55 protein-coding genes, 3 pseudogenes and 1 riboswitch (1 of these 59 running past the window's edge) are annotated in these 57,671 nt (G+C 46.4%); of the genes and pseudogenes, 49 read left to right on the top strand and 9 right to left on the bottom strand.

Translation table 11 applies throughout. The features are described from left to right. The 3 genes from cls to asnS form a co-directional block, all read left to right on the top strand. On the top strand, positions 1–922 hold the 3' portion of the coding sequence (cls, locus tag ACTRDR_RS01045; protein ID WP_440525827.1) for a cardiolipin synthase. Its footprint begins 551 nt before the window's first position; only the last 922 of its 1,473 coding nucleotides appear in the window; its start codon lies off the left edge, out of view; the stop codon is at positions 920–922. 83 nt (positions 923–1,005) lie between these two features. Then, entirely contained in the window at positions 1,006–2,109 is a 1,104-nt protein-coding gene (gene tig / locus ACTRDR_RS01040; RefSeq protein WP_440525826.1) for a trigger factor, read from the top strand. A gap of 88 nt (positions 2,110–2,197) precedes the next feature. Beyond that, positions 2,198–3,589, top strand: coding sequence for an asparagine--tRNA ligase (gene asnS, locus ACTRDR_RS01035; RefSeq protein ID WP_440525825.1), 1,392 nt, complete (start codon positions 2,198–2,200; stop codon positions 3,587–3,589). Positions 3,590–3,613: 24 nt separating this feature from the next. Here asnS and ACTRDR_RS01030 read toward each other — a convergent pair. Further along, a pseudogene (locus tag ACTRDR_RS01030) lies at positions 3,614–3,813 on the bottom strand (hypothetical protein). A 14-nt stretch (positions 3,814–3,827) separates the two neighbouring features. On the opposite strand from ACTRDR_RS01030, the gene ACTRDR_RS01025 reads away from it, so the two are divergent. The 3 genes from ACTRDR_RS01025 to ACTRDR_RS01015 all read left to right on the top strand — a co-directional run bounded on the left by ACTRDR_RS01025 (position 3,828) and on the right by ACTRDR_RS01015 (position 7,694). Continuing rightward, positions 3,828–5,081, top strand: coding sequence for a C40 family peptidase (locus ACTRDR_RS01025; protein ID WP_440525824.1), 1,254 nt, complete (start codon positions 3,828–3,830; stop codon positions 5,079–5,081). 301 nt (positions 5,082–5,382) lie between these two features. After that, entirely contained in the window at positions 5,383–6,375 is a 993-nt protein-coding gene (locus tag ACTRDR_RS01020) for a DUF5688 family protein (protein ID WP_440525823.1), read from the top strand. 281 nt (positions 6,376–6,656) lie between these two features. Beyond that, entirely contained in the window at positions 6,657–7,694 is a 1,038-nt protein-coding gene (locus ACTRDR_RS01015; protein WP_440525822.1) for an acyltransferase, read from the top strand. 125 nt (positions 7,695–7,819) lie between these two features. Here ACTRDR_RS01015 and ACTRDR_RS01010 read toward each other — a convergent pair whose 3' ends face one another. Beyond that, on the bottom strand, positions 7,820–8,077 hold the full coding sequence (locus ACTRDR_RS01010; protein WP_440525821.1) for a hypothetical protein: 258 nt from the start codon (positions 8,075–8,077) through the stop codon (positions 7,820–7,822). A gap of 171 nt (positions 8,078–8,248) precedes the next feature. Here ACTRDR_RS01010 and ACTRDR_RS01005 point away from each other — a divergent pair, with 171 nt between their 5' ends. The 6 genes from ACTRDR_RS01005 (at position 8,249) to ACTRDR_RS00980 (ending at position 13,148) form a co-directional block, all read left to right on the top strand. Further along, positions 8,249–8,557 carry a hypothetical protein gene (locus ACTRDR_RS01005; RefSeq protein WP_440525820.1) on the top strand — a complete coding sequence of 103 codons (309 nt, stop codon included), beginning with the start codon at positions 8,249–8,251 and terminating at the stop codon, positions 8,555–8,557. A gap of 114 nt (positions 8,558–8,671) precedes the next feature. Then, positions 8,672–9,130: a MerR family transcriptional regulator gene (locus tag ACTRDR_RS01000; protein WP_440525819.1), complete on the top strand. Its 459-nt coding sequence runs from the start codon at positions 8,672–8,674 to the stop codon at positions 9,128–9,130. A gap of 4 nt (positions 9,131–9,134) precedes the next feature. Beyond that, on the top strand, positions 9,135–9,860 hold the full coding sequence (locus tag ACTRDR_RS00995) for a hypothetical protein (protein WP_440525818.1): 726 nt from the start codon (positions 9,135–9,137) through the stop codon (positions 9,858–9,860). A 46-nt stretch (positions 9,861–9,906) separates the two neighbouring features. Next, positions 9,907–11,190: a DUF6591 domain-containing protein gene (locus ACTRDR_RS00990; RefSeq protein ID WP_440525817.1), complete on the top strand. Its 1,284-nt coding sequence runs from the start codon at positions 9,907–9,909 to the stop codon at positions 11,188–11,190. Between the two features lie 263 nt (positions 11,191–11,453). Then, positions 11,454–12,377, top strand: coding sequence for an EF-hand domain-containing protein (locus tag ACTRDR_RS00985; RefSeq protein WP_440525816.1), 924 nt, complete (start codon positions 11,454–11,456; stop codon positions 12,375–12,377). 30 nt (positions 12,378–12,407) lie between these two features. After that, positions 12,408–13,148 carry a DUF4230 domain-containing protein gene (locus ACTRDR_RS00980; protein WP_440525815.1) on the top strand — a complete coding sequence of 247 codons (741 nt, stop codon included), beginning with the start codon at positions 12,408–12,410 and terminating at the stop codon, positions 13,146–13,148. Between the two features lie 69 nt (positions 13,149–13,217). Here ACTRDR_RS00980 and ACTRDR_RS00975 read toward each other — a convergent pair whose 3' ends face one another. Next, positions 13,218–14,063: a 4Fe-4S binding protein gene (locus ACTRDR_RS00975; RefSeq protein WP_440525814.1), complete on the bottom strand. Its 846-nt coding sequence runs from the start codon at positions 14,061–14,063 to the stop codon at positions 13,218–13,220. A 242-nt stretch (positions 14,064–14,305) separates the two neighbouring features. On the opposite strand from ACTRDR_RS00975, the pseudogene ACTRDR_RS00970 reads away from it, so the two are divergent. The 10 genes and pseudogenes from ACTRDR_RS00970 to ACTRDR_RS00925 form a co-directional block, all read left to right on the top strand. Beyond that, positions 14,306–14,437 (top strand): annotated as a pseudogene (locus ACTRDR_RS00970) (sporulation transcriptional regulator SpoIIID); the annotation flags it as partial. 132 nt (positions 14,438–14,569) lie between these two features. After that, a complete protein-coding gene (locus ACTRDR_RS00965; RefSeq protein ID WP_440525813.1) occupies positions 14,570–15,349 on the top strand; it encodes a sugar phosphate isomerase/epimerase family protein in 780 nt (259 codons plus the stop codon). Positions 15,350–15,862: 513 nt separating this feature from the next. Further along, on the top strand, positions 15,863–16,063 hold the full coding sequence (locus ACTRDR_RS00960) for a hypothetical protein (protein ID WP_440525812.1): 201 nt from the start codon (positions 15,863–15,865) through the stop codon (positions 16,061–16,063). A 149-nt stretch (positions 16,064–16,212) separates the two neighbouring features. After that, complete coding sequence (locus ACTRDR_RS00955) at positions 16,213–17,526, top strand: AAA family ATPase (protein ID WP_440525896.1); 1,314 nt, start codon at positions 16,213–16,215, stop codon at positions 17,524–17,526. Between the two features lie 2 nt (positions 17,527–17,528). Next, on the top strand, positions 17,529–18,176 hold the full coding sequence (locus tag ACTRDR_RS00950) for an RloB family protein (protein ID WP_440525811.1): 648 nt from the start codon (positions 17,529–17,531) through the stop codon (positions 18,174–18,176). A gap of 20 nt (positions 18,177–18,196) precedes the next feature. After that, positions 18,197–19,969 (top strand): ATP-dependent nuclease, encoded by a 1,773-nt coding sequence (locus ACTRDR_RS00945; protein WP_440525810.1) that lies wholly within the window; start codon positions 18,197–18,199, stop codon positions 19,967–19,969. Between the two features lie 36 nt (positions 19,970–20,005). Beyond that, complete coding sequence (locus tag ACTRDR_RS00940; RefSeq protein WP_440525809.1) at positions 20,006–20,227, top strand: DUF4160 domain-containing protein; 222 nt, start codon at positions 20,006–20,008, stop codon at positions 20,225–20,227. A gap of 13 nt (positions 20,228–20,240) precedes the next feature. After that, on the top strand, positions 20,241–20,549 hold the full coding sequence (locus ACTRDR_RS00935) for a DUF2442 domain-containing protein (protein WP_440525808.1): 309 nt from the start codon (positions 20,241–20,243) through the stop codon (positions 20,547–20,549). 156 nt (positions 20,550–20,705) lie between these two features. Continuing rightward, positions 20,706–20,957: a sporulation transcriptional regulator SpoIIID gene (gene spoIIID, locus ACTRDR_RS00930; RefSeq protein WP_176864983.1), complete on the top strand. Its 252-nt coding sequence runs from the start codon at positions 20,706–20,708 to the stop codon at positions 20,955–20,957. 108 nt (positions 20,958–21,065) lie between these two features. Beyond that, on the top strand, positions 21,066–22,835 hold the full coding sequence (locus tag ACTRDR_RS00925) for a hypothetical protein (protein WP_440525807.1): 1,770 nt from the start codon (positions 21,066–21,068) through the stop codon (positions 22,833–22,835). Positions 22,836–22,914: 79 nt separating this feature from the next. On the opposite strand, the gene ACTRDR_RS00920 is transcribed toward ACTRDR_RS00925, so the two are convergent. After that, positions 22,915–23,058 (bottom strand): hypothetical protein, encoded by a 144-nt coding sequence (locus tag ACTRDR_RS00920; RefSeq protein WP_022153308.1) that lies wholly within the window; start codon positions 23,056–23,058, stop codon positions 22,915–22,917. A gap of 293 nt (positions 23,059–23,351) precedes the next feature. On the opposite strand from ACTRDR_RS00920, the gene ACTRDR_RS00915 reads away from it, so the two are divergent. Together ACTRDR_RS00915 and galE are read left to right on the top strand one after the other, a co-directional pair. Further along, positions 23,352–24,578, top strand: coding sequence for a UTP--glucose-1-phosphate uridylyltransferase (locus ACTRDR_RS00915; RefSeq protein WP_440525895.1), 1,227 nt, complete (start codon positions 23,352–23,354; stop codon positions 24,576–24,578). A 175-nt stretch (positions 24,579–24,753) separates the two neighbouring features. Next, positions 24,754–25,770, top strand: a complete 1,017-nt coding sequence (gene galE / locus ACTRDR_RS00910) for a UDP-glucose 4-epimerase GalE (protein WP_022153306.1) — start codon at positions 24,754–24,756, stop codon at positions 25,768–25,770. A 72-nt stretch (positions 25,771–25,842) separates the two neighbouring features. Here the strand turns inward: galE and trhA are convergent, their stop codons facing one another. Then, entirely contained in the window at positions 25,843–26,493 is a 651-nt protein-coding gene (gene trhA / locus ACTRDR_RS00905; protein WP_440525806.1) for a PAQR family membrane homeostasis protein TrhA, read from the bottom strand. Between the two features lie 213 nt (positions 26,494–26,706). Next, positions 26,707–26,973, bottom strand: a complete 267-nt coding sequence (locus tag ACTRDR_RS00900; protein ID WP_440525805.1) for a hypothetical protein — start codon at positions 26,971–26,973, stop codon at positions 26,707–26,709. Between the two features lie 196 nt (positions 26,974–27,169). Here ACTRDR_RS00900 and ACTRDR_RS00895 point away from each other — a divergent pair, with 196 nt between their 5' ends. From ACTRDR_RS00895 to ACTRDR_RS00880, 4 genes are all read left to right on the top strand, one after another. After that, positions 27,170–27,832: a GTP pyrophosphokinase family protein gene (locus ACTRDR_RS00895; protein ID WP_176864991.1), complete on the top strand. Its 663-nt coding sequence runs from the start codon at positions 27,170–27,172 to the stop codon at positions 27,830–27,832. Between the two features lie 394 nt (positions 27,833–28,226). Then, complete coding sequence (locus ACTRDR_RS00890; protein ID WP_440525804.1) at positions 28,227–28,829, top strand: hypothetical protein; 603 nt, start codon at positions 28,227–28,229, stop codon at positions 28,827–28,829. A 23-nt stretch (positions 28,830–28,852) separates the two neighbouring features. Next, positions 28,853–29,416, top strand: coding sequence for a flavin reductase family protein (locus ACTRDR_RS00885; protein WP_440525803.1), 564 nt, complete (start codon positions 28,853–28,855; stop codon positions 29,414–29,416). A 175-nt stretch (positions 29,417–29,591) separates the two neighbouring features. Then, the gene (locus ACTRDR_RS00880) at positions 29,592–30,146 is read left to right on the top strand and encodes a helix-turn-helix domain-containing protein (RefSeq protein WP_440525802.1); all 555 of its coding nucleotides are present in this window, start codon (positions 29,592–29,594) and stop codon (positions 30,144–30,146) included. 14 nt (positions 30,147–30,160) lie between these two features. On the opposite strand, the gene ACTRDR_RS00875 is transcribed toward ACTRDR_RS00880, so the two are convergent. After that, positions 30,161–31,351: a DNA polymerase Y family protein gene (locus ACTRDR_RS00875; RefSeq protein ID WP_440525801.1), complete on the bottom strand. Its 1,191-nt coding sequence runs from the start codon at positions 31,349–31,351 to the stop codon at positions 30,161–30,163. 220 nt (positions 31,352–31,571) lie between these two features. On the opposite strand from ACTRDR_RS00875, the gene ACTRDR_RS00870 reads away from it, so the two are divergent. The 3 genes from ACTRDR_RS00870 to metK all read left to right on the top strand — a co-directional run bounded on the left by ACTRDR_RS00870 (position 31,572) and on the right by metK (position 36,139). Further along, complete coding sequence (locus tag ACTRDR_RS00870) at positions 31,572–33,158, top strand: peptidoglycan DD-metalloendopeptidase family protein (protein WP_176865001.1); 1,587 nt, start codon at positions 31,572–31,574, stop codon at positions 33,156–33,158. Positions 33,159–33,243: 85 nt separating this feature from the next. Further along, on the top strand, positions 33,244–34,536 hold the full coding sequence (locus tag ACTRDR_RS00865; RefSeq protein ID WP_118546624.1) for a UDP-N-acetylglucosamine 1-carboxyvinyltransferase: 1,293 nt from the start codon (positions 33,244–33,246) through the stop codon (positions 34,534–34,536). A 119-nt stretch (positions 34,537–34,655) separates the two neighbouring features. Continuing rightward, a riboswitch (SAM riboswitch) is annotated at positions 34,656–34,759 on the top strand. A gap of 192 nt (positions 34,760–34,951) precedes the next feature. Further along, on the top strand, positions 34,952–36,139 hold the full coding sequence (gene metK, locus ACTRDR_RS00860) for a methionine adenosyltransferase (RefSeq protein WP_176865003.1): 1,188 nt from the start codon (positions 34,952–34,954) through the stop codon (positions 36,137–36,139). 173 nt (positions 36,140–36,312) lie between these two features. Here the strand turns inward: metK and ACTRDR_RS00855 are convergent, their stop codons facing one another. Continuing rightward, positions 36,313–36,894 carry a 50S ribosomal protein L25 gene (locus tag ACTRDR_RS00855; RefSeq protein WP_176865370.1) on the bottom strand — a complete coding sequence of 194 codons (582 nt, stop codon included), beginning with the start codon at positions 36,892–36,894 and terminating at the stop codon, positions 36,313–36,315. A gap of 268 nt (positions 36,895–37,162) precedes the next feature. Here ACTRDR_RS00855 and thrH point away from each other — a divergent pair, with 268 nt between their 5' ends. The 5 genes from thrH (at position 37,163) to pfkA (ending at position 44,160) form a co-directional block, all read left to right on the top strand. After that, complete coding sequence (gene thrH / locus ACTRDR_RS00850) at positions 37,163–37,762, top strand: bifunctional phosphoserine phosphatase/homoserine phosphotransferase ThrH (protein ID WP_176865372.1); 600 nt, start codon at positions 37,163–37,165, stop codon at positions 37,760–37,762. Positions 37,763–37,899: 137 nt separating this feature from the next. Next, on the top strand, positions 37,900–38,955 hold the full coding sequence (gene rsmH / locus ACTRDR_RS00845) for a 16S rRNA (cytosine(1402)-N(4))-methyltransferase RsmH (protein WP_440525894.1): 1,056 nt from the start codon (positions 37,900–37,902) through the stop codon (positions 38,953–38,955). A 33-nt stretch (positions 38,956–38,988) separates the two neighbouring features. Continuing rightward, positions 38,989–39,363, top strand: a complete 375-nt coding sequence (locus ACTRDR_RS00840) for a hypothetical protein (RefSeq protein WP_176865366.1) — start codon at positions 38,989–38,991, stop codon at positions 39,361–39,363. Positions 39,364–39,389: 26 nt separating this feature from the next. Next, positions 39,390–43,130 (top strand): DNA polymerase III subunit alpha, encoded by a 3,741-nt coding sequence (locus tag ACTRDR_RS00835; RefSeq protein ID WP_440525800.1) that lies wholly within the window; start codon positions 39,390–39,392, stop codon positions 43,128–43,130. A 55-nt stretch (positions 43,131–43,185) separates the two neighbouring features. Beyond that, a complete protein-coding gene (gene pfkA, locus ACTRDR_RS00830; RefSeq protein WP_176865362.1) occupies positions 43,186–44,160 on the top strand; it encodes a 6-phosphofructokinase in 975 nt (324 codons plus the stop codon). A gap of 25 nt (positions 44,161–44,185) precedes the next feature. On the opposite strand, the pseudogene ACTRDR_RS00825 reads toward pfkA, so the two are convergent. Beyond that, positions 44,186–44,411: pseudogene (locus ACTRDR_RS00825) on the bottom strand (hypothetical protein). A gap of 279 nt (positions 44,412–44,690) precedes the next feature. On the opposite strand from ACTRDR_RS00825, the gene ACTRDR_RS00820 reads away from it, so the two are divergent. The 13 genes from ACTRDR_RS00820 (at position 44,691) to lysS (ending at position 57,446) form a co-directional block, all read left to right on the top strand. Then, positions 44,691–45,494 carry an RNA methyltransferase gene (locus ACTRDR_RS00820; protein ID WP_176865359.1) on the top strand — a complete coding sequence of 268 codons (804 nt, stop codon included), beginning with the start codon at positions 44,691–44,693 and terminating at the stop codon, positions 45,492–45,494. Between the two features lie 65 nt (positions 45,495–45,559). Next, positions 45,560–46,357 (top strand): pyrroline-5-carboxylate reductase, encoded by a 798-nt coding sequence (gene proC, locus ACTRDR_RS00815; protein WP_440525799.1) that lies wholly within the window; start codon positions 45,560–45,562, stop codon positions 46,355–46,357. A 359-nt stretch (positions 46,358–46,716) separates the two neighbouring features. Next, entirely contained in the window at positions 46,717–47,796 is a 1,080-nt protein-coding gene (locus ACTRDR_RS00810) for a cell wall hydrolase (RefSeq protein ID WP_176865355.1), read from the top strand. Between the two features lie 170 nt (positions 47,797–47,966). Then, positions 47,967–48,446 carry an NfeD family protein gene (locus ACTRDR_RS00805; RefSeq protein WP_440525798.1) on the top strand — a complete coding sequence of 160 codons (480 nt, stop codon included), beginning with the start codon at positions 47,967–47,969 and terminating at the stop codon, positions 48,444–48,446. Between the two features lie 82 nt (positions 48,447–48,528). Next, positions 48,529–49,452: an SPFH domain-containing protein gene (locus ACTRDR_RS00800; RefSeq protein ID WP_176864819.1), complete on the top strand. Its 924-nt coding sequence runs from the start codon at positions 48,529–48,531 to the stop codon at positions 49,450–49,452. Positions 49,453–49,651: 199 nt separating this feature from the next. Further along, positions 49,652–50,635, top strand: a complete 984-nt coding sequence (gene argF / locus ACTRDR_RS00795; protein WP_440525797.1) for an ornithine carbamoyltransferase — start codon at positions 49,652–49,654, stop codon at positions 50,633–50,635. Positions 50,636–50,637: 2 nt separating this feature from the next. Next, the gene (locus ACTRDR_RS00790) at positions 50,638–51,675 is read left to right on the top strand and encodes a biotin--[acetyl-CoA-carboxylase] ligase (RefSeq protein ID WP_440525893.1); all 1,038 of its coding nucleotides are present in this window, start codon (positions 50,638–50,640) and stop codon (positions 51,673–51,675) included. 74 nt (positions 51,676–51,749) lie between these two features. After that, positions 51,750–52,112, top strand: coding sequence for a DUF6145 family protein (locus ACTRDR_RS00785; protein WP_176864813.1), 363 nt, complete (start codon positions 51,750–51,752; stop codon positions 52,110–52,112). Then, positions 52,109–52,879, top strand: coding sequence for a type III pantothenate kinase (locus ACTRDR_RS00780; protein WP_440525796.1), 771 nt, complete (start codon positions 52,109–52,111; stop codon positions 52,877–52,879). Before ACTRDR_RS00785 ends, ACTRDR_RS00780 begins: the two co-directional genes overlap by 4 nt. 80 nt (positions 52,880–52,959) lie before the next feature. Next, positions 52,960–53,934, top strand: a complete 975-nt coding sequence (dusB, locus tag ACTRDR_RS00775) for a tRNA dihydrouridine synthase DusB (protein ID WP_440525795.1) — start codon at positions 52,960–52,962, stop codon at positions 53,932–53,934. A gap of 145 nt (positions 53,935–54,079) precedes the next feature. After that, on the top strand, positions 54,080–54,934 hold the full coding sequence (locus ACTRDR_RS00770) for a hypothetical protein (protein WP_440525794.1): 855 nt from the start codon (positions 54,080–54,082) through the stop codon (positions 54,932–54,934). A gap of 61 nt (positions 54,935–54,995) precedes the next feature. After that, positions 54,996–55,484 (top strand): transcription elongation factor GreA, encoded by a 489-nt coding sequence (gene greA, locus ACTRDR_RS00765; RefSeq protein WP_022154500.1) that lies wholly within the window; start codon positions 54,996–54,998, stop codon positions 55,482–55,484. Between the two features lie 27 nt (positions 55,485–55,511). Further along, positions 55,512–57,446 carry a lysine--tRNA ligase gene (gene lysS, locus ACTRDR_RS00760; protein ID WP_440525793.1) on the top strand — a complete coding sequence of 645 codons (1,935 nt, stop codon included), beginning with the start codon at positions 55,512–55,514 and terminating at the stop codon, positions 57,444–57,446. The last annotated feature ends 225 nt before the right edge of the window (positions 57,447–57,671 follow it).

Below are 57,671 nucleotides of genomic sequence, written 5' to 3'. Positions count from 1 at the left end.
GCTGTTCGATGCCATGGGCTGTCGTTCCGTGCGGCACAGCTACTGGAAATGGCTGAATGAAAAGGGCGTGCAGACCGCGGAATTTTTCCCGGCGATCCTGCGGAGACTTCAGCTTCGTATCAACTACCGTAACCATAGGAAAATTGTGGTCATTGACAATAAAGTGGCTTACGTGGGAGGATTTAATGTAGGTAAGGAGTACATTGATCTGGATGAAAAGTTCGGACACTGGAGAGATACCCACCTGCGGATTTGCGGCAGTGCGGTACTGGGGCTCCAGGTGCGATTTATTTTAGACTGGAATTATGCGTCAGGAGAGAATCTGTTTTTGCGCCCGGAGCTGTTCCGGGGAATTGGAGCCGGTACGAGGGATTTCTGCGATATGCAGATCATCAGCAGCGGACCGGATAAGACGACCCAACAGATCCATGACAATTACCTGCGCCTGATCAATAAGGCACAAAAAAGCATCTATATCCAGACACCGTATTTTATCCCGGATGAGGCGATCCTGAATGCATTGATGATCGCCGTGAAGTCCGGAATCGAAGTGAATATCATGATCCCCTGTATGCCGGATCACCCGTTTGTCTACTGGGCGACCTATTCCTATATCGGCGATATGGTTATGGCAGGAGCGAACTGCTACACTTACAATAACGGCTTCCTTCACAGTAAGGGCATGATTGTGGATGATAGGGTGCTCTGCTACGGAACGGCGAACATGGATATCCGCAGTTTTGCGTTGAATTTTGAAGTAAATGCAGTGATCTACGATGCGAAAAAAGCACGGGAAATGGTGGATATCTTTCAAAAAGATCTGGAAGTCTGCCGCCAGATCACCCGGGATTATTATGTAGCCAGAAAGCTGAAAATCCGTATCAAAGAGCAGATATGCCGGTTATTGTCACCCTTGTTATAGCCCGGAGGATGTGCTATAATGGGCGGTGCTACAATGCATTTATGCAGAAGAAGCAGTAATAGAAAGGTATAGGAAGTAACACAATGAAGAAAAAAACATTAGGACTTCTGGCAGCAGTTTTAAGTGTATGCACGCTGGCAGGCTGCGGAGCAAAGGATACAGGCGATGGCACTGGTGCATCGACCGGCGCCGGAACGGAAAGTACCGCATTGAAGGATATGGATGTGGACAAGTATGTGACCCTGGGTGAGTACAAGGGACTGGCAGCATCCGTAGATACTGTGGAAGTAGATGAGGATGAGTGGGATACGCTGGTCAATAATGTATATTATGGAAACATTACCGCAGAGAACGGTGGGATCATGGATCGTGCCGTGGAGACCGGAGATACCGTAAACATCGACTACGAGGGCAAAAAGGACGGTGTGGCATTTGACGGTGGTACCGCACAGGGATACGATCTGACCATCGGTTCCGGACAGTTTATTGCCGGCTTCGAGGATGGCCTGATCGGCGTGATGCCGGGAGAAACGGTAGATCTGGATCTGACCTTCCCGGAGGGATATGGCAATGCGGATCTGGCAGGACAGGCTGTAGTATTTACCGTTACCGTGAATTACATCCAGCCCGCACAGGACGGAGAATTAAATGATGAGATCATCAGCAATTTCGGCATTGACGGCGTTACCAACGAAGAAGAACTCCGTCAGTACGCTTATGATTATCTGAAGGAGAATGCACAGCAGAATTATGAGACCAATGTGCAGCAGGCAGTGATGGATGCGTTTATGGCAAACAACACTTTTACCTCCGTACCGGAAGCACTGGTACAGAAATATTCCGATGCTGCAGAGAGCAGCATCACATCCATGGCATCTGCTTATGGCGTGGATGCAGACACATTTACCCAGTATTATTATGGGCAGGATCTGGCAACATTCCTGTCTACCTATGCTGAGCAGACCGCAAAGCAGGATATTGCCCTGCAGGCAGTGGCAAACAAAGAGAATCTGAACATCAGTGATGAAGAACTGGATCAGATGCTTCAGGACCGCGCAACAGCAGCCGGTTATGACACCACCTCGGAGTATATAGGAGAGACCTCCAAGGAAGATTACAGAGAGTACTTCCTCTACGATAAGGTGTTGGATTATCTGGTAGAAAATGCACAGATCACCAACAACTAATTTTATTGATACGAACAGTATGCGACCGGCGAATAGGATGCGGGCCGGTTCAGATAGAGCACGTCGCAGCGTGCGGATAGGAAAGATTATGGAATTAACAGACATCAGAGAACTTCATCGGGAAAAAGACGCCTATATCGGCAAGGAGATCACCGTAGGCGGCTGGGTAAGGAACAATCGTGACTCCAAGAACTTCGGTTTCCTGGTGATCAACGACGGAACCTTTTTTGAGCCGTTACAGGTAGTATATGGCGACGGACTGGAAAATTTCCAGGAGATCTGCAAGATCAATGTCGGTGCGGCTGTTGTGATCCGCGGTACCATCGTGGCTACCCCCGAGGCAAAGCAGGCATTTGAGATGCAGGCAGCAGAAGTGATCGTGGAAGGACCTTCTACTGCAGATTATCCTTTACAGAAAAAGAGACACTCCTTCGAGTATCTGCGTACCATTTCTCACTTAAGAGCACGTACCAATACTTTCCAGGCAGTGTTCCGTGTCAGATCCCTGATCGCATATGCGATCCATACCTTCTTCATGGAGAGAGGATTTGTCTATGTGCACACCCCTCTGATCACCAGCAGTGACTGTGAGGGTGCCGGAGAGATGTTCCAGGTAACGACTCTGGACATGAACAATGTGCCTAAGACCGAGGACGGAAAAGTAGATTTCACACAGGATTTCTTCGGCAAACCGGTAAACCTTACTGTAAGCGGACAGTTGGATGTAGAGACTTATGCTTTTGCATTTAAGAACGTATATACTTTCGGTCCCACCTTCCGTGCGGAGAATTCCAACACCACCCGTCATGCGGCTGAGTTCTGGATGATCGAGCCGGAGATCTGTTTTGCGGATCTGAAGGATGATATGATCCTGGCAGAGAGCATGCTGAAGTATGTCATTCGTTATGTATTGGAAAATGCACCGGAGGAGATGGCTTTCTTTAACCAGTTCGTGGATAAGGGACTGATCGAGAGATTACAGCATGTGGTAAACTCCGATTTCGGTCATGTGACTTATACCGAGGCTATCAAGATCCTGGAGAAGCACAACGATGAATTCGATTACAAGGTATTCTGGGGATGCGATCTGCAGACCGAGCATGAGAGATACCTGACGGAGAAAGAATTCAAGAGACCGGTATTCGTAACCGATTATCCGAAGGAGATCAAGGCGTTCTACATGAAGCTGAACGAAGACGGCAAGACCGTAGCCGCTATGGACTGTCTCGTACCCGGTATCGGCGAGATCATCGGCGGCAGCCAGCGTGAGGACAATCTGGAGATCCTGGAGAAGCGTATGGAAGAGTTGGGACTGAACAAGGAAGATTATCAGTTCTATCTGGATCTGCGCCGTTACGGCTCTGCACGCCATGCAGGCTTCGGACTGGGCTTCGAGCGCTGCGTAATGTATATCACCGGAATGGGCAACATCAGAGACGTTATCCCGTTCCCTCGTACTGTAAATAACTGCGACTTATAATATATGATGCCAGGGGCAAAAGGTCTAAGTCCGCATGAGCTTGCTCATAAGTGGGTGAAAGACCTTAGGACCCGCCCACGATATGAGCATAAAAGTGGGATGCTAATCCTATGATATGCGAATATTTGGCAGGGTGCTATGTGCCGGTGGCACATGTTTAGCACGGACCGAAGCGGAGCGGAGAAATGGGAGTGCGTAGCACGGAACAATCCGTAGGCATCAATAGATGGAGTGACCTATGAAAAAAACAACCACTGGCAGAAAAGTGAATAACGTGAAGAGAAGCTTAGTGAGTGCTCTTCTTCTGGCAGCGGTAACGCTGACTGCCACCGGCTCCGTCTGGAAATCCCCTGTGGAGACGGTGCAGGCGGCACCTTCCATGAGTGAACTGCAGAACAGCATCAACAGCCATCAGAACCAGCTGAATAATATCAACAGCCAGATCAACTCCTTACAGGATGAGCAGGATCTGGTCCAGGAGAAGATCGATGACCTGAATGCAGAGATCATCAACACTATGACCAGTATCGGCATGAAGGAAGATGAGATTGCTGAAAAGGAGACGGAGCTTGCTGACAAGCAGGTACAGATCGATCAGACTCAGGAAGAATACAATATTGCCAAAGAAAAGGAAGAAAAGCAGCACAATGATATGATCACCCGGATGCGGATGATGTATGAGAACGATTCCTCAGAGAATTACGTGAATCTTCTGTTGCAGGGCGGCGGCTTAAGCGGCATGCTGAACCGCATGGATTTCGTGGAGAGTGTCTACGAATACGATCGCCAGAAACTGCAGGAATATGAAGAGACCAAGGAACAGGTGCTGGCACTGTGGAATCAGCTCGAGGAAGAGAAGACGCAGCTCCAGACGGATAAAGACCAGCTGGAGGCAGATAAGGCAGATCTGGAAAGCCAGAAGTCTGAGCTCGATGTCATGCTGGCGAAGAAGAAGAAGGAATCTGCTAACTTCGATGCGGAGATTAAAAAGGCAAAGCAGGAGGCTTCCGTGGCAAAGGCACTGCTGCAGCAGGAACAGAAACAGTTAAAACAGCTGCAGGCACAGGCACAGCGAGGCAACACCGCAGCGGCTACCGGAAGCTACACGACCACGAATTATACTTCTGTGATCGACAATGCATCCGGCAGCGATATGGGTAAGCGGCTGGCAAAATATGCCTGCCAGTACATAGGCAATCCTTACGTGGCGGGAGGCACCAGCCTGACCAATGGTGCAGATTGTTCCGGATTTACCTTCCGGATATACAGTGATTTCGGTTACAGCATTCCCCGTACTTCCTATGAACAACGAAGCTGCGGTACCGGTGTGGATTACAGCAGTGCGCAGCCGGGAGACCTGATCTGTTATGACGGACATGTGGCAATGTATATCGGCGGAGGGCTGATCGTACATGCCAGCACCCAGCGTACCGGCATCAAAGTCAGCAACGCGAATTATCGTCCCATCCTGGCAGTACGACGGGTCGTTTAGATCGGATCAACGTTCCTATTTGACATAAAAAAATCCCTTGTTTTCGCGGAAAACGAGGGATTTTTTTATGCCGCAACCTCTCTTTTTCGTCAAAATATCCAAAAAATATCCTTGGTGAAATCGCATATAGACAAAGCAAAAAAACTATGATAGGGTGGAATTGTTCCAATCCCGGAGGGGTTGGAACTGTTACAAATTTCTGAAACAAGAATTTCTGATAGACCATTCGGTCGAGATTTCCAATTTTTGAACAGGTACCTTTTATTTTTGTGCGCAAAATTATGAAAAACATGGGGGACCAATGACATACGAAGAATTTAAAAAGGAATTATGCCGGAACGTACAGAATATGGAAACGGCGCAGGACAAGACCATATGTCTGCTGGAACAGCATATGGTATGCTCCGACCCCGCAACGGTTCATGCCATGAACATTATGAACCGCTGTATGTACGGCAGAGACAATATGCTGATTAAGGATGATATGCTTTGTGCATTATGGATCCGGCAGGAAAAAGAATATGTGCAGTACTGGCTGGTGCGGCCGCTGTATGAACGATACGGACAGGAAGGATGGCAGAGTATTCTGCCGGAGATCTCGATAGGTCTTACGGATCGTGGAGAAGAGGCTCCCTTTGTGGGAGGCACATTAAGTTATGCGGCGTGCAGAAGTCATATGATCATACGTCCAATGAATTTTGCGAGATATCAGCAGGATCTCGGAAATGCCGTTTATCGCAAGATTGGAGATCTGGCGCTGGTACTTCATCTGCTGGCCTGTGAGAAGTGTGGGAGCAGTCTGCTCATCCGGCCCTCCGGCGATACGGTACTGCCCTGGAGGCTTACGAAGCAGCAACTGCTTACGGAAGCCATGATGAACAGCTGTCGTAAGATGCCGCCCAGACTGTTTTTGAGCGAGGATTGCCGCAGGGTTTTTCCTTATCAGGAGGGGATTTTACTGCCGGATGAGGACGGACAGCAGACACAGATCCATCCGGGGAACCGCAGGGAGGGACATCGTGGGTATCTGGTGACTACCACGGGGAGAGTGAACGGTGCGGTGGCTTTTTTCTATCCGGGAGTGAGGGATATCCTGGCAGAGAAAATGGGTGGGGATTACTATGTCGCATTCCCCAGTGTTCATGAGGCCATCATTCATCCGGTGCATTGCATCAATGTCCGGGAGATCCGCACCTCCGTCCAACGCATCAATGCCGTCTACGGAGACGGAGAGATGCTGTCGGACCGGATCTTCTGCTATCATAAGAACCGAAGACTGCTGCAACTATTGTAAAATGGCTTGTAAGGTAAGAATATAATCGCTATACTATTATTTATATGAAGTCGGAGTCAAAAGCCCCCGACTTTGATGCCTACGGATTGCTCCGCGCTACGCACTCCCACAATCCTACCCAATATTCGCATATCGTGGGATTATCATCCCACTTTTATGCTCATATCGGGGCGGGTCCTAAGGTCTTTCACCCACCTATGAGCAAGCTCATGTGGGCTTAGACCTTTTGACCCTGGCATCATTTATATATCATTGGAAAGGCAGTGGAGAAGATGAAGCCAATGACAGAGAGAAAAGAGAAAATTTATATAGAGATCGTACGTCTGGTGGCAATCCTGCTGGTATTGTACTGCCATACTTCTGTGAACGGACTGCTGTATTTTCAACAGGGGAAAGGAAATCGCAGCAGCCAGTTGGCGATTTTTATATATCCTGTGGCAGCGGGTTGCGTTCAATTGTTTTTTATGATCTCCGGCGCGTTGTTGTTACGAAAAACGGAGAGTATCGGAACAGTCCTTCGGAAAAGATTTTTCAGATTTCTTTCGGTGACATTGGTGGTTGTGCTGGTATATTATCTGTTGGATGGGGAGAATCTGTCTGTAAAGGGATATTTTAATGCGCTGTATAGCGGGGGAAGTCTTACACAGCACTGGTTTCTCTATGCCTATTTATCATTTTTGCTGATTCTGCCTTTTTTGCAACGCCTGGTGGCAGCAATTTCCGAAGATAGATTTTATTGGTATCTGTGGGGAATGGGGGTATTGTTTGGACTGGGACTCCCTGCGTTTCAGCAGATAAGTGGATTCGATTCGATCGGAATTAACATTCCTTTTTTAGATCAAATTCTATTTTATCCATTGATAGGATACTTTCTAGACAGCAGAGTGATTCCTGGGATTGTGGAATCCCGTAACAGAAAGTGGATCAGCTTTAGTCTGATGGCAGGGCTTCTGCTTATTCTTTCCGTGGCGTATTCTCTGAACCGACAGTCTCTGGCAACGGCAGGAACACTTGCATACGCTTCCTGGTTCCATGTACTTATGGTTCCAGGAATATATCTTTTGGCAGGGGTATTTTTTGCCGGGATCCGGCAGGATAGTCTGCCTGGTAAGATACTCACTTTCCTGGGGAGCGGTGTATTCGGTACCTATCTGATGGAACAGATGATTCGTGACAGACTTTTCTTTTTACTGGAAAAGTGGGTCTATCTCATTCCGGAGTACTTTGCCTGCTGGCTGTGGATACTGGTGTGTGTCTTATGTGGTATCCTGATTACAAACCTTTTGAAGATTATCCCATTATTGAAAAAATTCTTGTAACTATTTTAGAGCGTAATTATGTAAGGGTAAGCGGATAGCTTCGGAAAAATATGAATAAGAAAACTGAGGGCATTCTGCAAAATGCATAAATACCCTCAGTTTTTTGATCTTTTCTGGTGCAAAGATTAGTAGTAAGCAGCACCGACTGCTGCAGCACCGCCGATGATAGCAACGATGATTGCGAAAATCACAATTACGATCAAGAAGCAGAAATAAGATCTTGCGAAGTTGCGCAGATTCACGTTTTTCGTGCCACCGAAAGAAAATACCAACAACACAATAAATCCGACAATGGGAATAGAGAATAAAATCTCATACCCAAAGTATCCCCACATGCTGATGGGACGGTATTCGTCCGGAAGATTGTTGTAATCATTTGCCATAAATAGTACCACCTTTCCTCATAAGTGTGCGACAGACATGACCTGTCTGGTTGATTTTACATAAGTATTATACCATATGCGTCGCCCGATTACATCAACTTCACAGTCATGGCAAGACTTGTTTTATTCCTTGCAATCTTGGCCAGCTCCTGATTGTCGAGGAGATAGCGCATGCACAGAGATTCCGCAACAAAAAGCTCAGCGACCTTAACCGGAATACTACCGCCATCCAAGGGAGTCTCTAATGCACCGCATACAAGGACCACCAAACTGCTTACAGAAGCGATAAATAGTAGCTTCAGCCATATTGCAGAGGGATATCGGGAAGTAGCAAAGCGTCTTGGCTGCCATTTCCTGGATGCAGGATCCATTCCAGGGATTGAGATGTATCCCTATGACTGGATGCATTTAAGCCTGGAGAGCCATCGCATTTTCACAGAATATCTGGCGGAATATCTGCCATCTGAAATATTCCGGTAAGGAACGATCACACCTGTCCGGAAGAAGAATAGAGGAGGACATCCTGAAAGTGTGGGATGTCCTCTTTTTCTATGCCTTCATTACTTCCGATTCGCGAAAAAAACATGCCCTTTCGTGGAAGACGGAAGAAAACCGGTACTTCCAAATAAAGTCTTTGACTGCACATTGCGTGCAGTTATAGGCTGGAAAGGGAAGGTAAAAAATGGCATGACATTACGGGAAATCTGCGAAACACTCGGTGTATCCAGAAGAGCACTTCAAGGTTATGAAAAAGCGGGATTGGTGACGGCATCAGGCCGGAATAAGTATGGACATTTACTGTATGACAAAGATGCTGAAATGAGAATTGCGCAAATCAAGTTTTATCAGCAACTGGGTTTTACAATTAAGGAAATTACAAGGATCATTGATGCCCCGGAAGCTGAATTAAGATCAGCGCTGGAACAACGAGTGCAGAAGCTAAGAGAAGAAAAGACAGAAATGGACGAGCTGATTGAAAGAGCAAATCAGATAATTGCCAGACTGTCGGAGAAAACTGTTAGTAAAAAAAGCTATTTTGAAAGCGGAGGATAAGGAGATGGCTTTTTGTACCAACTGTGGAAAAGAACTGAGTTCTTTTACCGTGGTATGTCCGGCATGTGGGTGTGAAGTACAGGGCAGACAGGCTGCGGATTCGGTGAGAAAATTTTATGTGGATATTACCCATGCACAGACAACGAAGGAAAAAGCATATCTGATCAAAAATTATCCCATACCAAACACCAAAGAGGATATTTTTGAATTCATGATGGCTGCTTCCTCAAATGTTCTAAGGGAAGAAGAAAAAGAGATATATGAGGCATGGCTTATAAAACTCGAGCAGACTTATCAGAAGGCGGAAATATTGTTTTCCGGAGACAGAGATTTCAAAAAGATACAACAGATTTACAACAACTGTATTGAAAATATTGAAGCAGAAAATCAAAGAAAAATGAATACATTTGTATTTGAGACTGCACTACGGAACGGTATTTTTGGCGTTGGTATTGTTATTCTGGTTGCAGCTGTGATCGTAGACCGGACGGGAGGAAACGCTTCCCTTATGGAACTGGCAGGTGGGATCGTGCTGATTGCATCCGCAGCAGGACTTGTCAGAAGACAGGCGGCATCCATCGACTACCTGGTAAGTGCAGTGATCGGTCTGCTGATGCTCTGGCTGGCTTCCATGTTCTATAACGGGTCGTTGGTACAGCTTTGTGCAGGTATTGAATTGATTGTTACCGCAGTTAATTATTTTAAAAGCAGAAAACATTCTACGAAATGAAAAAATAAGGCGGAGTGGAAAACTTCGAATGACAGGAGGAAAAGGTATGAAGTGTAAAAATTGTGGTTCGGAATTTGAGGGAAAATTTTGCCCGGAATGCGGTACCAAAGCAGATGCTGAGACAACAACGATATCACAGTCTGTACAGCAACAGTCGGATGTGTCACAGCAGGTACCGCCGGTATTAAATGTAAAACCTGCAGGAAGCAGAGAAAAAAAGCCAAAGAAACCAATCTATAAAAGAGCGTGGTTTCTTTGCATCTTTATCATTTTGGCATTGGGGGTAGTGGCTTCGGTAACTGCCAATAAAAAAGAAAAAACAGATTGGTCTGCAGTTATATTGAAAGAAGCAATACCGCAATTTCCTTCAAATCATGGAAACATTCTCATAAACTCGGAGGAAGAATTGTGTGTAAGTCTGGAAAAGGTTACGGATGAGCAGTATAACAAATATTTGAATCAGTGTATGGAACGGGGATTTATTGTGGATACAAAAAAGTCCACATACTCCTATGATGCGTTTGATTCGGAAGGTTATTCTTTGAATCTGACCCATATTGATGACAATCTGACAATTACGGTTAAAGCACCTATGAAATTAGGAACCATCACCTGGCCCATCGGAACAGCGGGTGATCTTCTTCCAGAGCCATCTTCCACGACGGGGAAATTCAATTATGAGCATGATACGAACTTTTCTGTGTATGTAGGAGATACCAGCAAGGAAGAGTATGATGAATATGTAGCGGATTGCTCGGATTATGGCTTTGATGTTGATTATGATAAGGGGGAAAATTATTATAGGGCTTATAATGAAGAAGATTACTATTTATCCCTGAGTTATGAAGGCAATAACATTATGCTGGTCCGGATAGATGAACCGGAGAAAGGTACTGGAGCGGTAGCTGACACTGAGAATACAGAACAAGAGACTGAGAAACCGGAGATGGGAAAGCCGGAAGAAAAAGAACCTGTTACAGAGTCTAAGCCGGAAGAAGCCGCTGCAGAATCAAAAGCCGAAGAACAGAAGCCGGTCGTTGATTCTGGTAATGCTACTGCCGGTGAGGATGGACTTCGTCAAGACTTTAAAGAAGCGATGGACAGCTATGAGGCATTTATGAACGAATATTGTGATTTCATGGAGAAATACAGTAAAAATCCTACAGATGCGGGACTTATGGCTGACTATATGAGTTACATGCAAAAGTATGATGATTTCACTAAGAAATTTGACCAGTGGGGAGGTGAGGACCTGAACGATGCAGAACTTGCCTATTACATGGAGGTGCAGACAAGAGTATACGACAGACTTGCGGAAGCAGCATATTGATGGGTGATAATGGCGTGTATTATGATTAAGGCATCCGGATAGTATAAAAAAGGTTTGAAATTAGTTTAAAAAAGTAAACAAAAGCGGGCTGCAATAGCCTGCTTTTGTTCGCCTTGAGATTATAAGTATTTAAAAGTATTATACGAAATATAGAATATACAGAAATTATTTGTTGATATTTTAGAAAACAAATAATACAATAAATGTGATGCATAAATATTATATATTATTAATGATGCATTATATATTAAGAGGTGAAAAGCATGGATAAAACGTTTAAAGTTGGTTTACCTGTGAAAAAAATTGCTGAGAACGTTGGAGAAAAGGCAGGAGTGGCTGTACAAAAATCCACAGAAGTGATAGATAAAACAAAAGAGGCAGTTTTTCAGGCAGTGGACGTAAATGGTGATGGACAGATTGATATTGAGGATGTAATATTACTGGCATTTAAAGTACCTGGAGTTAGTGTAAATAGGGAAAGCTTTTTGAGAAAAGAACTATTTACAAAATATTCTCAGGAAACAATAGACCAAGTGGTTTTAACAACACCTATGAAAGCAGAAATCAAGCAGGAAGATATTGAAATGATAGCTGCTTCAATTATTCAGAATGAGAGATTAAAGGTATCAGGAATTTCTGCTGCCTTGGGTACTCCGGGAGGTGCAGCTATGGTGGCAACAATACCTGTAGACATTGCCCAATATTATGGCTGCATGCTTAGAGTAGCTCAGAAATTATTATATTTATATGGTTTTCCACAAATCGAATATAAGGAGAATGAACAGGCATTTGACACAGAGACGATGAATCAGATTATTTTGTGTATGGGCGTTATGTTTGGAGTTGCAAATGCAAAAAATGGACTGTTAGCAGTTGCGAAAGCATTAGGAACAGGCCTTGAAAAACAATTAGTAAAAAAAGCTCTGACGAAAGGAACTATTTACCCTATTGTTAAGAGCGTTAGCAAATGGTTTGGTGTAAAAATGACCAAAGAAGTGTTTGCCGGATTTTTTAAGAAAGCAATTCCACTTGTAGGTGGAGCAGTAGGTGGCGGATTATCCTATGCAACTTTTAAACCATGTTGTGTGAAACTAAAAAACGTATTGGAAAACACTTATTTGAGTAATCCAAACTATAAAGAAAGTGAAGAGAACATTATAGATATTGAAAGCGAAAGTATTTCATAAATATCCAATAAGAGAAAGGAAGGCAATATTATGGATAATGAACAAAAGAATGATTTAAGGATACTTGGTGGGACTAAAGCCAAAATGATAAAATGGGGAATCGGTGCAATAGTCGTAATAATTGCGTTAGTTATAATCTTTATTACCGGATATTCAAATGCTACCAAGAAATATGAAGATATTATTGCAGATTTAAGTCAGGAAGTGGATGGTTTAAATAAACAATTGGCGGAAAAGGCGGTTGAATGGGAGACAACACCAACTACAGAGATTACTACAAGCCTGATTAAATCAGAAATCATGGATATTGGAGAACTTGCAACGGTTGAGTATTTCTATACTGATGCCGGTAAATTTGAAGATCCTAAGCAGGCATTTGGAATAAATATTCCGTTCACAACAAAATCATTTATTGCTAAATGGGATGGAATTATTAAGGCTGGTGTAAAGATAGATGAAATTGTTGTAGAAGTTAATAATGAAAACAAAGAAATTATAATACATATGCCAAATGCAGAAATTCTTTCACACGAAATCGATAATAATAGTATTGAAACTTTGGATGAAAAAGATGGTTTATTTAATCCGGTCAAAGTTGAGGATGTTAGACAGTTTGATACAGTAAGCAAAGATGCTATGGAAGATAGGGCAATTGAAAATGGAATCTTAGATAAAGCACTTAAAAATGCAGAGGATATTATAGAAAAGCTGGTTAATAATGATGTAGTACAAGAGCAAGAGTACACAATAAAATTTGAAGTAATGGAATGAGCAATTAAAAAAGTACATTCATCTGTCTTGATTTGAACAGATGAAGAGGCACTCATCCCGAGGAGCACCTTAATGCAGCGCTTTGGTGGGGCAGGCTTTTGTGCATTCGTAACAGAGAATGCACTCAGTTGCGTTTTTTCGCTTGCGAGATTCTTTGTTGACTTCAACATTCATAGGACAAACCTGCAGGCACTTGCCACAATGGACGCATTTATTTTCATCACAATGGACGCGGAGAAGCGAAAAGTAGCTCATCGGCTTAAGAAATACCGTAACCGGACATAGATACTTGCAGAATGCGCGGTTATCTTTAAATACAAAAGCCAGTACAATACCGGCAATATAGTAAACTGCGTTCCCTGCAAGAAACATCCGGAACATGATCTCCTCCAGATGAGCGATTTTCATCAAAAAAAGGCAGGAAACAACTGCCAGGGATAGCGCAAACATCACATAACGCAAAATGCCTAACTTTTCTTTTCGGGCCTTTTTCGGCTGCTTGTAAGGCAGAAAATCCAGCACCATAGCTGTCCAGCAGGCATAGCCGCACCATCCCCGCCCGAAGACCAACGGTCCAAAAATCTTTGCCACCGCATAATGAATCGTTGCCGCCTCAAAAACACCTAGAAACAAATAGTACCAAAAGCCCTCAATCTGCATATTTTCGCGGGAGATTATGCCGAGGTACAGCAACATATAGCTCCCTACTGCCAGTTGTACAAAATGTCGGGCATAGCGTTTTCCGGCAGTAAAAAGAACTGTCCCTAATGCAAGACAGCCTCCGATGTAGCTGAAATTCAACAGATAAAACAAGTTATCCTTTGCAATCCATAGTGCGACTGCCACGGCCTCAAATAACAAAAACAGCAGAACTGACGGTACATATTTGCGAAGCATTTTATTTTTTCTCATCATTATCCCATGCTCCTCCGGTTCCTTATTTTTAAATAATATTACCTTGATTCATAAAATCCTACAATATATCATAAACGAATATCGTAAAATATACGACTGCATTTTGTAAGATCATTGTAAAAATTTACTGCAAGATACAATAATTGAAGATTTGTTAGGAATTTTTGGAGTAGTGCCAATCCCTATCATAACCCCTCAGATACTTTCATACACTGTAAAAAAGTATCCTGAGGGGTTTTCCTTTGAAAGACTATATTGAAGAACGAGCTATTGGGATAGCGGGCTATATCATCGACCATAATGCCACAGTGCGGCAGACAGCGAAGGCGTTCGGCATCTCGAAAAGCACAGTACATGCGGTAGTAACAATACGGAACGACACGAAAGCAAAATCATATGGAAAATTGAATAGAACTGAAACAAGGGCACTCTCGGGTAGATATCAAGGAGTGCTTTTGCTATAATGAAATCAGATAACCTTGAGTATTGGTGAGGGGAGATAGAAAATGACAGGAATATATGATTGCTTTGGTTATGGTCCAGGATATGATGTCTCTTTTGAAGAAAGGTACAAATTGATTAGAAAAGCAGGATTTGATTGTGTAATGTTGTGGTGGAGCAATCAGTTTGGCAGAGGAGACGGTTATCAAGAGGATGTAAGACTAGCCAGAAGTGCAGGGTTATTTGTAGAAAATATCCATGCGCCTGTGCATGAACAGAATAATCTATCACTGGATAATTTGAGTGGAGAAAGCGTATTTCAAAGTTATCTACAATGTGTAGCGGATTGTTGTGAATATGATATACCAACCATGGTGATACATTTGCCAAATGATTATAATCCTTTAAATCAAACAGGAATCAGACGGTTGGCAGAACTTATAAACAAGGCAGAACAAAAGAATATTCAGATTGCTTTTGAGAATTTAAGTAACATTAAAAATTTGAAAATAGTTTTAAATAAATTTACTTCAAATAATGTAGGCTATTGTTATGATAGTTGTCATCATATAAATTATGCATCGGATGAAGATTTGTTGGGAATGTATGGAAACCGGCTGATGGCTATTCATTTACAGGATAACGGCGGTAGCCATAATCAACATCAATTACCATTCGACGGCAATATTAATTGGGATACAGTTATGGAGAAAATTGCCTGTACAGGATACCGGGGAGCTACAACTTTAGAACCAATGAATTGGGATTATTCTCATTTAAATATTTGTCAGTTTTTGGAATTGGCTTATGAAAGGGCAAAAAGGCTTGATTACTTGCGAAAATAATGTAGGTGATGAAAGGATGAAAACAGACGGGGAGTTCAATCAGATTTCTGATTGATTCTGAGGGTTTGGGAGATGCTCCCAACAAGCCAAAATGCATTTTGTGTGTACAAATGCACTGCTTGCCAAGTTTGTACCGAATTCGATATAACCAAGTTGTGAATATAGAAATGAACTTAAATTTGAATTTGGAAAGAATAAGGCAAAGAAGAGGATGTCAATCATAAAATGGTATATTGGAATGGCATTGAGACGCTTGAAGAAGATTAGTAACATAAAATCTTTTTCAAGCGTTTTCTTTTACTTTTACGGCTTTGAATGGAATATGGTGCAGCTGGGAACAGCGTGATTTTTGGAAAAGTACAGTGGGAATAGACAAAAGTCCAGTATTTTGGAAACGTAATTTAATTTCAAATGGGTTATGCTTAGATTAAATAAAAGGTCTGGTCTAATCTAAGAATCCTTCTCATAGTATGGGAGAGAAGGACACGCGAGGTAAGGGGGGGTGGCTTTCGCTTGAAACGGACGAAATTAAATTATCGTTTTCATAATCCAAATTCAGCGGAAGATACCGCAGATTTCCTGTGCAAATTCTTAGTAGAAGTAAATGCAAGGAAAGTAGAGAGGGTGATAGAGGATGCTGCATTATATCCAGAGAGCAAAGATTACATATTAGAGAACTTATCGGAAAATAAGGAAAAATTATGTGTGGGGTAAGAAGAGCAAGGTGAGAGCCTTGCTTTTTGCTTTGATATCTAAAAGAAATGAATAATCAACGCTTAAATGAGAAAAAATCACGTTTAAGTGTTGATTATTTTGAAAAAATGCATATAATAAAAAATAGAAAAGAAGATGAGGTAGCAATTATGTTGATACAATTTAATTTTAAAAATTTTAGATCTTTTAGAGAAGAAGTAACTTTGGATTTGTCTGCCACTAAGATGACAGAATTTTCTAAAAGAGTTGTGACCATAGGAAGTGAAAAGATACTGCCGGTTGCTGCCATTTATGGAGCAAACGCAAGTGGCAAGTCAAATATATACAGTGCATTTGAGTATATGGCCGAGTATGTAGTGGATTCTTTCAAGTACGGAGATGAGGAAGAGAAGTTTGAGGAGTATAGACCTACTCCGTTTTTGTTTGATTCCACGTCAGCAGATGCAGAGTCCAGTTTTGAGGTCTATTTCACTATTCCTGGAGATAAGAACGAGAAGACATATAATTATGGATTCTGCGTTGATCAGGAAGGTGTAACAGAAGAATGGCTGAATTCTAAGGCTAAGACAGCCAGAAAGTACAGTACAGTATTTTATCGTGGGAATTCTGACAGTGAATTAGATTTATCAGGCTTGCCGAAGAACAGCAGGGATAATATAAAGATTGCGCTGGAAAAGCAGGTGTTGATTGCTTCTTTAGGGGCTAAGTTAAAAATTAGCAAATGTAAGGCAATCAGAGACTGGTTTTTGACAAATGAATTTGCAGATTTTGGTGATCCGGTTACTAATTTTTTCTTATCACGCAGATTGCCAAGAGGCTTTGTGGATGATAAGAACGTTCAGCAGAAGGTTGTGGAATACTTTGCATCTTTTGATGAACATATTAAGGATTTTCGGGTAGAAAAGGTTCCGAGTGATGGTGAATCAAAGGAAGAAAAATATAAGATTAATGCGCTTCATAAGAAGATTGATTCTGATGAAATGGCAGAGATACCATTAGGTGCAGAGTCAGCGGGAACCTTGAAGATGTTTGCTCTTTACCCGGAATTGCAGGAAGTATTGGAAAAGGGAAGCGTATTTTTCATTGATGAATTAAATGCTCGCCTGCATCCGCTTTTGGTAAGAAACTTTTTACTTACGTTCTTGAACCCGAATATTAATGTTAACCATGCGCAACTTGTATTCACAACGCATGATACATGGCAACTTTCAAATCAGTTGCTGCGTCGTGATGAAATCTGGTTTGTTGAGAAGGATGATCGAGGTGTTTCAACATTATACTCCCTTGCAGATTTTGTGGATGAGGATGGAGTGCGTATTCGCAAGGACGAAAGCTATGAGAAGAATTATCTGATTGGTAAGTATGGTGCCATTCCGACTTTAAAGAGTATTGATATGTTTAAGGGTGCGGGGTGTCCGGGGGACATTGGTTCAGCACCGACCGAAGTGGAACGGAGAGATTGAGAATGGCAAAAGGGGATAGAACAGGGAACAGAAAAACAAGAGAGCAAAGAAGAACAATCAAAGTACCGGAATTGGGATATTACTTGATCGTTACAGACACTGAAGGAACTGAACGTTGCTTTTTTACAGGATTGCATCAATCTTTGCCGGAAGAAGTTAGAAACAAACTTGTCATTAAAGTCGTAGAAACAAAGACAAGAAGCATGATTGATAAATGCTTGGAGCTAACAGCTTATGAGGCACAATATCGTATTCCTTGGATTGTGTTTGACAGAGATCAAGTGATAGGATTTGATGAAATTATTTCCGAGGCAGAGAAAAAAGGTATACAAGTAGGATGGTCAAATCCGTGTTTTGAAATATGGATGTATGCTTATTTTGGTGCAATGCCGGCAATTCAAGATTCATGGACATGCTGCTCTGAGTTCGGACGAGTATATGAGAGCAAGACGGGACAGAAGTATTCCAAGGCAGATGAAAAGATGTATGGAAAAATCAGCAATGCCGGTAATGAGGAAAAAGCAATACGGATAGCACAGCAGAAATGGGAACAGTGTGAACGTGAAGGTAAAAAGAAACCATCAGAGAAGTGTCCGGGGACGACGGCGCATAGGTTGGTGGGAGAGATACGTCATATAATAAGTAACTGATAAATTCTGGGGAGAAGCAAATGCTTAGGATAAAACAGATTAGGATAAAGAATTTTAGATCTATAGTTGATTTAGATATAAATGTTGATAAAATGAACATTTTTGTGGGACTAAATGATGCGGGAAAATCGAATATCTTGAAAGCGTTAAATTTGTTTTTTAATAATGAGACAGAACCTGGTTGTGCATTTGATTTTGAAACTGATTATTCGAAGTATGCGCCTGTGAGGAAAAAGAAAGCGAAGGAGATTGAGATTTCCATTGTTTTTGCAATACCTGTACGTTATAGCTATCATGAGGATGTTGAATGGATTAAGACATGGCGTGATGGAGGAATACATGGAGATAACAGCAGTGAATGGAATTTTACGCCATATTCTAAAGTACCAACGTTATTAAAGCGTATTAGATATAAATATGTTCCAGCTGTAAAAAGTGATAACTATTTTAAATTATTATTAGCAGATTTGTATATGTCAATTGCAAAAGAAGCCAATAGTGAGTTGATTCAGAAGGCAGAAGAGTACTCTCTTGCATTGGATGGATTTACACAAAAAATTGGTTTAAGAGTTCAGAAAATAGTGGGCATAAAAAGCAACCTTATAATGCCAACAAATCAAGTAGATATATTTAAGGAACTCGTTTTTGCAACAAATGATAAGAGTGGCAAGAGTGTTGAACTATCATACAGGGGAGATGGAATAAAAGCGGTACATATTCCGGCTATTTTGAAATATATTTCAGAGCAAGACAATCGATTAATGACTAATACATCTGTACCTATTACTACCATATGGGGATATGAAGAACCTGAAAATGGTATTGAAATGAAAAAATGTTTTGATCTTGCAAAGGAACTTTTGGGATTTTCATTTGAGGTTCAAGAATTTATTACAACACATTCGCCAGCTTTTTACCAACTTGGGAATGAGAATGGGGTAAAAGTATATTATGTGTATAAAGATGAAGTTGACTTTTCTAGTAAAATATGCGAAGAGATAGATTACATTGAATTACATGATAAGGTTGGGATAATGCCTATAATCGCCCCCATTGTTGAAGAGAAACAGAAAGAACTGTTATCAATGAAGATGCTACTTACAAATGCTAAGTTTGTAGATATAGAAACAATTTTTGTTGAAGGAGTAACAGATAAGGCATACTTGGAGATGGCAATCCATGCATATTCTCAATTACTTAGTAGGAAAATAAAAGATGGAGAATTACAAATTGTAACAAGAGAGGAAAACGGATGTGGTACGGGGTTATTAGTTGATTGGGCGATTGCGTGGATGCATTTAAACTATAATAGTAAAGCTGTAGTACTTTTTGACGCGGATAAAGAAGGGATAAAGGCTAAAAAAACAATTAATGGGGAAAAAAAGAACATAAAAAGAAATTATAAATTAGGGGTTGTTTTATTACAAGCAACAGAAGATATTAAGCGTGTCAATAACAAAATTAATAATGCAATTTCCTTTACTGTAGAACATCTGCTTTCTTATGAATGCTGGAAAAGTATTAAAGAAAATAACTGGGCAGAAGAGAGAAAACAAAATGAATTGTTTGATACTTTCAGCAATGTTATGGACATGACGAAGGCGTTGACTTGTATAATAGATGAGTTGGTTGATGATAGAGATTTAAAGGAAACAATTATTTCGTATGTTCCGAAGGATGAAAAAAAGGGTCAAATACTCAGTTTTGTTAAGTGTGAGGTGAATCGTGGGAATATTTCGGTATTGGAGGGTTTTAGAAATACTATCAAAATGTTGGAGAAAGAGTTTAGATAAAATGGATATGAGAAATTAAGGCTGGATATTTTTATTATGCATATGGATACAAAACAGCATAATAAGCCTCATGTACATGTGTATTATGGAGATTATGAGGCTGCTGTTGGAATTGACGGGGAATTATTGGCAGGAGCTCTTCCCAAAAAACAATTAAAAATGGTGGTCGGGTGGCTGGCATTCCATGAGGAGGAAGCATATAAAGCATGGAATCTGGCAGTACGTGGAGAACATTTTGATAAGATTGCTCCCATGTAAGGAGGTGCTTTGAATGTATATTATTGATGATGTATGTTACGCAGGAGAGAAAACACAGAATATCAAAGTAAAAGAAGCGAAGGTTTTACGTGGGGGTATGTTATTACTCACGTTTTCTACAGGAGAGCAACGGCTTTTTGATACAACGCTGTTGAAGGGATCAGCGTTTGAACCATTGAAGGATGAAAAGGTATTAGAAGATTTTAATATTTTTCATGGTGTTATGACATGGATGAACGGTGACATTGATATTGCTCCAGAGACGATGTATGCTGACAGCTATCCGTATACAGCCCAAAGTGTAAGTGTTGCAGTTGGATAAGTAATATTTTATTGTAAGACAGGCTCATAGTAGGGAATAAAGGAAAAACACATATGGCAGGAAATTGACCAACTGTAATGAAATCACCCCCAATCTCTATCATAACCCCTCAGATACTTTCATACACTGTAAAAAAGTATCCTGAGGGGTTTTCCTTTGAAAGACTATATTGAAGAACGAGCTATTGGGATAGCGGGCTATATCATCGACCATAATGCCACAGTGCGGCAGACAGCGAAGGCGTTCGGCATCTCGAAAAGCACAGTACATAAGGACGTGACGGAGCGACTGATGCAGGTGAATCCGTCGTTGGCGAAGCAGGCAAGAAAGGTTCTGGATATCAACAAGTCTGAACGACATATCCGGGGCGGACTGGCTACCAGAGAAAAATATCTCCATCAGCACTAGACATTCGGACAGCCAATCATTCCTATACGGAAAGGCATCTTGAAATGCCGGAAAAGACCTTATATAATGAATACATATCGTGTATTGCATTTGTGAGGGGAGAATACGATGGCAACAGATTTTTTGAATGAGGCACGGAGAGAGATCGAAGGACGGACAGAAGATTTTTACGGAGAGTTGAAAGCCTTCTATCAAGGGAATGCAAAAGCAGAGCAGCACCTGATGGAGCAGACGACACAGCCCTTCTGGCAGAGCCTTTGCTTAAGTGGGAAAAGATTACAACAGCGGGACCTGACGGTGGATATGGAGATGCAGGAACCGGTGCGGCCGGCGGATTACGACGGCCCGAAAAAGGACGGCTATGATTACACCTGCCACCGGACCAAAGCCGTGAAGATGAGACGTACCTATTACCGCAAAGGGAAAAAAATAGCGACCCTGAAGACACCGGAGATCATGGAAGCCCACTTTTTGAAAGCAGATGTGCAGGGGGATATGGCAATCTGCCCCAACTGTGGTCATGAAGGAAAATTATCCAGCTATATCGACGGCTGTGATGCCTGCGGAGCAAAGTTTCTGGTCAGTGATTTCGAGACGAAGGTATCCGGCTTCTCACTGGAAGAGGACGCAAGGCAGAAAAGTATTTCCAACTTTATCAAAGCCGGAGCGACAGTAGGAATCGTAGCGGTTGCCCTTGCACTGCTGGCAATCTGTGCGGGCGGCATTATGTTTTTACTGCTGGCTTTGGGGAGAAATGGTTATAACGCGGTCAAAGCGGCAGCGGCAATGATGCTTGGTATCGGATTTGCCCCGGTGTTTTTCCGTTCTTTGTTTTTCATGGCGATCATATTCATAGTAATGATTGTTGTAATGGAGAATGATAGAAAGCCGAAGATTCAGGACGAGTTAAAAGTAAAGGCTCTGATCCCTCAATTTTCCACAGGTAATTTCCTACAGAATCTGGAGTACCAGCTACGAATGATCCACATGGCAGATACCGCAGAACAGGTGCGCTTTTTCGCCGCCTGTGATCTGAAAGGTACTGTGGAGCGGTATCAGAATGTGGTGGATTGCTGCATCTGCGGCGTACGTTTTCTGGAAGCGGAAGCAGTGGAGGACCGGTACAGGCTGAGCGTGGAAGTGAAAATGCGCCTGACTCAGGATACGGGTAGTAAAATCCGCAACCGCTATGAGAAGCTGCGGTTGAAAATGGAAGGCAGACAGGAGATCGTGACACAGCATGGCAAGGCACTTCGGGAATATAAATGCCCGAACTGCGGTGGCAGTGTGGATATCTTAGGCGGCGGAGTATGTGACTACTGTAATGCAGCAGTGGATTACCGGAATTTCGGCTGGATCATCACATCCTATACGAATCTGGGACAGCCGGAGAACCCCTATGCTAAAATACTGGCAGCAGCCCTGGGCATCTACGGAATTATCCTGGCTTTCAGCCTGGTGCTTATGATCTGTTCCGAGGACGGAAAAGAAACCCTGGAGATCTGGCAGAGCATCGGCAGGTCATCGGAATACCTGGAAGCTGTGAAGCAGGATATTGTATATCCGGATGACGTGCTGGAAGGCCTTGCGGAGACGGACAGTGAGGAAGGCAGATTTGCTTCCGCGAAGACCTATGCCTGCGGAGACAGCGAGGCAGTAAAAGAAGCTTATCACGAAGCTCTTTTAGAGAGCGGATTTATCGAGCTGCAGCAGTATCCGGAAGGATTTGCTGTATATAAGATCGAGGATCCTTCAGAATATACCGTGGATGAAGAAGAGGAGATGTTCTATCTGGTGATCTGTGCAGAAAATGCACCGGAGGGAATTACAGTAACTGCGACCTTGGTGGATGAAAATTGGGACCCGGTGCAGGAGTAAAACAGAATACGTGAATACGACAAGGGACCCGGGCGAAAGCTTCCGGGTCCTTTTTAGAGGGAAAGTGTTTGTAGTTGGCTTATTGGGTGAGAGGAATTCTGTGGACCACCCTGCGATAGAGCTTCCACAGGAGCACAGCAGGGAAACTGATTGCCAGATATGCTGTGGATAAAAGTCCGGTAGCACCGCCTACGATTGCAATAATTAAAATTCCGATGTTCATGATGGATTCCTCGCTTTTTTGTCAGTCTGTAAAGTGCTTGCTGATTCCTTCAAAAACTTTACATACCGTATTATAGTAAACGGATCTCCCCTGGTGAATAGTTTTGAACGACCCTTAACACTATTTTGTCGGGTTATTTACAGAATCTTTGCAACATCTTTGCAGAATCTTAACAAGCGGAAACGATCCCGGGAGTTAGGTTTGCAATAGTAGAGAATATCAAGTATAATAGAGAAAAATTGACTGTTGCTGACAAATGACAGTTTAAGAAAAATGGGAGGTAGAATATGAGTATGACACTGGAACAGGCTAAGGAGAAGCTTGCAAAGTATGGTCAGGAACATGTTCTGAAGTATTACGGGGAACTTACCGAAGAGGAGAAGCAGGGGATTCTGGAGCAGATCGAGGCTACGGATATGAGCATTTTGGAAGCTTGTAAGCACAAGGAAGATCTGGCAAAAAAGGGAGTGATCACTCCCCTTGCTGCAATGCAGTTAGATGAGATTGAAGCAAACAGAGAGAGTTTCACGGCGACCGGTATTGAGGCGATCCGTGAGGGCAAGGTAGCAGCGGTTCTTTTAGCAGGCGGCATGGGTACCAGACTGGGCTCTGACAATCCCAAGGGAATGTACAATGTGGGACTGACCCATGAGCTGTATATTTTTGAGTGTCTGGTCAATAATCTGCTGGAAGTCGTACATCAGGCAGATGCATGGATCCATCTGTTCGTGATGACCAGTGATAAGAATAACGATGCCACCATCGCATTTTTGCAGGAGCATGATTACTTCGGATACAAGGCGGAGTACGTGCACTTTTTCAAGCAGGAGATGGCGGCTGCCACCGATTACGATGGCAAGATTTATCTGGAGGAGAAGGGCAAAATGTCCACCTCTCCCAATGGTAACGGCGGCTGGTTCATTTCCATGAAAAATAATGGCATGCTGGATATCGTACATAACGAGGGAATTGAATGGCTGAATGTATTTGCTGTGGACAACGTCCTGCAGCGTATCGCGGATCCCTGCTTTATCGGTGCTACGATCCAGAGAGGCTGTGTCGTAGGCTCCAAGGTGGTCCGCAAGAATGCACCGGATGAAAAAGTAGGAGTTATGTGCTTGGAGGACGGCAGACCCTCCATCGTGGAGTATTATGAGCTGACCGATGAACTGATGAATGCGAAGGATGAAAAGGGTGATCCTGCATATAATTACGGAGTTATCCTGAATTACCTCTTCAAAGTGCAGGATCTGGAGAAGATCATGGAAGAGAAAATGCCCCTGCACATCGTAGAGAAGAAGATCCCGTATCTGGATGAGAACGGAGAACCGGTGAAACCGGAGGCTCCCAACGGCTACAAATTCGAGAGTCTGGTCCTGGATATGATCCACCAGATGGACAGCTGTCTGCCCTTCGAGGTAGTCAGAAGAAAAGAATTCGCCCCCATCAAGAATAAGACCGGTGTGGATTCGGTAGAGAGTGCAAGAGAACTGCTCGTTGAGAATGGTGTCGTGCTGTAAACATTTCGACAGCTTTTCACAACATAAGGTTATTGAGGAAATAACAGAATTACAGTAAGCTGATACTGTAAGAAACGAAGAAAGAAACTCATCCGGATCTGGCAGATGAGAGATTGTGCGGTCGCAGCAGTGAACAAATGGTATTGTCCGGTATGCGGCGGATAGGAGAGAGAGTATGAGAATTTTGGTAACAGGTGGTGCCGGATTCATCGGCAGTCATACCGTAGTAGAATTACAGCAGGCAGGCTATGATGTTGTTGTATTGGATAATCTCTGCAATGCAAGTGAGAAGGTGATCCCCAGAGTAGAAGCCATCACCGGCAAAAAGGTTCCTTTTTATAAGGCAGACATTCTGGATCGTGAAGCGCTGGAGGAGATCTTTAGCAAGGAGCAGATCGATGCAGTCATCCATTTTGCAGGACTGAAGGCAGTCGGCGAGTCCGTACAGAAGCCTTGGGAATATTACGAGAACAATATTGCAGGTACATTGACTCTGGTAGATGTTATGAGAAAACACGGCGTGAAGAGCATCATCTTCTCTTCCAGCGCTACCGTATATGGTAATCCTGCATTTGTTCCCATCACAGAGGAATGCCCCAAGGGACAGTGCACCAACCCTTACGGCTGGACCAAATCCATGCTGGAGCAGATCCTGACCGACATCCAGAAGGCAGATCCCGAATGGAATGTGATCCTGCTTCGTTACTTCAATCCGATCGGAGCACACAAGAGCGGTACCATCGGTGAGAACCCCAACGGTATTCCCAACAACCTGATGCCTTACATCACACAGGTGGCAGTTGGCAAGCTGAAAGAGCTGGGTGTTTTCGGTGATGATTATGATACCCCCGACGGAACCGGCGTGCGTGATTACATCCATGTAGTAGACCTGGCAAAGGGTCATGTAAAGGCTCTGAAGAAGATCGAGGAGAATGCGGGACTGAAGATCTACAACCTGGGAACCGGCGTAGGATACAGCGTTCTGGATATTGTGAAGAACTTTGAAGCAGCTACCGGTGTGAAGATTCCCTATGTGATCAAGCCCCGTCGTGCAGGCGATATCGCTACCTGCTATTCCGATGCTTCTCTGGCAGAGAAGGAGCTTGGCTGGAAAGCTGAGAATGGCATCAAGGAAATGTGTGAAGATTCCTGGAGATGGCAGAAGAACAATCCCAACGGATACGAAGAATAAATAAAACTTAGAAGACCGTATGGTGAAACACCATACGGCCTTCTTTTTTGTATAGAGGTCACATTACTGAGATCATGCGACATACAGATACATGAAGATAAAATGGCAGATGCTTCCGCCCATGACAAACAAATGGAACACTTCGTGGGAGCCGAAGGATTTATGCTTCGAGTTGAAGATCGGAAGCTTCAATGCATAGATCACTCCGCCGACGGTATAAATGATACCTCCTGCCAGCAACCACAGAAATGCGGGTGTAGACAGCGTGTTTAACAGAGGACCGAAGACCAGCACGCATACCCAGCCCATGGAGATGTAAATAATGGAAGAAAACCATTTGGGACAGGTGATCCAGAAGGCTTTTATCAGCATACCGACAGCGGCGATTCCCCACACGAGGGCAAGCAGGGTATAACCCAGTTTTCCACCCAGTACGATCAGGCATACCGGAGTATAGGATCCGGCGATCAGTACGAAGATCATCATATGGTCTAATTTGCGGAAGATGCGGAGGCTTCTTCCGGTGAGGTCTACGGAATGATAAGTGGCACTGGCGCCGTACAACAGGATCATACTTCCCATGAAGATCGCCATCGCCAGAAGATTCTCCTGACCGGACTGAATCCCCGCTTTTATCAACAGAGGTACAGCTGCGAAGACTGCCATCATCATGGCGATGAAATGTGTAATGGCACTGCCGGGTTCTCTTATTGTGATCTGCATAATAACTCCTCCTTTTCCTGCGGTGTGGGCCGCCTGCGAATCTGATATATTCAGGACTATTTTATCCTGTAATCTCAACTACTATTACAAAAATAACAAGATGTATTATTAAAAACAATTATATGTAGTTTTCAAAACTACATCTTGCAAAGCAAATGGTAGCGCAGAAAATGAGAAAAGTCAATATGGATCCTGTATTTTGGGAAAAAAGTATCAATCTTCCTCGATGATCTGAATTTCCAGATAATCAAAATCGATGGCTTCGATGAAACTGTCCCGGGTAAAGCGGGTCTTATTATAACGCTTGAAATCCGAAATATTTATATCCAGCCAGATGGGGGTGGCGAGGTCGAACTTATGACAGACCTCGTTCAGAGTATGGAAGACCTTATGCGTACGGGTGTCAGCACTGCCATCTTCCGGGCAGATATCCTTCAGAATATGATTGCTTTTAATGATTTTTGCCCACATACGAAACATAAGAGATCTCCTTGCATATTATTTTAGTACGGATTATTCCTCATTATAATACAATAAAAGTGCCTAATCAATCTTAAAAAATAATAAAGGTTTTGTTAAAATTATACATTTTTGACAGAAGATATGGTATAATTATGTTAATTAAGTAGTGGGGAATCATGTTTTTATGCAATGACAGAGAAGATTGAGAGGTAATATGGAGTTTAAAGTAGAGAACGGGGACGGAATCGACAGCTGGAAGGAGGTTACGCTGGTATACAGTGCGGCACTGCGTCAGATGGAGACGAAGATGCAGATCCTGAATGATGAATTTCAGCATGTACACCAGTATAATCCTATTGAACATATCAAGGCGCGGATCAAGACTCCGGAGAGTATTGTCAAAAAGCTGAAGCGTTACGGACAGGAATCCACCATAGACAATATGGTAAAATACATAAACGATATCGCGGGCATCCGTATCATCTGTTCCTTCACTTCCGATATCTATCGTATCGCGGATATGATCCGGGATCAGAAGGATATCCGGGTGATCGCAGTGAAGGATTACATCACCTATCCCAAGGCAAGCGGTTACAAAAGCTACCACATGATCGTCAGCATTCCGGTGTACCTGTCGGATCGCACGGTGGATACGAAAGTAGAGATTCAGATCCGTACGGTAGCCATGGATTTCTGGGCGAGCCTGGAGCACAAGATCCATTATAAGTTCGAAGGCGATGCACCGGAGAATATTAAGAATGAGCTGGTAGAATGTGCGCGGATGGTATCCGATCTGGATGCACGGATGCTGTCTCTGAATGAAGAGATTTTAGCAATCAGCAAAAAGCAGGAAGAAGAAAAAAGACAGAACGCATGAACATCTAAAAGAGCTTTCCTATTGGGAAGGCTTTTTTTAGTAAACTCCCATAAAATGAGGAGTGCCCAGACACCTTTCGGCGCCTGGGCTATTATGAAAAAATTTATCTTATATGCTTTGTTATCCGGAAGTCTTATCTCTTCCTTGACTGTATCTAAAGTATACCAACCAATTATGAACAAAATATGAACACAATGTGAAAGCTTGGTGAATTTTACGAAAAAGCACAGAAACAAAAAAAGAAACTGTACAAATTGCATAAAAATGTGCAGGTGTAAGAAATGCAGTATTCATGGGGTTTTGGTTGTAACCGGAGAATAAACATGATAAAATAGGAGCAGTCGAAAAGGTAAACAGTTCACATGAGGGACAAAATATGTTTGGAGGAAGATGGATGGATACTTTTATGGATAAACTTGCACAAAAGTTGAATGCGCAGGAAATGATCAGAGCCAATTCCGCAGCGGATGCCGAAGAGATGGATCAGCTGAAGAGTCAGCTGCGCGAATACGATGAATGTCTGGCACAGATGCAGCAGGTCAATAAAGAATTAAAGGCAATCAACCACGAGATGGAGAAGCTGATGTCCGAGACCATCGCTCCGGAAGTGAAGAAGTTATCCGAAGAGAGCGTAGCTGCTATTGAGAAGCTTCAGCAGGAGAATGCGGACAAGCTGGAAGAACTGGGACAGCGCTACATTGCCAAGCTGGAGGAACTTAAGCAGAGCACCGAGGTACTGGATGAGCTGCAGAAGCATTTGGATGAGAAGTTAAATGCTACCGAGGAAAATGTGCACAAGGAATGCGTAAAGGTATACCGCAATGTACAGGCTGCCGTAGTGGAAGAGAACGAGAAACAGACCGAGGCGATCGCTAAGAAGGTTAAGTCCTGCCTTGGGGGCAGACTGAACGGTGTGCTGGGAGTATCGATCGCTGCACTGTTGGTGGCTGCGGCAGATATTGTCCTGCATGTATTGAGTATTCTTCATATCTTCTAGGAAATACGGAAACGAGGTTAGCTATGAGCAAGGAACTTTGGAAGCCGGGGAATATGTTATATCCGCTCCCGGTGGTCATGGTGAGTCTGGCAGACGCAGAGGGGCATCCCAACATTATTACATTAGCATGGGTCGGAACGGTGTGCACCAATCCACCGATGGTATCCATCTCCGTGCGACCGGAGAGATATTCCTATCCGATCTTAAAAGAAACGGGGGAATTTGTCATTAATCTGACTACGAAGGAACTGACCTTTGCCACGGATTACTGCGGTGTCAAGAGCGGCCGTGATGTGGACAAATTCAAAGAGATGGGACTTACGGCAATTCCTGCGTCAGTAGTGAAGGCACCGATGATCGGGGAGAGCCCGGTAAATATCGAGTGTAAGGTCCGCGAGGTTAAGCCACTTGGATCCCATGATATGTTTTTGGCGGATGTTGTGGCAGTCCATGCCGATGAAAAATATATGGACGAGAAGCATAAGTTCCACCTGGAGCAGGCAGAGCCCATCATTTATTCCCACGGCACCTATTTCGCCTGCGGGGAACAGCTGGGAACTTTCGGTTACAGCGTGAAAAAACAATAAGTAAACAATAAGGAACAATAAAGAAGCGGGAAAAAAGCGCTTGACGTTTTTCTCATGGTTCGGTATCATAATAAAAAACACAATACTGACATTACTATATACTACAAAGAAGTAGCATCAGACGGGAGTCTGATGCTTTTTTTGTTCTTTTATCAGGAAAGTCCGGGTGAAGCATATGACACAGTTAGACAAAAATATCGCATTTAATTTAAAGAGGATCCGCAAATCCAAAAATATGAGTCTGGATATGCTGGCGGAGCGCACCGGGGTAAGCAAGAGTATGCTGGGGCAGATTGAAAGAGGAGTGTCGAATCCTACGGTATCCACCATCGGCAAGATCGTAGATGGATTAAAGGTACCCTTCGAGCAGCTGATCTACGACAGACAGGAATTCATGGTAATGCCTTCTTTAGAGGAGGCACCGGTTTTCCGGGCAAAGGAAGGCGAGTACCGGATCTATGTGATGCTGCCCTACGATGCGGGCAGGAACTTTGAAATCTATCAGGGAGAAGTGGCGCCGGGTGCGCAGATGGAGAGCGAATCCCACGGGGAAAATACCTGGGAATACCTGACTGTGGTATCCGGGGAAGTGGAACTGTATCTGGAAGATAAGAGCTTCCGCGTGAAGACAGGAAGCTCTCTCTATTTTGCCAGTGACAGAAGACATGTCTATCGTAATATCGGTGGTGGAAAAGCGGTAGTTACGATGCTCGTTACCACACAGCGTTAGATTATAGAATGAGATTATAAAAAACGCCCTCTTTTGATGGCATCTTTGCCGTATTTTGTACGGATATCGTCCAGAGCGGCGTCCAGCTTTTGCTGCTTCTCGGAGCGGGGTGCGGCAAAGTCAAAGAGACTCAACTGGATCGGTTCGTCCTCCGGTACCAGCTTCGAAGTCCGGACGCCTAAGAGCCGTATGGGAGAGGAATCCCACAGTTCGTCAAAAAGTGCACAGGCATCCTCGTACAGGAGATTCACTGAAGCCGTGGGAGTATCCAGAGGCATCTGGTGGGATACATTCCGGAAATCGCTGTAGCGGATCTCTGTACAGATTTGTCCCGCCAGCTGGTGGGAAGCACGTAAGCGCCTGCCTACGGATTCGCACAGGGACAGCAGTACCTTGCAGGCATCCTCCCGCGTCAGGGCATCACAGCTTAATGTAGTGGAGTTGCCGATACCTTTTGCTCGGGAAGGCTCTGTGACTACCGTGGATTCATCGATGCCGTTGGCATATTGCCACAGACTGCGGCCGTGGCTTTTTAAATGTGCTTCTAAGATGGCAGGATCGGTATGCGCCAGATCCCCGATGGTGAGAATGCCCAGCTTACGAAGGGTCTCCGCACTGGAACGCCCACAGGTGAACAGGGTAGAGACGGGCAGAGGCCACATTTTCTGCGCAATTTCACTATGATACAGCGTGTGTGTTTTATCGGGCTTCTGAAAATCAGACGCCATTTTCGCAAGGACTTTTCGGTCCGAGATTCCCACATTTACTGTGAATTTGAATTTTTCGAAGACAGAATGCCGGATGTAGGCAGCGGCCTCATAAGGAGAGGCGTAGTTTGCCGCAATGGGAGTATAGTCCATATAGCATTCATCTATGCTGACCTGCTCGATGTCTGGGCAGATATTCGACAGGTGTTCCATGAGCAGCTGGCTTTTTGTACGGTACATATTGTGGTCAGGAGATGCCATTACGAGATGGGGACACTTGCGCAGGGCATTCACGACCGGTTCGCCGGTAGTGATACCGTAGGCCTTGGCGGGGATGGATTTTGCCAGTACCACACCATGCCTGGTAGCAGTGTCGCCGCCAACGATGGCCGGAATCGTGCGCAGATCCACCGGATCTCCATGCTCAAGCCTGTGCAGGGCGGTCCAGCTTAAAAAGGCGGAATTCACATCAATATGAAAAATGATCGCATCCTGCATGGGAGACTCCTTTCCAAAATATCAGTAAACATCTTAAGTATAGCATACATCAGTCGGAAAGGAAATAGAAAAACCGAACATACATTCTTTCTTTACAAGGTATAGAAATGCTGATAGAATCAATATGTTACAAAGTTATTACAGTAAGAAAGGTATATAGGAAGTCCGGTTGGGACATACTGTATACTGTTGATAGATACCATAGATCGAGAAGGAATTCATGAAGAAACTGACATCTTACTCTAAAAGAGTAAAATATACATATGTGAAAACGACGCTTGCCACACTTTTTGTGAGCCTGTTTTTCCTGAAAGGGTACGCAGCGTTTGAAAAGACCGGAGAGAATTATTTCCATGTATTCTTGAACGGCAACGAGATCGGAACGGTCGGAGAGGCCGACAGAGCAGAACAGCTTTTACAGGAAGCCAGGAGAAATATAGCATCCGGAAGCGATGACATTCTGTTTATGGATGCAGATCTGACAATGGTCGGCGAGGAAGTGCTGTGGGGAACGTTGGACAATGAGGACAGCATGCTGGCAGCCATGGAACGGGAGCTGGAGAACAGCATCCGTGAGACTTCCCACAGATCCTACACCATGAAAGTAAATGAATATATGGTCAACCTTGCCAGCGTGGAAGAGGTTACTTCCCTGCTGCAGGCAGCGGTGGACAAATACGACACCGAAGATAAATTCAGTGTGGAACTGACCCACGACGCGCAGAAAGAATTCAATGTGCTGACCACCGAGGTGGTAAATAAGCAGGAACTGACAGCGCAGGAAGAGCAGAAGGCAGAAGCTATCTATGCGGGAGGCGTACAGATCGCACTGAATCAGGCAGGTGCCCAGGCAGAGGAACAGGGCGAAAAAGATTTCGGAGATTATGATCTGGGTCTGATGACCATGGATTTTGCGGAAAAGGTAGAGATTGTAGAGACCTATCTGCCGGAAAGCATGCTGACACCGTTAGACCAGGCCATCGAAGATGTGATCAAGGATCAGGAGACTCCCGGAGAATACGAAGTTGTCAGCGGAGATACCCTGTCTGAGATCTCTATCAAAGTCAATATTCCCATTGACCAGATCATTGCCATGAACAGTGAGACGCTGACGGATGAGAATTCCACGATCCGTGTGGGAGACAAGCTGATCATTACCGTGCCGGAGCCCGAGCTGTCCGTGGAGCGCATGGAACAGAATTACTACGAAGAAATTTACGATGCAGATGTAATCTATGTGGATAACGATTCCTGGTATACGACACAGACCAAGATCTTACAGCAGCCTTCCGCGGGCTTCCGCCGCGTGGTGGCAGACGTATCCTATCTGAATGACAGAGAGGTGACCAGGGATATTCTGAAGGAAGAGGTTGTTATGGAGGCGGTTCCGAAGATTGTAGAACGGGGAACCAAGATTCCGCCCACCTATATCAAGCCGATCTCCGGCGGACGTCAGTCGTCCGGATTCGGACGCAGAAAGTCACCGACCAAGGGTGCCAGCAGCTATCATAAGGGAGTAGACTGGTCGGTTCCTACCGGAACTGCGGTATTTGCATCCTGCGGCGGAACCGTTGCGAAAGCCGGATGGGGAAGCGGATACGGTTATTGTGTCTACATTAACCATGAGGACGGCAGACAGACCAGATACGGTCATTTAAGCAAGGTACTGGTAAAGGCAGGGCAGACGGTAAAACAGGGAGAACGCATCGCACTCAGCGGAAATACCGGTATCAGTACGGGACCTCATCTTCATTTTGAGATTCTGATTAACGGCAGCCAGGTGAACCCGCTCAAGTACCTGAATTAGGGTGTTGTATTTACAAATTCCCCAAAATGTGGTATAAGTGCTTAAGAAGGTTTTTTCTGATCTGAGAATAACAGAGGTAAGAACAATGGAACAATACGCAATCAAAGGCGGTAATCCATTAGTCGGAGAAGTGGAAATAGGAGGTGCTAAAAATGCGGCACTTCCTATTCTTGCTGCTTCCGTAATGACGGATGAGACTGTTTATATAGAAAATATGCCGGATGTAAGAGACACGAACGTACTTTTGTGCGCTATGGAGAACATTGGGGTGATCGTAAAGCGTACCGATCGTCATAAGGTGACTCTCAACGCATCCAATATCAGTGAACTTGTAGTAGAAGATGAAAATATCAAGAAGATCAGAGCGTCCTATTATCTGATCGGTGCTCTGCTTGGCAAATACAAGCATGCGGAAGTGGCACTTCCCGGCGGATGTGATATCGGCTGTCGTGCCATCGACCAGCACATCAAGGGATTCCGTGCCCTGGGTGCGGAGGTGAAGATTGAGCATGGACTGATCAAGACCCATGCGGAGCATCTTCGCGGCAGCCATATCTATATGGATGTGGTCAGCGTTGGTGCTACCATCAATATCATGATGGCCGCTGTAATGGCAGAAGGCACCACCATTATCGAGAATTCAGCGAAGGAACCCCATGTGGTAGACCTGGCGAACTTTTTGAACAGTATGGGAGCCAACATCAAGGGCGCCGGTACGGATGTGATCCGTATCAAGGGTGTATCCCATCTGCACGGTACCGAGTATGCCGTGATCCCTGACCAGATCGAGGCGGGCACATTTATGTTCGCGGCAGCGGTGACCAAGGGCGATGTAACGGTGAAAAATGTGATTCCCAAGCATCTGGAGTCCATTACGGCGAAGCTGCTGGAGATCGGCTGTGAAGTAGAGGAGGCGGATGACTGTATCCGCGTGGTGGCATCCAAGCCTCTGCAGCATACCCAGGTGAAGACTCTGCCCTATCCGGGATTCCCCACAGATATGCAGCCGCAGATCACCGTGGCACTGGGGCTGTCCAAGGGGACCAGCATCGTGACCGAGAGTATTTTCGAGAACCGGTTCAAATATGTAGATGAACTGACCCGTATGGGAGCCAATATCAAAGTAGAGGGCAATACTGCCATCATTGACGGTGTATCCAGATATACCGGAGCGAATATTTCCGCACCGGATTTGCGGGCAGGTGCTGCACTGGTACTGGCAGCAATGTCTGCGGAAGGCTTTTCCACCGTGGATGATATCCGTTATATCGAGAGAGGCTACGAAGACTTCCATCTGAAATTACAGGGACTGGGAGCGCAGATCGAGTTGGTCGAAACCGAGAGAGATTTACAGAAGTTCAAATTAAAGATCGGTTGATCCTGTCGGGATCGCTGATGCTACAACTGAACGAGTGCTACAACTGAGAAAAAATGTCTGTTGACAAATAGGGCATCTCATAGTAAGCTAGCCTACGTAGAAAAGTTCATATAGACTTTCCCTTATTCAGAGTGGTGGAGATACATAGGATCGATGAAGCCACGGCAACCCCGCAGAATGCGGAAGGTGCCCACCTGAGCGAGCAATTGTCGAACAATAAGAGGATTTGATCAATCGTTAAATCAGTCCGCTTAGTAAAGCGGACTTTTTTGTATCATTCAGAACCATGAAATAGTCTCAATGAGCAAAAGGAAAGCATCGAAGATGCGATTTTGCAAATGAAGATATGAATGATAGGACTTTAGTAACTTATACACTAGACCCTCTTCCCATAGGGAAGCAGAATGGAGGACAAATGGAAAAACGTTTATTTACATCGGAGTCTGTAACCGAAGGACATCCCGATAAAATCTGTGATGCTGTATCCGATGCGGTGCTGGATGCACTGATGGAGCAGGATCCGTTCAGCCGTGTAGCATGTGAGACCTGTACCAACACCGGTTTCGTACTGGTAATGGGTGAGATCACCACCAAGGCTAACATTGATATTCCCGCTATCGTTCGTAAGACTGTGACCGAAATCGGTTACGACTCTTCCGAGAAGGGATTCGATGGCAATACCTGTGCCGTTATGGTGTCTCTGGACAAGCAATCCGCCGATATTGCTATGGGCGTAGACAAGGCACTGGAAGCAAGAGAGAGCCATATGACTGACGAGCAGCTGGATGCGATCGGTGCAGGAGACCAGGGCATGATGTTCGGTTTCGCTACCGATGAGACTCCGGAATATATGCCGTATCCCATCTCCCTGGCACACAAGCTGACCAGACAGCTGACCAAGGTGCGTAAGGACGGAACATTATCTTATTTAAGACCCGACGGCAAGAGCCAGGTATCCGTAGAATATGATGAGAATGGCAAGCCTGTCCGTCTGGAAGCTGTCGTTCTGTCTACCCAGCATGACGAGCATGTATCACAGGAACAGATTCATGAGGATATCAAGAAATATGTATTTGATCCCGTTCTGCCCGCAGACATGATCGATGCAGACACCAAGTTCTTCATCAATCCTACCGGACGTTTCGTGATCGGCGGACCTAACGGCGACAGCGGACTGACCGGTCGTAAGATCATCGTAGACACCTACGGCGGATATGCACGTCACGGCGGCGGAGCTTTCTCCGGCAAGGACTGCACCAAGGTGGACAGAAGTGCCGCTTACGCCGCTCGTTACGTTGCGAAGAACATCGTAGCGGCAGGCCTGGCTGAGAAGTGTGAAATTCAGCTGTCTTACGCTATCGGTGTAGCACAGCCTACCTCCATCATGGTAGATACCTTCGGCACCGGCAAACTGCACGATGACAAGCTGGTAGAGATCATCCGTGAGAATTTTGACTTAAGACCCGCAGGCATCATCAAGATGCTGGATCTGCGCAGACCTATCTACAAGCAGACCGCTTCCTACGGTCACTTCGGACGTACCGATGTGGATCTGCCCTGGGAGAAACTGGACAAGGTGGATCTGTTAAAGAAGTACTTGTAAGTGGAGCGACAGTTAAGAAGTATATTACTGCCTGAGCAGTAATATACTTCTCTTACTAAATTGCTCGCGTAACTTTCAAGTTAGTAAGAAATGCATAATACCACCCGGAAGGGAGTATATCACCAAACTCCCCGGGTGGTATTCAAGGAACAATCAATGATCGCTGCAGTGGGTTATTTCGTCTCGTCAGCAGCTTCGTCCTCGTCAGTCTCTTCCTGACCGTATGCACCGATATGGAACAGCTGTTGTTCACCGGAGGTTGTGACATGGACGCCCTTCTCCTCCAGCTTCAGGTCTTTCACATACATGGTCTTGGTCGTCTGAGGCAGTGCAGCAAGATCAATCTCAATGGGCTCCAACAGATGTGCGGGATCAGCCTTGTAATGCACTTCGGACAACTCTGCTTCAAAGATACCCTGTACCTTGTCCTCATTCAGATATACAATAGGAACCGTCGCAGATACGACTTCTCCGGCTACCAGAGCCTGGAAGTCCAGAGCCATATATTTCTTTGTCAGAGGATCAAAATCAATATTTTTCACCAGAACATCTACATTTTTGCCGTCCAGTTCCAGATAAGCCTGCGTACCTTCTTTTGCGTTTTTAATGAAAGCAGCTGCATCCTTCTCTGTGAATTTCAAGGATACGTTTTCCTTCATTTCTTTGCCGTACAGGACACCGGTGATAAAACCGTCTCTTCTTAATTTCTTTGCCTTTTCATCAGGATTTCTTTTCTCAGCTTTTAATGTCAACATAACAATTGCCTCCTCTATCTCTACGTTGGTTTGGTGTAGATGAGAGCTTGTCGGAAGTTCTTTTTGCACTATGGTTATTATAGCACATATAGAACAAAGTAAACAGTAAAAATGTCACAAAAATAAGGAAGAAAAAGTAAAAATTACAAGCAAATTTCAAAAAATGCCAAGGAAAGTGCCAAGAAAGTAAATGGTTGCACGAAGCAGTAAAATAGGGTATACTTTTCGCAAATACATTTGCATTTACTGGGAGGACACAAGGATGGATATGAATATTGTATGCCTGGATCTGGAAGGAGTACTGGTACCGGAGATCTGGATCGCATTTGCGGAGGCCAGCGGGATCCCGGAGCTTAAGAGAACCACCAGAGACGAGCCGGATTACGATAAATTAATGAAATGGAGAATTGGAATACTGAAGGAGCACGGTCTGGGTTTAAAGGAAATTCAGGATACGATCGCGAAGATCGACCCGATCCCGGGCGCGAAGGAATTCTTAGACGAGCTGCGCTCTATTACCCAGGTCATCATCATCAGCGATACCTTTTCACAGTTTGCCGGTCCTCTGATGAAAAAGTTAGGTTATCCGACCATTTTCTGTAATTCACTGGAAGTAGCCGAGAACGGAGAGATCACTGGATTTAAGATGCGTGTGGAGAATTCCAAATATACTACGGTCAAGGCGCTGCAGTCCATCGGCTTCCAGACCATCGCCAGCGGTGACAGCCATAACGATCTGGGAATGATCCAGGCCAGCAAGGCAGGCTTTTTGTTCAAGAGTACTGAGCAGATCAAAAAGGATCATCCCGAGTTGCCGGCATATGAGACCTATGATGAATTGATGGCAGCGATCAAGAGAGCATTATAATAAAAGACATCATCCAAAAGGATAAAAGGAAACGGAAAAAGGAAGAGAAAAGAGAAAGAGGAAGCGCAGGTATCGGCGAGGGTGCCTGCGCTTTTAACTCCGACACTATACTAATTTGGAATGAGGTAATCATGGGAATGGCTCAGGAACAGACACCCCATAAGCGCAGAGTGCGGTATAAGGGAAAATATCCTAAAAAATACGAGGAAAAATATAAAGAATTACAGCCGGAAAAATACGGGGATACCATAGCCCATGTCATCAGCAAGGGCAATACTCCCGCAGGCATGCATAGATCCATTATGGTACAGGAGATCCTGGATTTTCTGAAGATCCAGCCGGGAGAGACCGGATTTGACGCGACACTGGGGTACGGCGGACATACGAAGGCTATGCTGGAACAGTTACAGGGCCGTGGGCATATCTATGCCACAGATGTGGATCCGGAAGAGTCTGCCAAGACGAGAAAACGTCTGGCAGAGGCCGGATATGGAGAGGATATCCTGACGATTAAATTGCAGAATTTCTGTACCATAGATGAAATTGCAAAAGAGGCCGGCGGATTTGATTTTATCCTGGCGGATCTGGGAGTATCCTCCATGCAGATCGATAATCCGGAGAGAGGCTTTTCCTTTAAGGTGGACGGACCCCTGGACTTGCGACTGAATCAGACACAGGGCATCAGTGCGGCCGAGCGCTTAGATACGATCAGCAGGGAAGAACTGGCGGGAATGCTCTATGAGAATTCCGACGAGCCCTACTGTGAGGAACTGGCGAAGGCGATCACCGATGAGATCCGTAAGGGACACCGGATCGACACCACGACGAAGCTGAGAGATGTGATCGAGAAGACACTGGATTTCCTCCCGGAAAAGGAGAAAAAAGATACGATCAAGAAGACCTGTCAGAGAACGTTCCAGGCTCTGCGTATTGATGTGAACCGTGAATTTGAAGTATTGTATGAATTCATGGAAAAGCTGCCGGGAGCCTTAAAACCCGGTGGAAGAGTCGCCATCCTGACGTTCCATTCCGGTGAGGACAAGCTGGTGAAGCAGGCATTGCGGGAAGGCTGCCGCAACGGTATCTACGAAGACTATGCCAGGGATGTGATCCGCCCTTCCGCGGAGGAATGCGCGCAGAACGGAAGAGCCCGTTCCACGAAAATGCGCTGGGCGATCCGGGCGGAAGAATAACAGACTGACAGATAGAACAAAGGAGGTGTGAGAATGACTGTCATGGAATATATCAATACACACAGGGAAGATATGGAGCCTTGCGAGTGCGTGATCCTGCCGGACGGCAGTGTAGAGGAACCGCAGCCTTCTCATATCAAAAAGCTGGAAGAGATCTCCGGTGAAGATAAACTGACATTGAACAGCCGCATGGAGAAAAATATGGAGCCCATATTTTTCATGGTGGAGTATACCGGCTGTATGTTAGTATGGAGCACCCGTGTTGTGGTGCCTTCCCATCCCACAGCGGCACAGGAAGAGACACTGGAGAACCTGTATTTTGCGGCGATGCTTGCTCCGGGTTATCACAGGGAACAGGCAGGACCGGCCTACGAGGAATGTGTGAAAAAAGCAAAAGAACTGCACTAGACAGGCACTAGAAAGGGAACAGCAACATGGCGTTTACCCATCTTCATGTCCATACAGAATATTCTCTGTTGGACGGATCCAATAAGATTAAAGAATATGTAGCCAGAGTCAAGGAACTGGGCATGAACAGCGCGGCGATCACCGACCATGGTGTTATGTACGGTGTGATCGATTTTTACCGTGCAGCCAGAGAAGCGGGGATCAAGCCGATCCTGGGCTGTGAGGTGTACGTGGCGCCCAATTCCCGTTTTGACAAGGAATTGACCGGCGGTGAGGACCGTTACCATCATCTGGTGCTGTTGGCGGAGAACAATACCGGCTATGCGAACCTGATGAAGATCGTCAGCCGCGGTTTTACCGAAGGCTATTATTATAAACCCCGTGTGGATATGGAAGTACTGCAGGAGTTCCATGAGGGTATCATTGCGCTGTCTGCCTGTCTTGCGGGAGAAGTGCCCCGGTTTATTTTAAAGGGCATGAAAGAAGAAGCGAGAATGGCAGCCCGTAAGTATGAGGCATGCTTTGGCAAGGGCAACTATTTTCTGGAATTACAGGATCACGGCATCCCGGAACAGCGCACGGTAAATATGGAACTGCTCCAGATGAGCAGAGAGCTGGACATTCCCTTGGTGACCACCAACGATGTGCACTATACCTATGCCGAGGATGCGATCCCTCATGACATCCTGCTGTGCCTGCAGACGGGCAAAAAGCTGGCGGACGAGGATCGTATGCGCTACGAGGGTGGACAGTATTATGTCAAGAGCGAAGAAGAAATGAAGGGACTGTTCCCCTATGCCTGGGAGGCGGTGGAGAATACCCAGAGGATCGCGGACCGCTGTAACGTGGAGATCGAATTCGGCGTGACGAAGCTGCCGAAATACGATGTGCCGGAAGGGTACGATTCCTGGAGCTACTTGAATAAGCTTTGCGATGACGGACTGGCGGAACGTTACGGTGATGGCAATCAGCCCGCCGGAGAGACCGGACAGACTCTCAGGGAGCGCCTGGACTATGAGCTTGGCGTTATTCAGAGAATGGGATATGTGGACTACTTCCTGATCGTATGGGATTTCATCAATTATGCCAAGGAGCACGGGATCCCCGTGGGACCGGGACGAGGCTCTGCGGCGGGAAGCATCGTGGCATATTGCCTGAAGATCACCAACATTGATCCGATCCATTATAATCTGCTGTTTGAACGATTCCTGAACCCGGAACGTGTCTCCATGCCCGATATTGACGTGGATTTCTGCTTTGAACGAAGACAGGAGGTCATCGATTATGTAGGCAGAAAATACGGTAACGACAAGGTGGTGCAGATCGTCACCTTCGGTACCCTGGCGGCGAAAGGTGTCATCCGCGATGTGGGACGAGTCATGGATCTGCCCTATGCTTTTGTGGATTCCATTGCCAAAATGGTGCCCAATGAACTGAACATTACATTAAATAAAGCACTGGAGATGAACCCGGAATTCCGTAAGCTCTATCAGGAGGACGAACAGGTACATCACCTGATCGATATGTGTAAACGATTGGAGGGATTACCCAGACATACCTCCATGCACGCGGCGGGCGTAGTCATCTGTCAGAAGTCGGCGGATGAATTTGTGCCCCTGTCACGAGGCTCCGATGGTTCCATCGTCACTCAGTTTACCATGACGACACTGGAAGAGCTGGGACTTCTGAAAATGGATTTCCTGGGGTTACGTACCCTGACCGTGATCCATGATGCGGTTCAGTTTATTGAAAATACCACCGGCAGACACATTGATGTGGATGCCATCGACTATAATGATCCGAAAGTACTGGCTTCCATCGGCACCGGCAGAACGGAAGGCGTGTTTCAGCTGGAAAGTGGGGGGATGAAGAGCTTCATGAAGGAACTGCGTCCCCAGAATCTGGAGGATGTGGTGGCAGGTATCTCCCTGTACCGTCCCGGCCCTATGGACTTTATCCCGAAGTATATTCAGGGTAAGAACCATCCGGATGCCGTCACCTATGCCTGCCCGCAGCTGGAGCCGATCTTAAAGCCCACCTACGGCTGCATCGTATACCAGGAGCAGGTAATGCAGATCGTTCGCGATCTTGCGGGATATACTTTGGGCCGAAGCGATCTGGTGCGCCGTGCCATGAGTAAAAAGAAGCAGGCCGTCATGGAAAAAGAGCGGGCAAACTTCATCTACGGTAATCCGGAGGAGAATGTCCCCGGCTGTATTGCCAACGGCATTGATGAGCAGACCGCAGGACAGATCTACGACATGATGATGGACTTCGCCAAGTATGCGTTTAACAAGTCCCATGCGGCATGTTATGCGGTGGTGGCTTACCAGACGGCGTATTTAAAATACTATTATCCCGTGGAATTCATGGCGGCGCTGATGACCTCCGTCATCGATAACCCGAAAAAAGTATCGGAGTATATTTTGAACTGCCGGAACATGAATATCGCCATTCTTCCGCCGGATGTGAATGCGGGAGAAGCCGGATTCTCCGTGACAGATGGCAAGATCCGCTATGCCCTGACGGCCATCAAAGGCGTGGGACGTCCGGTCATCGACAGTCTGGTGCAGGAGCGTAAGGAGAGAGGCCCCTTCACAAACCTGAAGGACTTCATCACCCGTATGTCCGACAAAAAAGAGATGAACAAGCGGGCAATTGAGAACCTGATCAAAGCAGGAGCCATGGACGGACTGGGTGGCACGAGAAAACAGTTCATGAGCGTCTATGTGCAGATCGCGGATCATATTGCGCACGATAAGAAAAACAACCTGGCAGGGCAGATTTCCCTGTTTGATATCGCCGGCGAAGAAGATAAGGAAGAATTCGATATCCGGATGCCGAATGTAGGTGAATACAGCAAGGAAATGCTGCTTGGCTTTGAAAAAGAGGTTCTGGGTGTCTATGTCAGCGGTCATCCTTTAGAGGAATACCAGGAGCTGTGGCAGAGCTGCATCAGCAATACCGCCGGAGACTTTGCACTGGATGAAGAGTCCGGAGAGGTGGAACTGGTTAAGGATCAGGCAAATGCGGTCATCGGCGGACTGATCGCGGATAAAAACGTAAAATACACCAAGAACGACAAGATCATGGCATTTTTAAATGTGGAGGATCTGATCGGCAATGTGGAAGTCGTGGTATTTCCGCAGGTGTATGAGCGTTACAGCACGCTGCTTGTGGAAGATGCGAAAGTGTTTATCCGGGGCAGAGTGTCGTTGGAGGAAGACAAGGACGGCAAGCTGATCTGTGACCAGATCAGCAGCTTCGAGGATGCACAGGCAGCCAGAGCGGCGAACCAGCCGTTGTTTCCCAGAAATTACGGAGGCCGGGGAGGCAACATACGTAACGGAAGCTATGGTAACAATAACGGATACCGTAATCCCGGGAACAGCAGCGGACAGTATCCGGTCGGCGCCATGCCAGGCGGACAGACAGGCAGAACGGTGGAACAGACGCAACCCGGCAAACGGCCGCAGGACGCCCAAACCGGGCAGAAAAAAGGGATGCCGGCGGGAGCCTGGATCCAGTTTGCAAACAGAGAAGCCTATAAGGAGCGCGAGCAGGAACTTCTGCAGGCCATAGCGGATTTCGAGGGCGATGATGATGTGGTGATCTTCCTGCGGGATACGAAAAACTACAAGATCCTGCCGTCAAATTTCCGTGTAAAAGCGGATGAAAAACTGCTGGAAAAATTGTATACACTGTTTGGAAAAGAAAATGTTAAATTTATAACGAAACCTATTGAAAACCGTACCAAAATAGATTAAAATAGGAAGTCGAGAAGAGAAAATTATTCGTTCGTTTACTTAGGAGGTAACAGTCATGGCAAAAGAGATTAAGACGATCGGCGTACTGACCAGCGGCGGTGATGCACCGGGAATGAACGCTGCTATCCGTGCAGTTGTTCGTACAGCCATTGCAAGAGGACTGAAGGTTAAGGGTATTAAAAAAGGTTATCAGGGTCTTTTGAATGAAGAGATCGTAGATATGGAAGCCAAGGATGTGTCTGATATCATCCAGCGCGGTGGTACCATTCTTGGAACCGCACGTTGCCTGGAGTTCAAGGAGGCGGAAGGACAGAAGAAGGGTGCTGAGATCTGCAGAAAGCATGGTATCGACGGTATCGTTGTCATCGGCGGTGACGGTTCCTACCGTGGTGCGCAGGCTCTGTCCAGACTTGGCATTAATACCATCGGTCTTCCCGGAACCATCGACCTGGATATCGCCTGTACCGAGTACACCATCGGCTTCGATACCGCGGTGAACACTGCAATGCAGGCAATCGACAAGGTTAAGGATACCTCTTCCTCTCACGAGAGATGCAGTATCATCGAGGTAATGGGCAGAAATGCCGGGTATATCGCTCTGTGGTGCGGTATTGCCAACGGTGCCGAGGATATCCTGCTTCCCGAAAAGTACGATTACAACGAACAGAATATTATCAATAATATCATTACCAACCGTAAGCATGGCAAGACCCATCACATCATCATCAATGCCGAGGGAATCGGACATTCCACTTCCATGGCACGCCGTATCGAGGCAGCTACCGGTATTGAGACCCGTGCTACGATCTTAGGTTACATGCAGCGTGGAGGAAGCCCTACTGCGAAGGATCGTTACTATGCATCTATCATGGGTGCTTACGCAGTAGACATCATGCTGGAAGGCAAGACCAATCGTGTCGTTGGTTATCAGCACGGCGAATTCATCGATTTCGATATCGAGGATGCACTGCAGATGGAGAAGGGTATCAACGATTATCAGTTTGAGGTATCTCATTTACTTTCCATCTAAATTAATGATGCCAGGGTCAAAAGGTCTAAGCCCACATGAGCTTGCTCATAAGTGGGTGAAAGACCTTAGGACCCGCCCCGATATGAGCATAAAAGTGGGATGATAATCCCACGATATGCGAATATTGGGTAGGGTGCTATGTGCCAGTGGCACATGTTTAGCACGGACCGAAGCGGAGCGGAGACGTGGGAGTGCGTAGCACGGAACAATCCGTAGGCATCAAAGTCGGGGGCTTTTGACCCCGACATCATTTAATTTAACAGTTCAGACATCATGAATAAGAGTGTCTGAACGGATACGAAGACAAAGGCGTTTCCCATTGCGTGGAAGCGCCTTTTTGACTATAATAAATTCATCCATAGAATGCATCCCGACTGCTTGCAGACAGGGGATGCACTCTATGAGATGAGTAAACAAACATATGTAAGTAGGACGATTAGCCCGGATTACGCATGCTTGTTATGGATTCAGGAGTTCGCAGAACGGAGAACCATATTATTATGATCTTTAGGAGCAGGGAGCATACAGATATGATCACGAGCAGCAACAATGCAAAAGTAAAACAGGTCGTGCAGTGGCAGACGAAGGCGAAGGAACGGCGTAAGGATCACGTATTTTTGGCGGAAGGCGTCAGAATGTGTGAGGAAGCCCCGGTAAAAAGTGTAAGAGAGGTCTATCTCACAGAAGAATTGGAGCAGAAGCTTCGGCAGAATGCCCAAAACGGCGATACTGCATTCTGGGATAAGCTTCAGCAGACCGGCTATGAGACCGTATCCCCGGAAGTATTTGCAAAAATGGCAGATACCCAGACTCCCCAGGGTATCCTCACCGTGTTGGAGCAGCCTTCCTATGACCTGACACAGCTTCTGGAACAGCCGGAGCCTTTATTTTTGATTTTGGAGAATTTACAGGATCCCGGGAACCTGGGAACCATGATCCGTACTGGGGAAGGAGCTGGAATAACGGGTGTTATCATGAATAGTCAGACCGTGGATATCTTCAATCCCAAGACCATCCGTGCCACCATGGGCTCCATATTCCGGGTACCGTTTGTCTATGTGCCGGAGTTATCCCCGGTGCTTACGCAGATGCATGAAAAAGGGATCCATACTTATGCGGCCCACCTGAAGGGTAAGGAATATTACGATAGCTTTTCCTTCCGGGAGCCCACCGCATTCCTCATTGGCAATGAAGGAAACGGGCTGACAAAAGAGATCTCAGACCAGTCCGGGCAGTACCTCAAAATCCCCATGGAGGGTAAGGTGGAATCCCTTAATGCCTCGATCGCTGCGGCACTTCTGATGTATGAGGCGCACAGACAGCGAAAACTGTAGGCATAGTAGCGGTTCGGGGCTATATGATATTTAGGTAGGAAAACAGAACAGGAGGACAATGTATTATGAAGATTGGATTTATCGGATTGGGAAATATGGCAACGGCAATGATCGGCGGCATGCTGCAGAAAGGCATTGCAAAGCCGGAGGACATCATCGGTTCTTCTAAGACAGAAGCAACCGCAGAAAAAATCAAATCAAAATTTAATATTAACACATCGACCGATAACAAAACGGTAGCCGCGCAGGCGGACGTCCTGTTCCTGGCCGTAAAGCCTGTCTTTTTCCCGGAAGTGATCGCCGAGATTAAGGATGCTGTGAAGGCTGATACCCTGATCGTCAGCATCGCAGCAGGCAGGAATCTACAGTATCTGAAGGATGCATTTGGCAGACCGGAGCTTAAGCTGATCCGCTGCATGCCCAATACGCCGGCCCTGGTACTGGAAGGCTGCACCGGTGTCTGCGCCGGGGAGAATGTCACAGAAGAAGATTTAGAGCAGGTGCTTTTCCTGCTTCGTTCCTTCGGCATCGCCAGTGTCGTGCCTGAGAGACTGATGGATGTGGTCGTGGGAGTCAGCGGAAGCTCTCCCGCATATGTATTCATGTTCATCGAGGCTATGGCGGATGAGGCTGTGGCAGCCGGAATGCCCAGAAAACAGGCTTATGAATTCGCAGCACAGTCCGTACTCGGAAGCGCCAAAATGGTATTGGAGACCGGAAAACATCCCGGCGAGCTGAAGGATATGGTATGCTCTCCCGGAGGCACCACGATCCAGGCAGTCAAGGTGCTGGAGGAGAAGGGACTGCGCGCCGCTGTGATGGATGCCATGGACGCCTGCATCGAGAAGTCGAAATGTATGTAGTGACAGCTCGACCATGAACAGAGTCGAGAGCAAAAATCATGTTAACATGATTTTGTGAACGAATATGTTCATGAGTTGAGCGCCGGTTCATGAACAAAGGTAGTCACGCAGTGACGAAAAGCGTGATAACGCGACTTTGCGGATGGCGCAAGCCGAGCTGTCATGGCTAAATAGCGCCCAACCCCCCATAACTTGACAAAAATTTTGTCATCTGCTATGATATTCCGCGTAACAAATTTAACATTTTTGTAACAAACCGGTGAAAATATTAAGAAATATATCATATACTATTCACTGGTAGAGCCGCAGGTATACCACCCCGTCTGGGGAATTTTCCTGTGGGAAAGGCGTGTATCAAGATGACAAAAAGCAGAAGAATGCTGGCTGTATGTGCAGGACTGCTCTGTTCTATCTTCCTGAGCATGCAAATGAGCATGACCGCACAGGCAAGCAATACCAAAAACTATGTCAATGATCTGAACGGTGGTGTCGCATCGATCTTAGATCCCGGTTCCAAAAACAGTACCGAGGTGATCAATGCCACAGTAAAGGAATTGAATCTGACATTTCCCTCTGAGGATGAGATCGGTTCCGGACTGGTCATGGCAAACGTAAGAGATGCCGTGAATGTACGAAGCGATGCCAGCGAGGATGCTTCCAAGGTCGGTAAGTTATACAAGGACTGTGGAGGTACAATCTTAGAGCAGAAGGACGGATGGACTAAGATCCAGTCCGGAACCCTGATCGGTTGGGCGAAGAATGAATACCTTCTGTTCGGTGAGGATGCCAAAGCACTGGCAAATGATGTGGGACGAATGATCGCACAGATCAATACGGAGACTCTCCGCGTGAGAACAGAAGCCAGTCAGGATGCAGGAGTATTGGGACTGGTTCCCAAGGGTGACATCGTAGATGTCGTGGACAGCAGCAATCCCGAATGGGTCTGCATTGATTATGAAGGTACGGACGGCTATGTGTCCGCCGAATATGTAACACTGGATTTCCAAATCGACTCCGGTGAGACCTTAGAGGAGATCAAGGCAAGAGAAGCCGCAGAGCGTGAAGCTAAGCGCCATGTGAACTACGGTGAGTACACCACCGATGCGGATACCACACAGCTGTTGGCAGCACTGATCCAGTGCGAGGCAGGATGCGAAAGCTACGAAGGACAGCTGGCAGTAGGTGCTGTGGTTATGAACCGTGTACGAAGCGGTGCTTATCCTAACAGTATCCACGGTGTGATCTATGCATCCGGACAGTTCACTCCGGCATTGAACGGTAAGGTAAATACCGTATACGAATCCGGCAAGATCAACGCAAGCTGCATCAAGGCAGCGGAAGAAGCCATCTCCGGCGTATCCAATGTGGGAGATCTGACACACTTCAGACGTAACAACGGCCGTGACGGAATCGTGATCGGTAATCATGTATTCTATTAAACTCAAAAGAATACAAAAGAGGCGGTGTCCTAAAGGGGATGCCGTCTTTTTGACTAAAAAGACATCCCAGGACAGCACAATAACCATAAGTATCGTGCAAAAGTAGCGGTTGCCACGCACATATATTTGTAGTACACTGGATACAACTACAAAACCAAAGGAGTGATTACATGAGTGAAATGGTAACCTTGTGGCTTGTGGTGTTGATCGTATCGATCGGTGTGGAAGTCGCTACGCTGGGACTGACGAGCATATGGTTCGCCGGAGGCGCAGTGGTGGCAGTGATCGTTGCCGCATTTCATGGACCGGTCTGGTTACAGATCCTGTTATTTTTTGCAGTATCTCTGCTGCTGTTATTTTTCACCAGACCTGTCGCTGTCCGGTATTTCAACAAGGACCGCGTAAGGACGAACGTGGAAAGCATGATCGGCAGGCAGGCCATCGTGACCAGTGAGATCGACAATCTGCAGGGCATAGGACAGGTAACGGTAGGCGGTCAGGAGTGGAGTGCCAGAACCGAAGCAGACGGGATGAATTTACAGCCCGGGACCGTGGTGGACATTGTGGCAGTCAGCGGAGTCAAGCTGATCGTCAAAGTGGATCCCCAGATGGCAAAAGTGACGGAAAACCTATCGGGACCGCAGTCGTAAGAATCGTGTAGAACCAATACATGAGGGAAAAGCGCGTACAAGGGATACGCAGCGTACATAAACGTACGCAGAAGGAGGAAAAATGTTAGCATTGATCATTATTGTCGTTTTAGTATTATGGATCTTCGTATCCTGTATCAAGATCGTTCCTCAGGCACAGGCCTATGTCATCGAGCGTCTGGGTGCTTATCAGGCTACCTGGAATGTAGGATTTAATTTGAAGATCCCGTTCGTCGACAAGGTTGCCAGAAAAGTCAACTTAAAGGAGCAGGTAGCGGATTTCCCGCCCCAGCCTGTGATCACCAAGGATAACGTAACCATGCGGATCGATACCGTAGTCTTCTATCAGATCACCGATCCCAAGCTGTTCACCTACGGCGTAGAGAATCCTATGATGGCAATCGAGAATCTGACTGCCACCACCCTGCGTAACATCATCGGTGACCTGGAGCTGGATCAGACACTGACATCCCGTGAGACCATCAATACCAAGATGCGTGCAGCACTGGATATCGCCACCGATCCCTGGGGTATTAAGGTCAACCGTGTAGAGCTGAAGAACATCATTCCTCCCGCAGAGATCCAGAATGCCATGGAGAAGCAGATGAAGGCAGAGCGTGAGAGACGTGAAGCCGTAACCCGTGCCGAAGGTGAGAAGAAGGCGAAGATCCTGGAGGCAGAAGGTGCCAAGGAGTCTGCAATCCTCCGTGCAGAGGCAGATAAGCAGGCAGCCATCCTTCGTGCGGAAGCTGAGAAAGAGAAAATGATCCGTGAGGCAGAAGGTGAAGCCGAAGCCATCCTGAAGGTGCAGCAGGCAAATGCCGATGGTATCAAGATGCTAAGAGAAGCAGGCGCAGACGAAGCAGTCCTTAAGTTAAAGAGTCTGGAAGCTTTTGAAAAAGTGGCAGACGGTCAGGCTACCACGATCCTGCTTCCCGCAGAACTGCAGGGTATTGCCAGCGTAGCAGAGACCTTCAAGGCAGCAGCCGGCAAAAAAGCAGAATAAAAGTCATACCGAATAGAGTCAGACAGATCAAAGAGGATCTCTTCCGGAGTGCCGGTAGGGATCCTTTTTTGCTCTAAAGATCAGAAAACGTAGCATAAAGTGCATGCTGCGAGGGGTTGAAAAACGCCGAATAATGAAGTATATTGATTACATATAGCTAAAAATGCAGAGGTCAGAAGCCTCGGAAAAGAGGAGTATTATGGATTTAAAGGGACGCGATTTTTTAAAGTTACTGGATTTTACACCGGAAGAGATCGAATATCTGCTGGATCTGGCAGCAGACCTGAAAGATAAAAAGAAAAAGGGAATCCCCGTAGATACTCTCCGAGGCAAAAATGTGGCTCTGATCTTCGAGAAGACCAGTACACGTACCAGATGTGCTTTTGAAGTGGCAGCGCATGATCTGGGAATGGGTACCACTTATCTGGATCCCACCGGATCCCAGATCGGTAAAAAAGAAAGCATCGCCGATACCGCCAGAGTACTGGCAGGTATGTTCGAAGGTATCGAATACCGTGGCTTTGGACAGGATATTGTAGAGGAACTGGCAAAATACTCCAAGGTTCCTGTATGGAACGGATTGACCAATGAGTTCCATCCCACACAGATGCTGGCAGATCTTCTGACCATCCGTGAGCATTTCGGACACCTGAAGGGGATCCGCATGACCTACATGGGAGATGCCCGTTACAACATGGGCAACTCTCTGATGGTAGCCTGCGCGAAGATGGGTATGCATTTTACCGCATGTACCACTGCAAAATATTTCCCGGCAAAAGAACTGGTGGCAGAATGTGAAGCAATCGCCGCACAGACCGGTGGAAGCATCACACTGACTGAGGATGTTAAGGCCGGAACAGGGGATGTGGATGTGATCTACACAGATGTCTGGGTATCCATGGGTGAGCCCGACGAAGTATGGACCGAGCGTATTAAGGAGCTGTCTCCTTATCAGGTGAACAAAGCAGTCATGGACAATGCCGGCAAGCAGGCAATCTTCATGCACTGTCTCCCCGCCTTCCATGATCTCAAGACCAAGATCGGCGCCCAGATGGGTGAGAGATTCGGTATTACCGAGATGGAAGTAACAGATGAAGTATTTGAATCCAGTCAGTCTCTGGTATTTGAAGAGGCTGAGAATCGTATGCATACAATCAAGGCAGTGATGGCGGCAACTTTATGAGTATGAAAGCAAAGATATTAGAGCTCCTTCGGGAAAAAAAGGAGCAGGTGGCAGCAGGAGCACCGGAGTCCGGGGTGTATGTCTCCGGACAGGAGCTCTGTGAGCAGTTCGGCGTATCGAGAACTGCGGTATGGAAAGCCATCGGACAACTGAAAAAGGAAGGTTATGTCATTGAAGCGGTACAGAACCGCGGCTATCGGCTGGTGGAACAGGCACAGGAAGTCTATAACCAGGCGGATATTCAGAGCAGACTGAAGACGAAATGGGTGGGACATCCTTTGCTGTTTTTTGACAGTATTGATTCCACCAATATCCGCGCAAAGCAGGAAGCGGAACAAGGCGCGGAGAACGGACTGTTAGTCGTAGCGGATCAGCAGACTGCCGGACGTGGCAGAAGAGGCCGCGGCTGGGAGAGCCCTGCGGCGACGAATATCTACTACACGTTACTATTAAAGCCGGATTTTACTGCGGACTGCGCACCCATGTTAACGTTAGTCATGGCACTGGCGGTGGCAAAGGGCATCCGGCAGACACTTGGCCGTGACAGCAGGGAGGCAGCTGCGAAGGTCGGTATCAAATGGCCCAATGATATCGTCGTGGATGGAAAAAAGGTCTGCGGCATCCTCACAGAGATGAGCATGGAGCAGGGTTATATCCATCACATCGTCATCGGTGTGGGCATCAATGTGCGCAGGCAGGAATTCTCGGAGGAGATCAGGGAGCGGGCAGCAGCCATTGATGAACAGTGTGGATTTTGTATTTCCCGCAGCCAGCTGATCGCGGACATCATGGAAGCTTTTGAGGAGGATTACGACATCTTCTTACAGACCCATGACCTGAAAGGGCTCAGAGACTCCTATGCCAAGCTTCTCCTGAACCAGGACAGAGAGGTCTGTGTACTGGATCCCAAGGGAGAATACCGTGGCATTGCCAGAGGTATCAACGACCAGGGCGAGCTTATCGTAGAGAGACAGGACGGCACAGTAGAGGAAGTCTATGCCGGTGAGGTATCCGTCCGCGGAATCTATGGCTACGTGTAGTGCCTGAGGGAGCAAAGCAAGAAGCCCTGACTGGATCAGAAACAGATTGAGAATAAAAAACAGGATAGAGAATTATGGACGAGAACAAAGTTGTACTCTGTGGCGCCAACGCCTATGAGAAAAAATATTATTTTAACGAAGAACAATTCAAGATGATCCCGGACTCCATCAAGCAGGAGCTGCATGTGATCTGTGTGCTGTTCACAGAGGAAGTGGGTGGCGTGTTCACCATTGCTTTTGAAGAGGACGGCAACGTAGTCATGGAGACCAACGCGGATGACGATGACATCTATTACGATGAGATTTCTTCCGGACTTTTGATCGCTGAGATCCGCCGCAGCAGACAGGAGCTTTTTGAATCCTTAAGTCTGTACTACCGTGTATTTATCAAAAAAGAGGATGTCTCGGCACTGTTGGATGAGGAGGACGGCGAATGATATTTGTCATAGATGTGGGCAATACCAATATGACCATGGGTGTCTTCCTGGGGGAAAAACTGGCAGCTACTTTCCGGATCATGACAAAGACTCCCAGAACTTCCGATGAATATGGGATCATGATCACACAGCTGTTGAAAAATAACGGAATTGAGACCTCGGATATCGAGGGAGCCATCATCGCCAGCGTCGTGCCGGATGTGATGCATTCCCTGACCAGTTCTGTCATCCGCTATCTGCATACGAAGCCTCTCATCGTAGGCCCCGGAGTCAAAAGCGGTATTAAGGTGGCTACGGAGGATCCCAGAGGTATCGGCGCGGACCGTATCGTCGATGCGGTGGCAGCATATGTGAAATACGGCGGACCGGTGCTGGTACTGGATTTCGGTACAGCAACCACGTATGACCTGATCACGGAGGATGGAAGATTTACCGCAGGTATCACTGCTCCCGGCATCCGCATCAGTTCTGAAGCCTTATGGAAAGAGACGGCGAAGCTGCCAAATATCGAGATCCGCAAGCCGAAGACCATTCTGGCACAGGAGACCATTACCAGTATGCAGGCCGGTCTGATGTATGGTCAGATCGGACAGACGGAATACATCATTCGCAAGGTAAAGGAAGAGAGCGGTCTTGACAATCTGAAGGTGGTAGCCACCGGGGGATTGGGACGTGCCATCGCAGACGAGACCGACAGCATTGATATCTATGACAGCTCTCTGACGCTGGATGGACTGCGGATCATCTACGACAAGAACCGGAAGTAGTATCCGCAGACAAGATCCGCAAACAGGATACGTAAAAGAATCTATAAATAAAATATAGGATACCGGATCACGGAGAAATTATGAAGAAATTACAGATTGGCAATGTGACCCTGGATAATCCCATCATCCTGGCACCCATGGCAGGCGTATCCGACCTGCCATTTCGTCTGCTCTGCAGAGAAATGGGAGCAGCACTGGTGTGCATGGAGATGGTGAGTGCCAAGGCAATCTATTATAACAATAAAAATACCGACAGCCTTATGGAGATCCATCCCGACGAGGTGCCTGCTTCCTTGCAGCTGTTCGGCTCTGATCCGCAGATTCTTGCGGAGATGGCAAAACGCATCGAGGAGCGCCCTTTTTCCATTCTGGATCTGAACATGGGATGCCCGGTACCGAAGGTAGTGAATAACGGCGAGGGCTCCGCACTGATGAAGGATCCGAAGCTGGCGGAGCAGATCCTGACGGCGTTAGTCAGAGCCATCGACAAGCCGGTGACCGTGAAGATCCGGAAAGGTTTTGATGATGACCATGTCAATGCCGTGGAGATCGCGAAGATCGCGGAAGCCTGTGGTGTGGCAGCGGTAGCGGTGCACGGACGGACCAGAGCCCAGTATTACAGTGGACAGGCAGACTGGGACATCATCGCACAGGTGAAGGATGCGGTGAAGATCCCTGTCATCGGTAACGGCGATGTGGACAGCCCCGAGAAAGCGAAAGCCATTATGGATCAGACCGGCTGTGACGGCGTCATGATCGGCCGGGCGGCGGAGGGCAATCCCTGGATCTTTCGGGAAGTGGTCTCGTACCTTACAGACGGCACGATCCCGGCACGCCCCACGAACAGAGAGAAGCGGGAGCTGATCCTGCGCCATGCGGCATTGCAGCTGGAATACAAGGGCGAATATACCGGCGTCCGGGAGATGCGCAAGCATCTGTCCTGGTATACCGTGGGAATGCCCCATTCCGCCCATTTTCGTCAGACCATCAACACCATGGAGAAAATGGACGAACTGATCCGGGGCGTGTATGACATATTCCCGGATGAAGAGTAGTGCCGGGAGCCCGGTGTACAGCAGTGTCTGCGGAGGCCTGTATAGAATATGGCTTTGTGTGATGCAGCACTGTGCATATAATCGGGCCGGCTGCATACACTGTAGCATGGACACTATTTTGTATCTCTATCCGGTGAGACAAACCGTGGAACAGAGGGCACAGGCAGCGGTATGTAAGTCACAGCCTGTGCAGAAGGGAAAAGCATCCCGGGGAAAACTTTTAAAAATATTCCGGGCACTGTGGAAAACTGCAAAAACGCAGGAAACTACGGAGGCGGTGACTGTTCGCCGGACGGAATATCTATTCCGGGATTACCGTCTGGTCAGGGCGGCAGTGACGTTAGCGGATGGCACGGAGCAGAAACAGACGGAGCAAATACTCCGGGAACAATTGCGGGAACTGACAGAGGATCCGGACCACACATACATTGTGTGCCGTGAACCCCTGTCTTTTTATTACGGAAGGGAATTTCGGGAATATCTGCAGCAGGAATGGTTGGAACATCTGCTTGCCTATGGGGAAAAGGCAAAAGGTGAGCCCCTGTGGCGGGATCTGATCGTGCTGGGGCACAATCCTTTTCTGCCGTATGTCATTCTCGAATATGCACAGGAACTTCAAAGCATGAAGTGGTACCTCACGGCGCGGGAATTACGGGAGGACGAGGAGAGACTTACCTGGGAGTTGGAAGACGAATACGGGCTGATCCCGGAGATCCGTCTGCTAGCGGAAGCAGCAGATTACGACAGGGTGCGGCTGGAGGCGACAGCCCCCTGCCTGGTGCTGGATTTTTGCGACAGCGACAAAGTCTATGGCGGCGGGCTGGCAGCGGGCAGTGTCTGGCTGGATTTTCCGGCATCGGAGGAAAAGGAACGCCGTGTCGCGTACGGATGTCCGCAGATCCGTTATTTTTCCATGAAAAAAGAGTGGAAAGACCCGCGAAAAGCCTTGGAATACCTTGACACCATCAATAAAAATGGGTATAATAACCCGGTTGATTAGGCAGTTATGCTGCCGGGAGTGTCGGCAGCACAAAATATAGAAAACAGGAAGGTGCGGTATCATGCAGGAAAAGAAAAACATTTTGACCTACGAAGGCCTCAGAAAATATGAGGATGAGTTACATGATCTGAAAGTGGTAAAACGTCAGGAAGTTGCCCAGAAGATCAAGGAAGCAAGAGAGCAGGGAGACCTGTCCGAGAACGCTGAGTACGATGCAGCGAAGGATGAGCAGAGAGACATCGAAGCCCGTATCGAAGAGCTGGAAAAAATCCTGAAGAACGCAGAAGTCGTAGTCGAGGATGAAGTAGATCTGGACAAGATCAACATCGGTTGCCAGGTCAAGATCCTGGATATCGAATACAGCGAAGAGCTGGATTACAAGATCGTAGGTTCCACCGAGGCCAACAGCTTAAAGGGCAAGATCTCCAACGAGAGCCCCGTAGGTAAGGCACTGATCGGCCATAAGGTCGGCGATACCGTTGAAGTAGAGACACCCGCAGGTGTATTCTCATATAAGATTCTGGAGATCCAGAGAAGTAACGTTGAGTAAGTAAGACAGAGTAAGGAGTGGAAAAAAGTGGCAGATACACAGAACACAAATGTACAGGAGCAGGATATTCATCAGCTGCTTAAGGTAAAGCGCGAGAAGCTGGCTAACCTGCAGCAGGCAGGCAAGGATCCTTTTCAGATCACCAAATATGATGTGACCCATCACAGCACCGATATCAAGAATAATTTCGAAGAACTGGAAGGCAAGACCGTCCGTATCGCCGGACGTGTAATGTCCAAACGTGTCATGGGTAAGGCATCCTTCTGTAATGTACAGGATCTGCCCGGCAACATTCAGGTATATGTGGCAAGAGACAGCATCGGAGAAGAGTCCTATGCGGATTTCAAAAAGTATGATGTGGGCGATATCGTAGGTATCGAAGGCGAAGTCTTCAAGACCAAGACCGGCGAGATCTCCGTACATGCGTCCCAGGTAATACTGCTGTCCAAGAGCTTACAGATCCTGCCTGAGAAGTTCCATGGCCTGACCAATACCGATATCCGTTATCGTCAGCGTTATACCGACCTGATCATGAATCAGGATGTTAAGGATACTTTCGTAAAGCGTTCTAAGATCATCAGTGCCATCCGCCGTTATTTGGACGGACAGGGCTTCCTGGAAGTAGAGACGCCCATGCTGGTATCCAATGCCGGCGGTGCCGCAGCAAGACCTTTCGAGACCCATTACAATGCGCTGGATGAGGACGTGAAGCTGCGTATCTCCCTGGAGCTGTACCTGAAGAGACTGATCGTCGGCGGCATGGAGCGTGTCTTCGAGATCGGCCGTGTATTCCGTAACGAAGGTCTGGACACCAGACACAATCCGGAATTTACACTGATGGAGCTGTACCAGGCATACACCGACTATTACGGAATGATGGATCTGACTGAGAACATGTTCCGCTATGTGGCACAGGAAGTATGCGGTACTACCGTGATCCCTTATGCAGAAGAGACCATCGACCTGGGCAAGCCTTTCGAGAGACTGACCATGGTAGATGCTGTCAAGAAATACGCAGGCGTTGACTTCGACCAGATTCCCGATACCGCTGCAGCGAAGAAGCTGGCAGACGAGAAGGGTGTGCACTACGAAGAGCGTCATGCCAAGGGCGATATCCTGAACCTGTTCTTCGAGGAGTTCGTAGAAGAGCATCTGATCCAGCCCGTATTCATCATGGATCATCCGGTAGAGATCTCTCCTCTGACCAAGAGAAAGCCGGACAAGCCTGATTATGTAGAGCGTTTCGAGCTGTTCATCTACGGACGTGAAATGTGTAATGCTTATTCCGAGTTAAATGACCCCATCGACCAGAGAGAGCGTTTCAAGGCGCAGGAAGCTGCACTGGCAGCAGGTGATGAGGAAGCCAATACGACCGATGAAGATTTCATGAACGCACTGGAGATCGGTATGCCTCCTACCGGAGGTATCGGTTACGGTATCGACCGTCTGGTAATGCTGCTGACCAACTCTCCTGCGATCCGTGATGTTCTGCTCTTCCCGACAATGAAGTCCCTGGACGCTGACAAGAAGTCTGCGAAGTCAGAAAACAGCACTTCCACAGCAGCACCTGAGAAGGAAGAAGTTATCGACTTCTCCAAGGTAAAGGTAGAGCCTTTATTTGAGGAATTTGTTGATTTCGATACTTTCAGCAAGTCAGATTTCAGAGCTGTAAAGGTTAAAGCGTGTGAAGCTGTTAAGAAATCCAAGAAGCTGTTACAGTTCACTCTGGATGATGGAACAGGCACAGATCGTACGATTTTAAGCGGTATTCACGCTTATTACGAGCCGGAAGAGCTGGTTGGAAAGACCTTAATTGCAATCACTAACCTGCCACCGAGAGCCATGATGGGAATTGAATCCTGTGGAATGCTCCTCAGTGCAATCCATGAGGAAGAGGGAGAAGAAAAGCTCCATCTTCTGATGGTTGATAACCACATCCCGGCTGGTGCAAAGCTGTACTAAAATTAAATATAAAATGTCTAAAACCATGATGTCAGACCGCATTTGACAACAATTTGACAACAAAATTTGGGAGAATGATGAATCGTTATGAAGCATGACGAATTTCAGGTGAAAGGGCACAGGTTTGGGCAATGAAGTAAGAGCACTTCTTAGAGTTAATCTAAGAGGTGCTTTTTTTCGTCCTTGGAAAGTCACATCCCAGCGGTCAGCTTCTGTAAAACAGTA

It is taken from the genome of Simiaoa sp. (genome assembly GCF_051972595.1).
Classification (GTDB): Bacteria; Bacillota; Clostridia; order Lachnospirales; family Lachnospiraceae; genus Acetatifactor; species Acetatifactor hominis.
This window is presented reverse-complemented; position numbering and strand designations above follow the sequence as displayed.

What these genes read in the sequence shown, in the direction of transcription:
- tig (WP_440525826.1), top strand. Translation starts at nt 1,006, where the DNA reads ATGAAGAAAAAAACATTAGGACTTCTGGCAGCAGTTTTAAGTGTATGC.
- asnS (WP_440525825.1), top strand. Translation starts at nt 2,198, where the DNA reads ATGGAATTAACAGACATCAGAGAACTTCATCGGGAAAAAGACGCCTAT.
- ACTRDR_RS01025 (WP_440525824.1), top strand. Translation starts at nt 3,828, where the DNA reads ATGAAAAAAACAACCACTGGCAGAAAAGTGAATAACGTGAAGAGAAGC.
- ACTRDR_RS01020 (WP_440525823.1), top strand. Translation starts at nt 5,383, where the DNA reads ATGACATACGAAGAATTTAAAAAGGAATTATGCCGGAACGTACAGAAT.
- ACTRDR_RS01015 (WP_440525822.1), top strand. Translation starts at nt 6,657, where the DNA reads ATGACAGAGAGAAAAGAGAAAATTTATATAGAGATCGTACGTCTGGTG.
- ACTRDR_RS01010 (WP_440525821.1), bottom strand. Translation starts at nt 8,077, where the DNA reads ATGGCAAATGATTACAACAATCTTCCGGACGAATACCGTCCCATCAGC.
- ACTRDR_RS01005 (WP_440525820.1), top strand. Translation starts at nt 8,249, where the DNA reads ATGCACAGAGATTCCGCAACAAAAAGCTCAGCGACCTTAACCGGAATA.
- ACTRDR_RS00995 (WP_440525818.1), top strand. Translation starts at nt 9,135, where the DNA reads ATGGCTTTTTGTACCAACTGTGGAAAAGAACTGAGTTCTTTTACCGTG.
- ACTRDR_RS00990 (WP_440525817.1), top strand. Translation starts at nt 9,907, where the DNA reads ATGAAGTGTAAAAATTGTGGTTCGGAATTTGAGGGAAAATTTTGCCCG.
- ACTRDR_RS00985 (WP_440525816.1), top strand. Translation starts at nt 11,454, where the DNA reads ATGGATAAAACGTTTAAAGTTGGTTTACCTGTGAAAAAAATTGCTGAG.
- ACTRDR_RS00980 (WP_440525815.1), top strand. Translation starts at nt 12,408, where the DNA reads ATGGATAATGAACAAAAGAATGATTTAAGGATACTTGGTGGGACTAAA.
- ACTRDR_RS00975 (WP_440525814.1), bottom strand. Translation starts at nt 14,063, where the DNA reads ATGATGAGAAAAAATAAAATGCTTCGCAAATATGTACCGTCAGTTCTG.
- ACTRDR_RS00965 (WP_440525813.1), top strand. Translation starts at nt 14,570, where the DNA reads ATGACAGGAATATATGATTGCTTTGGTTATGGTCCAGGATATGATGTC.
- ACTRDR_RS00955 (WP_440525896.1), top strand. Translation starts at nt 16,213, where the DNA reads ATGTTGATACAATTTAATTTTAAAAATTTTAGATCTTTTAGAGAAGAA.
- ACTRDR_RS00950 (WP_440525811.1), top strand. Translation starts at nt 17,529, where the DNA reads ATGGCAAAAGGGGATAGAACAGGGAACAGAAAAACAAGAGAGCAAAGA.
- ACTRDR_RS00945 (WP_440525810.1), top strand. Translation starts at nt 18,197, where the DNA reads ATGCTTAGGATAAAACAGATTAGGATAAAGAATTTTAGATCTATAGTT.
- ACTRDR_RS00940 (WP_440525809.1), top strand. Translation starts at nt 20,006, where the DNA reads ATGCATATGGATACAAAACAGCATAATAAGCCTCATGTACATGTGTAT.
- ACTRDR_RS00935 (WP_440525808.1), top strand. Translation starts at nt 20,241, where the DNA reads ATGTATATTATTGATGATGTATGTTACGCAGGAGAGAAAACACAGAAT.
- ACTRDR_RS00925 (WP_440525807.1), top strand. Translation starts at nt 21,066, where the DNA reads ATGGCAACAGATTTTTTGAATGAGGCACGGAGAGAGATCGAAGGACGG.
- ACTRDR_RS00920 (WP_022153308.1), bottom strand. Translation starts at nt 23,058, where the DNA reads ATGAACATCGGAATTTTAATTATTGCAATCGTAGGCGGTGCTACCGGA.
- ACTRDR_RS00915 (WP_440525895.1), top strand. Translation starts at nt 23,352, where the DNA reads ATGACACTGGAACAGGCTAAGGAGAAGCTTGCAAAGTATGGTCAGGAA.
- galE (WP_022153306.1), top strand. Translation starts at nt 24,754, where the DNA reads ATGAGAATTTTGGTAACAGGTGGTGCCGGATTCATCGGCAGTCATACC.
- trhA (WP_440525806.1), bottom strand. Translation starts at nt 26,493, where the DNA reads ATGCAGATCACAATAAGAGAACCCGGCAGTGCCATTACACATTTCATC.
- ACTRDR_RS00900 (WP_440525805.1), bottom strand. Translation starts at nt 26,973, where the DNA reads ATGTTTCGTATGTGGGCAAAAATCATTAAAAGCAATCATATTCTGAAG.
- ACTRDR_RS00895 (WP_176864991.1), top strand. Translation starts at nt 27,170, where the DNA reads ATGGAGTTTAAAGTAGAGAACGGGGACGGAATCGACAGCTGGAAGGAG.
- ACTRDR_RS00890 (WP_440525804.1), top strand. Translation starts at nt 28,227, where the DNA reads ATGGATACTTTTATGGATAAACTTGCACAAAAGTTGAATGCGCAGGAA.
- ACTRDR_RS00885 (WP_440525803.1), top strand. Translation starts at nt 28,853, where the DNA reads ATGAGCAAGGAACTTTGGAAGCCGGGGAATATGTTATATCCGCTCCCG.
- ACTRDR_RS00880 (WP_440525802.1), top strand. Translation starts at nt 29,592, where the DNA reads ATGACACAGTTAGACAAAAATATCGCATTTAATTTAAAGAGGATCCGC.
- ACTRDR_RS00875 (WP_440525801.1), bottom strand. Translation starts at nt 31,351, where the DNA reads ATGCAGGATGCGATCATTTTTCATATTGATGTGAATTCCGCCTTTTTA.
- ACTRDR_RS00870 (WP_176865001.1), top strand. Translation starts at nt 31,572, where the DNA reads ATGAAGAAACTGACATCTTACTCTAAAAGAGTAAAATATACATATGTG.
- ACTRDR_RS00865 (WP_118546624.1), top strand. Translation starts at nt 33,244, where the DNA reads ATGGAACAATACGCAATCAAAGGCGGTAATCCATTAGTCGGAGAAGTG.
- metK (WP_176865003.1), top strand. Translation starts at nt 34,952, where the DNA reads ATGGAAAAACGTTTATTTACATCGGAGTCTGTAACCGAAGGACATCCC.
- ACTRDR_RS00855 (WP_176865370.1), bottom strand. Translation starts at nt 36,894, where the DNA reads ATGTTGACATTAAAAGCTGAGAAAAGAAATCCTGATGAAAAGGCAAAG.
- thrH (WP_176865372.1), top strand. Translation starts at nt 37,163, where the DNA reads ATGAATATTGTATGCCTGGATCTGGAAGGAGTACTGGTACCGGAGATC.
- rsmH (WP_440525894.1), top strand. Translation starts at nt 37,900, where the DNA reads ATGGCTCAGGAACAGACACCCCATAAGCGCAGAGTGCGGTATAAGGGA.
- ACTRDR_RS00840 (WP_176865366.1), top strand. Translation starts at nt 38,989, where the DNA reads ATGACTGTCATGGAATATATCAATACACACAGGGAAGATATGGAGCCT.
- ACTRDR_RS00835 (WP_440525800.1), top strand. Translation starts at nt 39,390, where the DNA reads ATGGCGTTTACCCATCTTCATGTCCATACAGAATATTCTCTGTTGGAC.
- pfkA (WP_176865362.1), top strand. Translation starts at nt 43,186, where the DNA reads ATGGCAAAAGAGATTAAGACGATCGGCGTACTGACCAGCGGCGGTGAT.
- ACTRDR_RS00820 (WP_176865359.1), top strand. Translation starts at nt 44,691, where the DNA reads ATGATCACGAGCAGCAACAATGCAAAAGTAAAACAGGTCGTGCAGTGG.
- proC (WP_440525799.1), top strand. Translation starts at nt 45,560, where the DNA reads ATGAAGATTGGATTTATCGGATTGGGAAATATGGCAACGGCAATGATC.
- ACTRDR_RS00810 (WP_176865355.1), top strand. Translation starts at nt 46,717, where the DNA reads ATGACAAAAAGCAGAAGAATGCTGGCTGTATGTGCAGGACTGCTCTGT.
- ACTRDR_RS00805 (WP_440525798.1), top strand. Translation starts at nt 47,967, where the DNA reads ATGAGTGAAATGGTAACCTTGTGGCTTGTGGTGTTGATCGTATCGATC.
- ACTRDR_RS00800 (WP_176864819.1), top strand. Translation starts at nt 48,529, where the DNA reads ATGTTAGCATTGATCATTATTGTCGTTTTAGTATTATGGATCTTCGTA.
- argF (WP_440525797.1), top strand. Translation starts at nt 49,652, where the DNA reads ATGGATTTAAAGGGACGCGATTTTTTAAAGTTACTGGATTTTACACCG.
- ACTRDR_RS00790 (WP_440525893.1), top strand. Translation starts at nt 50,638, where the DNA reads ATGAAAGCAAAGATATTAGAGCTCCTTCGGGAAAAAAAGGAGCAGGTG.
- ACTRDR_RS00785 (WP_176864813.1), top strand. Translation starts at nt 51,750, where the DNA reads ATGGACGAGAACAAAGTTGTACTCTGTGGCGCCAACGCCTATGAGAAA.
- ACTRDR_RS00780 (WP_440525796.1), top strand. Translation starts at nt 52,109, where the DNA reads ATGATATTTGTCATAGATGTGGGCAATACCAATATGACCATGGGTGTC.
- dusB (WP_440525795.1), top strand. Translation starts at nt 52,960, where the DNA reads ATGAAGAAATTACAGATTGGCAATGTGACCCTGGATAATCCCATCATC.
- greA (WP_022154500.1), top strand. Translation starts at nt 54,996, where the DNA reads ATGCAGGAAAAGAAAAACATTTTGACCTACGAAGGCCTCAGAAAATAT.